General features: G+C 44.1%; 45 protein-coding genes (2 of these 45 only partly in view). 37 read left to right on the forward strand and 8 right to left on the reverse strand.

Annotation, left to right across the window (positions count from 1 at the left end):
* From ftsW to lpxC, 8 genes are all read left to right on the forward strand, one after another.
* Positions 1-365, forward strand: partial view of a putative lipid II flippase FtsW gene (gene ftsW, locus ACYTXU_RS02005; protein WP_462207965.1) — the 3' portion only. 862 nt of this gene lie to the left of the window's left edge; only the last 365 of its 1,227 coding nucleotides appear in the window; its start codon lies off the left edge, out of view; its stop codon occupies positions 363-365.
* A complete protein-coding gene (murG, locus tag ACYTXU_RS02010; protein ID WP_462207966.1) occupies positions 355-1,473 on the forward strand; it encodes an undecaprenyldiphospho-muramoylpentapeptide beta-N-acetylglucosaminyltransferase in 1,119 nt (372 codons plus the stop codon). Before ftsW ends, murG begins: the two co-directional genes overlap by 11 nt.
* Entirely contained in the window at positions 1,470-2,939 is a 1,470-nt protein-coding gene (gene murC / locus ACYTXU_RS02015; RefSeq protein ID WP_462207968.1) for a UDP-N-acetylmuramate--L-alanine ligase, read from the forward strand. Before murG ends, murC begins: the two co-directional genes overlap by 4 nt.
* Entirely contained in the window at positions 2,936-3,874 is a 939-nt protein-coding gene (locus ACYTXU_RS02020) for a D-alanine--D-alanine ligase (RefSeq protein WP_462207969.1), read from the forward strand. The genes murC and ACYTXU_RS02020 overlap by 4 nt, the downstream gene beginning before the upstream one ends.
* Positions 3,875-3,895: 21 nt before the next feature.
* Positions 3,896-4,684, forward strand: coding sequence for a cell division protein FtsQ/DivIB (locus ACYTXU_RS02025; RefSeq protein ID WP_462207971.1), 789 nt, complete (start codon positions 3,896-3,898; stop codon positions 4,682-4,684).
* A gap of 4 nt (positions 4,685-4,688) precedes the next feature.
* Entirely contained in the window at positions 4,689-5,915 is a 1,227-nt protein-coding gene (gene ftsA, locus ACYTXU_RS02030) for a cell division protein FtsA (protein ID WP_462207972.1), read from the forward strand.
* A 121-nt stretch (positions 5,916-6,036) separates the two neighbouring features.
* Positions 6,037-7,215, forward strand: coding sequence for a cell division protein FtsZ (gene ftsZ, locus ACYTXU_RS02035; protein ID WP_462207974.1), 1,179 nt, complete (start codon positions 6,037-6,039; stop codon positions 7,213-7,215).
* A 449-nt stretch (positions 7,216-7,664) separates the two neighbouring features.
* Positions 7,665-8,579, forward strand: coding sequence for a UDP-3-O-acyl-N-acetylglucosamine deacetylase (gene lpxC, locus ACYTXU_RS02040; protein ID WP_462207975.1), 915 nt, complete (start codon positions 7,665-7,667; stop codon positions 8,577-8,579).
* A 169-nt stretch (positions 8,580-8,748) separates the two neighbouring features.
* On the opposite strand, the gene ACYTXU_RS02045 is transcribed toward lpxC, so the two are convergent.
* The gene (locus tag ACYTXU_RS02045) at positions 8,749-9,060 is read right to left on the reverse strand and encodes a DciA family protein (RefSeq protein ID WP_462207976.1); all 312 of its coding nucleotides are present in this window, start codon (positions 9,058-9,060) and stop codon (positions 8,749-8,751) included.
* Between the two features lie 111 nt (positions 9,061-9,171).
* Here ACYTXU_RS02045 and ACYTXU_RS02050 point away from each other — a divergent pair, with 111 nt between their 5' ends.
* From ACYTXU_RS02050 to mutT, 3 genes are all read left to right on the forward strand, one after another.
* The gene (locus ACYTXU_RS02050) at positions 9,172-10,092 is read left to right on the forward strand and encodes a peptidoglycan DD-metalloendopeptidase family protein (RefSeq protein ID WP_462207977.1); all 921 of its coding nucleotides are present in this window, start codon (positions 9,172-9,174) and stop codon (positions 10,090-10,092) included.
* Positions 10,093-10,345: 253 nt separating this feature from the next.
* Positions 10,346-13,054, forward strand: coding sequence for a preprotein translocase subunit SecA (secA, locus tag ACYTXU_RS02055; protein WP_462207978.1), 2,709 nt, complete (start codon positions 10,346-10,348; stop codon positions 13,052-13,054).
* A gap of 24 nt (positions 13,055-13,078) precedes the next feature.
* Entirely contained in the window at positions 13,079-13,477 is a 399-nt protein-coding gene (gene mutT, locus ACYTXU_RS02060; protein ID WP_462207980.1) for an 8-oxo-dGTP diphosphatase MutT, read from the forward strand.
* Between the two features lie 17 nt (positions 13,478-13,494).
* Here the strand turns inward: mutT and yacG are convergent, their stop codons facing one another.
* Positions 13,495-13,692 carry a DNA gyrase inhibitor YacG gene (yacG, locus tag ACYTXU_RS02065; protein WP_462207981.1) on the reverse strand — a complete coding sequence of 66 codons (198 nt, stop codon included), beginning with the start codon at positions 13,690-13,692 and terminating at the stop codon, positions 13,495-13,497.
* A 225-nt stretch (positions 13,693-13,917) separates the two neighbouring features.
* Here yacG and ampD point away from each other — a divergent pair, with 225 nt between their 5' ends.
* The 14 genes from ampD to lpdA all read left to right on the forward strand — a co-directional run bounded on the left by ampD (position 13,918) and on the right by lpdA (position 31,515).
* Positions 13,918-14,463, forward strand: a complete 546-nt coding sequence (gene ampD, locus ACYTXU_RS02070; protein WP_462209342.1) for a 1,6-anhydro-N-acetylmuramyl-L-alanine amidase AmpD — start codon at positions 13,918-13,920, stop codon at positions 14,461-14,463.
* A gap of 101 nt (positions 14,464-14,564) precedes the next feature.
* Positions 14,565-15,434: a carboxylating nicotinate-nucleotide diphosphorylase gene (nadC, locus tag ACYTXU_RS02075; protein ID WP_462207982.1), complete on the forward strand. Its 870-nt coding sequence runs from the start codon at positions 14,565-14,567 to the stop codon at positions 15,432-15,434.
* A gap of 141 nt (positions 15,435-15,575) precedes the next feature.
* Positions 15,576-15,878, forward strand: a complete 303-nt coding sequence (locus ACYTXU_RS02080; protein ID WP_462207983.1) for a GIY-YIG nuclease family protein — start codon at positions 15,576-15,578, stop codon at positions 15,876-15,878.
* Between the two features lie 526 nt (positions 15,879-16,404).
* On the forward strand, positions 16,405-16,830 hold the full coding sequence (locus tag ACYTXU_RS02085; protein ID WP_462207984.1) for a pilin: 426 nt from the start codon (positions 16,405-16,407) through the stop codon (positions 16,828-16,830).
* Between the two features lie 61 nt (positions 16,831-16,891).
* A complete protein-coding gene (locus tag ACYTXU_RS02090) occupies positions 16,892-18,610 on the forward strand; it encodes a PglL family O-oligosaccharyltransferase (RefSeq protein WP_462207986.1) in 1,719 nt (572 codons plus the stop codon).
* Between the two features lie 87 nt (positions 18,611-18,697).
* Positions 18,698-20,410, forward strand: a complete 1,713-nt coding sequence (gene pilB / locus ACYTXU_RS02095) for a type IV-A pilus assembly ATPase PilB (RefSeq protein WP_462207988.1) — start codon at positions 18,698-18,700, stop codon at positions 20,408-20,410.
* Between the two features lie 122 nt (positions 20,411-20,532).
* Positions 20,533-21,777: a type II secretion system F family protein gene (locus ACYTXU_RS02100; RefSeq protein WP_462207990.1), complete on the forward strand. Its 1,245-nt coding sequence runs from the start codon at positions 20,533-20,535 to the stop codon at positions 21,775-21,777.
* Between the two features lie 42 nt (positions 21,778-21,819).
* Entirely contained in the window at positions 21,820-22,728 is a 909-nt protein-coding gene (locus tag ACYTXU_RS02105; RefSeq protein WP_462207991.1) for a prepilin peptidase, read from the forward strand.
* A 145-nt stretch (positions 22,729-22,873) separates the two neighbouring features.
* Positions 22,874-23,473 (forward strand): dephospho-CoA kinase, encoded by a 600-nt coding sequence (gene coaE / locus ACYTXU_RS02110; protein ID WP_462207992.1) that lies wholly within the window; start codon positions 22,874-22,876, stop codon positions 23,471-23,473.
* Positions 23,474-23,480: 7 nt separating this feature from the next.
* On the forward strand, positions 23,481-24,248 hold the full coding sequence (gene zapD / locus ACYTXU_RS02115) for a cell division protein ZapD (RefSeq protein ID WP_462207993.1): 768 nt from the start codon (positions 23,481-23,483) through the stop codon (positions 24,246-24,248).
* A gap of 157 nt (positions 24,249-24,405) precedes the next feature.
* Complete coding sequence (gene ampE, locus ACYTXU_RS02120; RefSeq protein WP_462207994.1) at positions 24,406-25,275, forward strand: regulatory signaling modulator protein AmpE; 870 nt, start codon at positions 24,406-24,408, stop codon at positions 25,273-25,275.
* 234 nt (positions 25,276-25,509) lie between these two features.
* A complete protein-coding gene (gene aceE / locus ACYTXU_RS02125; RefSeq protein ID WP_462207995.1) occupies positions 25,510-28,191 on the forward strand; it encodes a pyruvate dehydrogenase (acetyl-transferring), homodimeric type in 2,682 nt (893 codons plus the stop codon).
* Between the two features lie 15 nt (positions 28,192-28,206).
* Positions 28,207-29,946 (forward strand): dihydrolipoyllysine-residue acetyltransferase, encoded by a 1,740-nt coding sequence (gene aceF / locus ACYTXU_RS02130; protein ID WP_462207996.1) that lies wholly within the window; start codon positions 28,207-28,209, stop codon positions 29,944-29,946.
* Positions 29,947-30,096: 150 nt separating this feature from the next.
* On the forward strand, positions 30,097-31,515 hold the full coding sequence (lpdA, locus tag ACYTXU_RS02135) for a dihydrolipoyl dehydrogenase (protein WP_462207998.1): 1,419 nt from the start codon (positions 30,097-30,099) through the stop codon (positions 31,513-31,515).
* 592 nt (positions 31,516-32,107) lie between these two features.
* Here the strand turns inward: lpdA and ACYTXU_RS02140 are convergent.
* A complete protein-coding gene (locus ACYTXU_RS02140) occupies positions 32,108-33,049 on the reverse strand; it encodes a DMT family transporter (protein ID WP_462207999.1) in 942 nt (313 codons plus the stop codon).
* Positions 33,050-33,185: 136 nt separating this feature from the next.
* Here ACYTXU_RS02140 and ACYTXU_RS02145 point away from each other — a divergent pair, with 136 nt between their 5' ends.
* Positions 33,186-35,450 (forward strand): S9 family peptidase, encoded by a 2,265-nt coding sequence (locus tag ACYTXU_RS02145; RefSeq protein ID WP_462208000.1) that lies wholly within the window; start codon positions 33,186-33,188, stop codon positions 35,448-35,450.
* Between the two features lie 182 nt (positions 35,451-35,632).
* Positions 35,633-36,727, forward strand: coding sequence for a PQQ-dependent sugar dehydrogenase (locus ACYTXU_RS02150; RefSeq protein ID WP_462208002.1), 1,095 nt, complete (start codon positions 35,633-35,635; stop codon positions 36,725-36,727).
* Between the two features lie 416 nt (positions 36,728-37,143).
* Here ACYTXU_RS02150 and ACYTXU_RS02155 read toward each other — a convergent pair whose 3' ends face one another.
* From ACYTXU_RS02155 to ttcA, 3 genes are all read right to left on the reverse strand, one after another.
* Positions 37,144-39,237 carry a M13 family metallopeptidase gene (locus ACYTXU_RS02155; protein WP_462208004.1) on the reverse strand — a complete coding sequence of 698 codons (2,094 nt, stop codon included), beginning with the start codon at positions 39,235-39,237 and terminating at the stop codon, positions 37,144-37,146.
* A 239-nt stretch (positions 39,238-39,476) separates the two neighbouring features.
* Positions 39,477-39,938 (reverse strand): acyl-CoA thioesterase, encoded by a 462-nt coding sequence (locus ACYTXU_RS02160; protein ID WP_462208006.1) that lies wholly within the window; start codon positions 39,936-39,938, stop codon positions 39,477-39,479.
* Positions 39,938-40,861, reverse strand: coding sequence for a tRNA 2-thiocytidine(32) synthetase TtcA (gene ttcA / locus ACYTXU_RS02165; protein ID WP_462208007.1), 924 nt, complete (start codon positions 40,859-40,861; stop codon positions 39,938-39,940). The genes ACYTXU_RS02160 and ttcA overlap by 1 nt, the downstream gene beginning before the upstream one ends.
* Positions 40,862-41,053: 192 nt before the next feature.
* On the opposite strand from ttcA, the gene ACYTXU_RS02170 reads away from it, so the two are divergent.
* Positions 41,054-42,283: a nucleoside recognition domain-containing protein gene (locus ACYTXU_RS02170; RefSeq protein ID WP_462208008.1), complete on the forward strand. Its 1,230-nt coding sequence runs from the start codon at positions 41,054-41,056 to the stop codon at positions 42,281-42,283.
* Positions 42,284-42,738: 455 nt separating this feature from the next.
* On the opposite strand, the gene ACYTXU_RS02175 is transcribed toward ACYTXU_RS02170, so the two are convergent.
* Entirely contained in the window at positions 42,739-43,332 is a 594-nt protein-coding gene (locus ACYTXU_RS02175; RefSeq protein ID WP_462208009.1) for a class I SAM-dependent methyltransferase, read from the reverse strand.
* Positions 43,333-44,042: 710 nt separating this feature from the next.
* Between ACYTXU_RS02175 and rlmM the strand changes: the two genes are divergently transcribed.
* From rlmM to cysG, 6 genes are all read left to right on the forward strand, one after another.
* The gene (gene rlmM, locus ACYTXU_RS02180) at positions 44,043-45,119 is read left to right on the forward strand and encodes a 23S rRNA (cytidine(2498)-2'-O)-methyltransferase RlmM (RefSeq protein ID WP_462208011.1); all 1,077 of its coding nucleotides are present in this window, start codon (positions 44,043-44,045) and stop codon (positions 45,117-45,119) included.
* Positions 45,120-45,124: 5 nt separating this feature from the next.
* Positions 45,125-45,961 carry an NADPH-dependent 7-cyano-7-deazaguanine reductase QueF gene (gene queF, locus ACYTXU_RS02185; protein ID WP_462208012.1) on the forward strand — a complete coding sequence of 279 codons (837 nt, stop codon included), beginning with the start codon at positions 45,125-45,127 and terminating at the stop codon, positions 45,959-45,961.
* Between the two features lie 147 nt (positions 45,962-46,108).
* Positions 46,109-47,968 carry an assimilatory sulfite reductase (NADPH) flavoprotein subunit gene (locus tag ACYTXU_RS02190; RefSeq protein WP_462208014.1) on the forward strand — a complete coding sequence of 620 codons (1,860 nt, stop codon included), beginning with the start codon at positions 46,109-46,111 and terminating at the stop codon, positions 47,966-47,968.
* Complete coding sequence (gene cysI / locus ACYTXU_RS02195) at positions 47,968-49,698, forward strand: assimilatory sulfite reductase (NADPH) hemoprotein subunit (RefSeq protein ID WP_462208015.1); 1,731 nt, start codon at positions 47,968-47,970, stop codon at positions 49,696-49,698. The genes ACYTXU_RS02190 and cysI overlap by 1 nt, the downstream gene beginning before the upstream one ends.
* 29 nt (positions 49,699-49,727) lie before the next feature.
* Positions 49,728-50,441, forward strand: coding sequence for a phosphoadenylyl-sulfate reductase (locus tag ACYTXU_RS02200; protein WP_462208017.1), 714 nt, complete (start codon positions 49,728-49,730; stop codon positions 50,439-50,441).
* A gap of 365 nt (positions 50,442-50,806) precedes the next feature.
* On the forward strand, positions 50,807-52,261 hold the full coding sequence (gene cysG, locus ACYTXU_RS02205; protein WP_462208018.1) for a siroheme synthase CysG: 1,455 nt from the start codon (positions 50,807-50,809) through the stop codon (positions 52,259-52,261).
* 65 nt (positions 52,262-52,326) lie between these two features.
* On the opposite strand, the gene ACYTXU_RS02210 is transcribed toward cysG, so the two are convergent.
* On the reverse strand, positions 52,327-54,054 hold the full coding sequence (locus ACYTXU_RS02210; protein ID WP_462208020.1) for a peptide MFS transporter: 1,728 nt from the start codon (positions 54,052-54,054) through the stop codon (positions 52,327-52,329).
* A gap of 189 nt (positions 54,055-54,243) precedes the next feature.
* Here ACYTXU_RS02210 and ACYTXU_RS02215 point away from each other — a divergent pair, with 189 nt between their 5' ends.
* The 3 genes in view from ACYTXU_RS02215 to ACYTXU_RS02225 are tightly spaced (at most 35 nt apart) and all read left to right on the forward strand, a layout consistent with a single transcriptional unit that may run on beyond the window.
* Positions 54,244-54,870 (forward strand): alpha-ketoglutarate-dependent dioxygenase AlkB family protein, encoded by a 627-nt coding sequence (locus ACYTXU_RS02215; RefSeq protein ID WP_462208021.1) that lies wholly within the window; start codon positions 54,244-54,246, stop codon positions 54,868-54,870.
* 9 nt (positions 54,871-54,879) lie between these two features.
* On the forward strand, positions 54,880-55,875 hold the full coding sequence (locus tag ACYTXU_RS02220) for a YhdH/YhfP family quinone oxidoreductase (RefSeq protein ID WP_462208023.1): 996 nt from the start codon (positions 54,880-54,882) through the stop codon (positions 55,873-55,875).
* A 35-nt stretch (positions 55,876-55,910) separates the two neighbouring features.
* Positions 55,911-57,671, forward strand: partial view of a PD-(D/E)XK nuclease family protein gene (locus ACYTXU_RS02225; protein ID WP_462208024.1) — the 5' portion only. Its footprint extends 981 nt past the window's final position; the window shows 1,761 of its 2,742 coding nt (coding positions 1-1,761); its start codon is at positions 55,911-55,913; its stop codon lies beyond the right edge, outside the window.

The raw sequence follows: 57,671 nt of genomic DNA on the forward strand, positions 1-57,671 counted from the left end.
AAGAGTTTGGCTTTGCTGGTGTGCTGTTAGTCATAATCCTATTTGTCATTATCTTACTACGCAGTTTAAGCATTGGCCGTCGTGCGTTGAAAATGGAAAAGTATTTTGCAGCCTATCTGACCTATGGCTTCGGCTTCTGGTTGAGTTTGCAGGCACTTATCAATATTGGTGTTTCCAGCGGAAGCTTGCCAACAAAAGGATTGACGCTTCCATTTATTAGCTACGGCGGTAATTCACTCATCATAGCTTGTGTGGCTGTAGCCGTCATATTACGGGTCGATTTTGAAGTGCGACGTCGCGAGCACGAATATGCCAAAGTTAAACGCGCTTATCGCTCCGCTAAAGGAGGGCAGAATGAGGAGTAAACGTATTCTGTTGATGGCTGGTGGAACAGGAGGTCATATTTTTCCTGCGTTAGCGGTAGGTCAGGCATTGCATCGAGAGGGTTGGGAATTACATTGGCTCGGTTCCGAGGGGGGCATGGAGCAAGATTTGGTGACACAACATGGTATTTCAATGACCTTGTTGCCCGTCAAAGGCGTTCGTAATAAGGGAGTTTGGTCTCTGGTTAAGGCGCCATTTCAACTGGTGAAAAGTGTCTGGCTAGCTCGCAAAGCAATCAAGCAATTTAAACCTGATGTGGTTCTTGGTATGGGTGGTTTTGCCAGTGGTCCGGGTGGAATTGCGGCAAAATTATGCGGAGTACCATTAGTCATACATGAGCAAAATGCAATAGCAGGGATGACCAATACACAGCTAAGTCGCTTTAGTCGTTGGACTTTGCAGGCCTATCCGGGCGCCTTCCCAGAAAGCAGTAAGGTACATACGGTCGGTAATCCAGTAAGAGAAAATATTGGTAGTGATAAAGATCCGGCCACGCGCATTGAGTCTGATGATAAAAGTGTTCACATTTTAGTGGTTGGAGGAAGTCGTGGTGCGGCTGTGTTTAATGAAGAGTTACCCGAAACATTTAGCCTGGTGAATAGTGGTCTCAGCGTACATGTTAAGCATCAATGTGGAAAAGGACATCATGACTCTGTTCTAGAGCGTTATAAACAAAATACTAAACAGATATCAGTTGAAGTGAGTGAGTTCATTAACGATATGGCAGAGGCATATGAATGGGCTGATTTAGTAGTTTGCCGGGCAGGAGCCTTGACCGTTGCAGAGATTGCAATGGCCGGTTGCGTTGCAATTTTTGTCCCATATCCACATGCGGTTGATGACCATCAAACTTATAACGCAAGGTACCTGGCTGACCAGGGCGCGGCATTGATTATACAGCAGCATGATTTAAGTAAAAAAAGACTGGCACAGGAAATCACAGCGTTGGCTAATGACAAAGAACATTTGATTGAGATGGCACGAAAAGCAAAAGAATTGGCAAGACCTGAAGCAACGCAAGTCGTTGCAGAATATTGCAAGAAAGCTGCTGAAGAAAAAGCAGGCAACAAAGCGAGAGAACAAGTATGAGTAATGGCATCAACCCTAACAGTCCGTTAATACAACAAGTGCCAGAGATGCGTCGGATTCGTCGTGTCCATTTTATTGGTATTGGTGGTGCAGGGATGAGCGGAATTGCCGAAGTGTTGCTTAATCTTGGCTATGAAGTTTCAGGTTCGGATATGCGTGAGAGCAAAGTCACAGAGCGACTCAAAAGTTTAGGCGCCGAAGTATTTATTGGCCATCGCAGAGACAATATTAAGAACGTTAATGTGGTGGTGGCATCAACGGCGATTCCAAAAACAAATCCGGAGTTAGAAGCAGCTCGTGAGCATCGCGTGCCAGTAGTTCCACGTGCAGAGATGCTCGCTGAATTAATGAGATTCCGGCACGGAGTGGCTGTTGCAGGTACGCACGGCAAAACAACCACGACCAGTTTGATCGCCAGCATATTTGCCGAAGGGGGATTAGATCCTACGTTCGTGATTGGTGGTTTGTTAAATAGTGCTGGGAGTAATGCACGACTGGGTACCAGTCGCTTCTTTATTGCTGAAGCCGACGAAAGTGATGCTTCATTCCTGCACATTCAACCGATGGTAGCAGTGGTTACTAATATTGAAGCAGACCATATGGATACTTACGGTGGTGATTTTAAAAATTTAGAAAACAACTTTATCGATTTCTTGCACAACCTTCCTTTTTACGGGTTGGCGGTGATGTGTATCGATGATGAAACGGTACAAGAGATTATGCCGCGTGTGACACGACCAACAGTCACTTATGGCTTCAGTGAAAATGCGGACGTACGCGCTATTGATTTCACACAGTCAGGCACAAAAAGTCATTTCAAAGTTATGCGTCGTGATCATGAAGGCGAGTTAGAAATCACTTTGAATTTACCAGGCCGACATAATGTACAAAATGCTCTGGCTGCGATTGCTGTTGCGACTGAAGATGGTGTATCAGATGCAGCTATTCAAAAAGCATTGGCGGAATTTGGCGGTATCGGCCGTCGCTTCCAGATGTATGGCGACTTTAAAGTGGATGGTAAAACGATCACGCTTATGGATGATTATGGTCATCATCCAAGTGAAGTGATGGCCACCATTGAAGCAATGCGTCGTAGCTGGCCTGATCGTCGCTTAGTGATGGTTTATCAACCGCACCGCTATAGCAGAACACGTGATCTGTACGAAGACTTCAGTAAAGTTTTATCAGAGGTGGATGCGCTCTTGTTGCTTGAAGTTTACTCAGCAGGGGAAGAACCTATTCCAGGTGCCGATAGCCGCTCATTATGTCGCAGCATTCGTCAGCGTGGAAAAATTGAACCGATTCATGTGGAAAAAATAGCACAACTCCCAGAGTTGTTAAGCAACATTTTGCAGGATGGTGATGTGGTGGTGACACAAGGAGCCGGTAACGTTGGTTCTCTGGCGCCGGCATGGGTTGCAGTCAACATGGACTTATCTAAGTTGAGCGTGGAGGCCGAGTCATGAGTATCGATAAATTCGGCAAAGCTGCAGTCCTTTATGGCGGGCATTCTGCAGAAAAGGAAATTTCATTACGAAGTGGTCAGGCGGTGCATGACGCTCTGACCAAAGTGGGAATTGATGCAGTTCTAATCGACCCAGCAGCTGATGGTCTGGCAGCAATTCAAGGGAGTAAGTGTGACCGGGCCTGGAATGCATTACACGGACGTGGTGGAGAGGATGGTGTGATTCAGGCGCATCTGCAGTTGTTGGAAATTCCTTACACTGGAAGTGGTGTGATGGCTTCTGCGATTGCGATGGATAAATTACGAACCAAGTTAATTTGGCAAGCTATGGGTTATCCCGTAGCGAAACATCGCATGCTCAATACCGGTAGTTTGAGTGTAGAACAGGCGAAAACAGTTCTCGAAGATATGAATGGGTGCGTAATGGTTAAGCCTATTCGTGAAGGTTCCAGTGTGGGCATGGCCAAGGCGGATAATGCGAAAGCATTAGTAGAGGCTGTAGAGAATGCTAAGCAATATGATCGCGAAGTGATGTTGGAACAGTGGATTGATGGGGATGAATACACCGTTAGTATTTTAAACGGTAAAGCATTGCCGAGTATTCGTGTCAAAACGCCGAATACTTTTTACGACTTTCAAGCGAAGTATCAGAGTAAAAGTACTGAGTATATATGTCCAAGTGGTTTAAACGATGAAGATGAAGCGGAACTTGCGGAGTTATCACAGGCAGCGTTTTATGCGCTAGGTTGCGAAGGCTGGGGACGTGTTGATCTAATGCGTGAACGAAGCACAGGTAACTGGTTGCTATTGGAAGTAAATACGGTGCCGGGAATGACCGAAACATCATTAGTACCGAAAGCGGCAAAGCAGGCTGGAATGAGCTTCGAAGAGTTAGTAGTTGCGGTACTTGAAACCAGTTTTGTTGAACGAAAGTAGTGACCCAAGGAATTATTTGAAATGGCAAAGATGGCGACACGTGAAGAACGCAAACAAGCTAACAGTTTTAAAGGCTGGTTGAAGCCTTTGAAATGGGTGCTTGCGATTGCTTCTGCCAGTGCTGCTGTGATTGCTTTTGTGTTCGCAGCGATATGGGTATTCAGCATCAATACCGATAACGTTTTTCCAATCAATCGTGTGGAAGTATTTAAACAACAATATACCTCTGCAGATGAGGTGAAAATCGCCATTAAATCGATTGATGATCGAGGGTTTTTCACTATGAACATGGAAGTAGCGGAAGAGAAGTTTGTATCCCTGCCATGGGTCAAAGCAGTGCAGTTACGCAAAGTGTGGCCAGATACATTACAAGTCACGGTGGAAGAATATGAGCCGTTAGCCTACTGGGGAATGAATGGCGTCGTTTCAACTGAGGGAAAAGTATTCTATCCCGAACAGTTACCTGAAATGAGCTGGGTGAAACTACAGGGTCCCGATGAAATGGCTAAGGATTTAACAGTTTTGTTGCAAAGTTATCAAGAACAGTTGATGAAGAAATCATTATTTATTGAGGCGATGCAATTAAGTGAGAGAGGAGCCATTAGCTTGACGCTAAGTGATGGCTTAAGAGTTCAATTAGGTAAGGTGCATGTGGAAGAAAGAATTGAGCGCCTTTTGAATCACATAGATGTGTTGAAAACTCATAAGTCAGATCCATTGGCTTATGTTGATTTGAGATATCAAAACGGTTTTGCAGCTAAATGGGTTAGCAATACAACGCCGCTAGAAAACGGTGGGGGCAACAGGTAAAGCTATGTCGAAATCATCAGAGAAGAGATTAATTGTTGGATTGGATATTGGTACGTCGAAAGTCGTGGCCATTGTCGGAGAAGTGGGAGCGGATAATATCGTCGATATTATCGGTATTGGTTCGCATCCTTCGCGAGGCATGAAAAAGGGTGTGGTAGTCAATATTGAGTCTACCGTGGCGTCAATTCAGCGAGCAATTGAGGAAGCGGAGTTGATGGCGGGTTGTCAGATCCACTCGGTCTATACCGGTATCGCTGGAAGTCATATTAAAAGCTTAAATTCACATGGCATTGTTGCGATTAAGGATCATGAGGTCACACAAAGTGATGTAGATCGTGTGATTGATGCGGCTAAAGCGGTGGCGATTCCGGCTGATCAGAAAATTCTGCATGTGCTACCGCAAGAGTTTGTAATTGATAACCAGGAAGGCATTCGTGAGCCAGTGGGTATGTCTGGTGTTCGCCTCGAAGCGAAAGTACATATGGTAACGGGTGCTGTCAGTGCCGCGCAAAATATTACCAAGTGCGTCGCACGTTGCGGACTTGAGCCTGAAGACGTGATTCTTGAGCAATTGGCATCAAGTTATGCCGTGCTGACAGAAGATGAGAGAGAGCTTGGCATTTGCTTGATTGATATCGGTGGTGGCACAACCGATATTGCCATTTTCACCGGTGGTGCTATTCGTCATACCGCTGTAATACCTATTGCTGGCGATCAGGTGACCAATGATATCGCCGTGGCGTTACGCACACCGACTCAGTTTGCTGAAGAAATCAAAATTAAATATGCCTGCGCTTTGCGTCAGCTGACAAATTTGGACGAAACAATCGAAGTACCCAGTGTCGGTGATAGACAACCGCGCCGCTTGTCTCGTCAAATTTTGGCTGATGTAGTTGAGCCGCGCTATAGCGAATTGTTTGAACTGGTGCAGGCAGAAATTCGACGCAGTGGTTTTGAGAATTTAATTGCTGCCGGCATTGTCATTACCGGTGGTGGTTCAAAGATGGAAGGTTTGATGGAACTTGCTGAAGAAGTGTTCCATATGCCAGTTCGTCAAGGTATGCCACAGCACATCAAAGGTTTGGTGGATGTGGTGCGAAATCCAATTTATGCAACAGGTGTAGGTTTATTGATCTATGGAAAACAGGATCAAGGTCATCATCGTGAAAGAGATGTAACCGGTTTTTCAGGTCTATTTGACCGTATGAAAAAGTGGTTTAGTGGTTTTTGATAAAGCGAGGATCGCTTTGTTAAAAAAGTGGAAGTAACTATTGTATACGGCAAATTATTTGTTTTCATAGCAAGTTATTTGTTAAAGCAATTTTTTAAAGTAAATCGAAGGGGAAATTATCATGGCTAACATGTTTGAATTAGTAGATAGCTGTCAAAACAGCGCGATCATTAAGGTGATCGGTGTAGGTGGTGGCGGTGGCAACGCCGTCGAACATATGGTGAAAGCCAATATTGATGGTGTTGAGTTCATCTGTGCGAATACGGATGCTCAGGCGTTGGAATCTTCAACTGCTAAAACCACTATCCAGATTGGTCAGAACATTACGCGCGGTCTTGGCGCAGGCGCAAACCCAGATGTTGGACGTCAGGCAGCTCATGAAGATCGCGAGCGCATCATGGAAGTTCTGCAAGGATCTGACATGGTGTTCATCACTGCCGGCATGGGTGGTGGCACAGGTACGGGCGCAGCACCAGTGATTGCTGAGATAGCAAAAGAGATGGGTATCTTAACTGTTGCCGTTGTGACCAAACCGTTTAAATTTGAGCGTAAAAAACGCATGGCGCTTGCTGAAAAGGGCATTGATGAACTACGCGCCTCAGTTGATTCATTAATTATCATTCCAAATGATAAATTGGTGGCTCAATTTGCTGGTCTTCGTTTAACAGAAGCCTTTGCATCAGCTAACTCTGTTCTGCATGGTGCAGTACAAGGTATTGCTGAGCTGATTACCTGCCCTGGCTTAATCAACGTTGATTTTGCTGACGTACGCACTGTCATGGCTGAGCAAGGACAGGCAATGATGGGAACCGGTATTGCTGCCGGTGAAGGTCGTGCACAAATTGCTGCTGATATGGCAGTTGCCAGTCCATTGCTTGAAGATGTGGATCTATCTGGCGCTCGAGGTATCTTGGTTAACATTACAGCGAATGAAGATTTCACAATCGACGAGTTCTCTGAAGTGTGTGAAGTCATTGAAGATATTGCTCATGAAGATGCGACTGTGGTTGTGGGTACCGCCATTGATGCCTCAATGGGTGATGAAATCAGAGTAACTGTTGTGGCAACAGGTTTAGGCCAGGAAGCTAATATGCGTTTGGTTAGTGACAGCCGAAGTAACCAGAAAGATGTACGTAAAGCCAATGGTGACCTGGATTACGGACAGCTGGATTTGCCACCATCAATCCGTAAACAAGCGGGTACCAACTCGGTGCCAGAGCAAAGTTCAAAAATGGCGGTAGGCAGTGATGTGGATAACTTCCTGGATATTCCAGCTTTCCTGAGAAAGCAGGCGGACTAATCAGCCGTTAAATCGAGCTACTGATTTTATCGTCTTGCGATAATATCGGTGACAAGGTGAAACTTATTGAGAAAGTTGCTTTCATACTATGAACAGTACGAAGAGGCACTCCCTTCGAGCGTCTTCGTACTGCTCTGCTTATATTTGCTTAGCTGACGGGTGATATAAATACTTTTCAAGCCGCTATATTGCCTTCTCAATTATTTAACGATGAGTCATCAGGCTAATCAGGGAAGTTAGCCACGGCACAAAGTGTGAGCTAGCGCATAGTTTTAGAATCTTTGTATCTGTTTGTAGCAAATAAAATCAAAGGTTAAACAAATATTTCAAACAACTGTCTAAAAAACGGTCAAAAATTGTTCAAAGAACTGACATATTGTGATAATATGCGCTAGAATTTGAGAAAATTACACCTAAAGTCTTGATTTTCAAGGTGTTGGAGAAAATGAATGATAAGACAACGTACGTTGAAGACAACCATTCGCGCTACTGGCGTAGGTTTACACACAGGAGAAAAAGTGTATCTAACCCTACGACCAGCACCAGTGGATACAGGGATTGTGTTCCGTCGCGTTGATCTGGACCCAGCTGTTGAGATTGAAGCTAAACCAGAAAATGTAGGTGATACAACGTTATCAACCTGCTTAGTAAAAGATGATGTTCGTATTTCTACGGTTGAACATTTGCTATCAGCTATGGCTGGTTTAGGCCTTGATAATGCCTATATTGATGTTTCGGCTCCAGAAGTTCCTATTATGGACGGTAGTGCCAGTCCATTCGTATTCTTGTTGCAGTCTGCCGGTATCACCGAGCAGAATGCGCCGAAGAAGTTCATCAAAATTAAAAAGCGTGTTGAAGTTGAAGATGAAGGCAAAACAGCTGTATTTGAACCATTTGATGGTTTTAAAGTAGCCTTTACTATCGATTTTGACCATCCAGTATTCAAGAAAAGTCGTCAAACTGCTGTGATCGATTTCTCTAGCACTTCGTTTGTGAAAGAAGTCAGCCGTGCTCGTACTTTTGGTTTTATGAAAGATATAGAGTATTTGCGTGCCCACAACTTAGCGTTAGGTGGTAGTCAGGATAACGCAATCGTGATGGATGATTTCCGTGTGCTGAACGAAGACGGCCTTCGCTATGATGATGAATTTGTAAAACATAAAATATTAGACGCTATTGGTGATTTATTCCTTTTAGGGCACAGTTTAATCGGCGCTTTCTCAGGTTATAAATCAGGTCATGCGTTAAATAATCAATTGATTCGTACCTTAATGGCGGATGAAACAGCGTGGGAGTTAGCCACTTATGAAGATGCTAATGCTGCCCCAATTTCCTATATCATGAATCCAGCGTTATCGCTTTAACGCTGGTTTTTATCGCTTAGGTTAAAATTAAGGATTGAATTAAGAATAGATTTTATAGTATTTTTATCCGGTTTTTCAGACAAGAAAGTCACATACACATAAACGCCAGGATTAAAGCTGGCGTTTAGTGGTTTTGGAAGACTGATAAAAAGTAGGGTTTTTTAAGCGTTTATTTGCTTGGTGCAATTTTAATTTGAATGTTTGCAAGCCCTAAAAAACCAGCTTTCCTGAGTTGCGCAAGTAACTCAGAAGATTGATAGCGAAGGCGAGTTGCCCATACAGGGCTATCGGCAGTAATAACCAGACTGGTTTTATTGTATTCGGAGACGCTACAATGTTTTTGTAGGTCTTTCGGTAAATGCTGATGGATGCTATCAGTAATGGACTTCAAGGAGTTTGCTTTATCTAGCAAACTTTTTAACTCGCTTTCGGGTGAGTTAAGCACATCAGCCACGGATTTGGCTCGGAAAGGACGCTTCATAAGCTCAATATTTCTGGGCTAAATTTAGAGTTAGCATTTATTGTATGCTGACGGGGTAAGATTGTCATCTTGCAAGGTTGCTTGTGATGACGCTAACGAATGTGGGTGATTATGCGTATAACCATAATTAAGAGTGATCAAAAAGGGATTAAGGCTTTGGAATTTGGACGTTCTAAACTGGTGGTATTTAGTTTTCTTGGTGCTATGGCGTTAACCGCGGTAGTAGCCTTAACACATTTCACTACTCGTTGGTCATTGCAACAGGATTTAGTCAGTGAGGCCGCTATTAAAAAGTGGCAACAAGAATTAATCACTCAAAAAGAGCAGCTTGAACAAGCCAAGCGTACTTCAGAAAGCCAGATTCAAGCTTTATCTACACGTTTAGCAACGATGCAGGCTTATTTACTGCGCCTTGATGCAGCCGGAGCGCGATTAGTGGCTTCAGCAGGTATACAGGATGAATTTGGCTTTGGCGAAGACCCTGCAATCGGTGGTCCAAGTGAAGATGTTTCTGCAACCACCTCCAGTTATAACGATGTAGTCGTATTCCTCGATCAACTTGAAAGTAATATTAATGCTAAAGAGCAGGAACTATCCGCACTGGAATCATTAATACTGGATAAAGAAATTAGCGTTGAACAACAAATATCTGGCCGACCTATTACCTCTGGTTGGCTATCTTCTCCGTATGGCTACCGTGCCGATCCTTTCTCTGGTAAACGTGCCTGGCATTCAGGGATTGATTTCTCATCTCTGGAAGGCTCTGATGTGATTGTCACTGCAGCCGGTGTTGTGACTACCGTCGATCGCAAACCTGGCTATGGTGTTTTCGTTGAAGTGAGCCATGGTGGCGGTTACACCACACGTTATGGCCACAATAAGGCTGTGACCGTAAAGAAGGGTGATATTGTTAAGAAAGGACAGGTTATCGCAAAAGTCGGTAGTACCGGGCGCTCAACGGGGCCACATGTCCATTACGAAATCACTAAGAATGGTAAAAAGCTCAATCCATATAAATACCTGAAGCATTAAATGATAAAAGCCCCATAAATTGGGGCTTTTACTTATATGGTAGTTAAATTCTGATACCAACATTGAAATGCCAGTCGTATGCCCCCATAAGTTGAAAATACTGCTCGAAAAGCCCGCTCAGACGTTTACAGCGACCAGAATATGGGTACAATCGAGTGCTTCTAAGATTAATTATCTGCTATGGCCACGCTTCTAAGGGGTGATATATCCCGCGATCCATAGTTAATACAACATAGACACAAGAAAGAATAATATGAGTTTCTTAAACAAAATTTTCGGAAGTCGTAACGAGCGAACGCTTAAAAAACTACGTAAGACAGTCGATTTGATTAATCAGTTAGAGCCTGAAATGGAGGCTCTTACAGATGAACAGCTGAAAGCAAAAACGACTGAGTATAAAGAGCGTATAGAGAAAGGTGAAACCCTGGATCAAATACTTCCGGAAGCCTTTGCAACGGTGCGTGAGGCAAGTAAACGAGCTTTGGGTTTACGCCACTTTGATGTGCAATTAATTGGTGGCATGGTATTACACAACGGCAGAGTTGCTGAAATGCGTACTGGTGAAGGTAAGACGTTGGTTGCGACCTTGCCAGTATACCTTAATGCATTGTCTGGCAAAGGTGTTCATGTTATTACCGTCAATGATTACCTTGCAGAGCGTGATGCAGACTGGATGAAGCCGGTTTACAATTTCCTGGGCATGGAAGTAGGTGTCATTTTATCTGGACAGTCACACGAAGAAAAACAAAAAGCCTATGGGGCAGATATCACTTACGGAACTAATAATGAATATGGTTTCGATTATTTACGCGATAACATGGCTTTCCAGAAAGAGCACCGTGTGCAGCGTGATTTGAATTTTGCAGTTATCGATGAGGTCGATTCGATCCTGATTGATGAAGCGCGGACGCCACTGATTATTTCCGGTCCAACCGATGACAGCTCAGAAATGTACCGTGCTATTGATAAGTTAATCCCGAAACTTCAGTTACAGGATCACGAGTCAAAAGAAGACGAAGAAGATACGGGCGATTACACAGTCGATGAAAAATCGAAACAGGCCCATTTAACTGAGAAAGGCCAGGAGTATATTGAAGAGTTACTTCGTCAAAACAACCTGCTGCCTCATGAGCAAAGCCTCTATAGCCCCTCAAGTATTGCACTCCTGCACCATGTTAACGCCGCATTAAGAGCACATAAGTTGTTTAAAAGAGATGTGGATTATGTGGTTAAAGATGACCAGGTGGTTATTGTTGACGAGCATACTGGGCGAACTATGCCGGGTCGCCGTTGGTCAGATGGTTTGCACCAGGCGATTGAAGCCAAAGAAGGTGTTCAGATTCAAAATGAAAACCAGACCTTAGCGTCTATCACTTTCCAGAATTACTTCCGTTTGTATAACAAGCTGTCCGGTATGACTGGTACTGCGGATACTGAAGCAACAGAGTTACACATGATTTATGGGTTGGATGTAGTTGTGATTCCTACCAACAAACCCATGCTGCGTGATGATAGAGGTGATTTGATTTTCCTGACTAAGCAGGAAAAATACGATGCGATCATTGAAGAGATAAAAGAGCTGCAAGCTAAAGGTCAACCGGTGTTAGTCGGTACAGTTTCAATTGAGTCTTCTGAGCTGATTTCTAAAGAGCTTAAGAATGCCAAGATTAAGCATCAGGTTCTTAACGCTAAGTTCCACGCTAAAGAAGCAGATATTATTGCTCAGGCAGGCCGCCCTGGTGCGGTAACTATTGCTACCAACATGGCTGGTCGTGGTACTGATATTGTTTTGGGTGGTAATTTGCAGGCTGATATTGATGCATTGGGCGAAAACCCGACCGCAGAACAAATTGCCAAAGCAAAAGAAGAGTGGGATAAGCGTCATCAGGCCGTTATTGATGCAGGTGGTTTAGCGATTATTGGTACTGAGCGTCATGAGTCTCGTCGTATTGATAACCAGCTGCGTGGTCGTTCCGGTCGTCAGGGCGATCCGGGCATGAGCCGCTTCTACTTATCATTAGAAGATGATTTGATGCGAATTTTCGCTTCTGAGCGTTTAGGAATGATGATGCAGCGTCTTGGTTGGGATGAGGGCGAAGCGTTAGAACATAAAATGGTTTCGCGTGCGATTGAGAATGCCCAGCGTAAAGTGGAACAGCGTAACTTTGATATTCGTAAGAACTTACTTGAATACGATGATGTGGCCAATGATCAGCGCCGTGTCATTTACGAGCAGCGTAACGAATTGATGGACGTGGATGATATCTCCGACACTATCGAAGATTTGCGTGAGGATGTGGTTTATAGCATTACCAGTGAATATATCCCGCCGCAGTCGATCGAAGAAATGTGGGATGTCAAAGGCCTTGAGCAACGTTTAGAGCAGGACTTTGCAATTGAGTTACCACTTCAGCAGTGGTTGGATGAAGATGACAAGCTTGCCGAAGATGGTTTGCGCCAGCGAATTCTTGAAGAAGTTATCAAAGCTTACCAGGAAAAAGAAGCGTTACTGCCTGATCCAAAAATGATGCGTCAGCTTGAAAAACAAGTCATGTTGCAAGAGCTGGATCGTCATTGGAAAGAACATTTGGCTAACATGGATCATTTGCGTCAAGGAATTTGGATGCGCAGTCATGCCCAGAAAAATCCAAAGCAGGAATATAAGCGTGAAGCTTTTGATCTGTTTTCAGGAATGCTGGATAACCTCAAGGAAGATGTTGTCACTTTATTAGCTAAAGTTCGTTTCCAAATGCCAGAAGAAGTGGAAGCTATGAAGCGCAAGGAAGTGAATCAAGCTGGTATGACAGCTAAGCATGATTCAGCTTCTGCATTACCGCAGAGCGAAACTGCGCGCCAGGCAGATACCTTTGTCCGTGAGCAACCCAAAGTTGGCCGTAACGAACCATGTCCGTGTGGTTCAGGTAAAAAGTTCAAGCACTGTCACGGCAAGGTTGAAGTTTAAACCTGAATTGTTTCATTAACTGTTATGCATAGTATGATTCGGGTCGCGGTTGCTGTCATTCAGCGTCGCGACCGAGTTTTAATTGCCAAACGTCCGCAACATTTGCACAAAGGTGGTTACTGGGAATTTCCGGGCGGCAAGCAGGAACAAGGTGAAGCTATTGAGCAAGCCCTGATTCGTGAGTGTTTTGAAGAGCTGGCGATCATCCCTTCAGTTTTTTCCCCCCTGATTCAGATAGAACATCACTACACTGAAAAATCAGTTCTTTTGGATGTTTGGAAAGTGACTGATTATTTGGGAGTACCTCAGGGCGTTGAAGGGCAGCCATTATTTTGGTGCCCGATTCAGGATTTAGACGGTTATCAGTTTCCGGAAGCTAACTTAGCCATTATTTCAGCCATACAATCTGAAGCGATCAAGTAGAAAGGGTTGGCTCGGAATTAATCTTTGTCACGACTGAGTTGGTCTACGGTTTCAGGATCCAAAGGTTTACCGGCAATACGGTGTCCCTCGCTAGCCCACTCACCCAAATCAATCAGCTTACAACGTTGGCTACAGAAGGGTTTAAACGAATTATCATCTTTCCAGGCCACAGCCTTTTTGCAGGTTGGACACTTTACAATTAATGCTTTACTCATAACACTCATACATATTCAATAGCGTAAATTGGCGTTATTATAACGGAAAAGATGCTTATTTGTCGTATAGGCGGGAATATTACCCGGTCTGTAGCGGCGAGTTGCGATGGCTCGATCTAAAGAACATCATTAGGCAAAACAAACATAAGGACAAGTCATGACTTGTCCTTATAAAAGGCAATCAAATCTACAAACAAAGAGAATGCTGTGCCACAACCTTTTTACATTAACCTTGCCACAGGCCTGATCCATCCAGCCCGCTCTGTGCCGACTGAGCATTATGATGAACGGGAAAGTCCCCGTGACATCAGCTTGTTGGTCATCCATAACATCAGCCTGCCTCCCAAGCAGTTTGGTGGCCCCTATATTGATCAGCTTTTCACCGGCACATTAAATCCCAATGAGCATCCCTATTTTGAAGACATTGCTACTCTGCGTGTATCCAGTCATTTATTAATACGCCGTAACGGTGAGCTAGTTCAATATGTACCTTTTAACAAGCGCGCGTGGCATGCTGGGGTTTCAAGTTTTGAAGGTCGGGAAAAGTGCAATGACTATTCGATTGGCATTGAATTGGAAGGTGCCGATGATATTCCATACGAGAACATTCAGTATCAGGTCTTAGCCAAAATTACCATGGTTATTCTAAAGGCTTATCCCCAGATTACCCCTGAGCGTATTACTGGTCATTCCGATATAGCACCAGGCCGAAAAACAGACCCAGGACCAGCTTTCGACTGGGATTACTTCAAGAAATTGCTTGAAGGCTGATAATAAGTAAAAAGACTTTGAGTCCTTGCCCGCAAGCTTTAAAATACTCAACCAAACTAGGTCTATTAAATACCGCTGTAAAGACCAGCACAGGATTCACTATGATCGACACGCCATATCAGGAACAACTACAAGCAGAAATTCCCCACCAGGTAAGTCTTGCATTACAAGAAGATTTAGGGGGCATTGATGGGAAGGATGTGACTGCGGAACTCATCAGCGGAGATAAAGTCGCAACAGGCAAACTGATGACTCGTGAAGATGCGGTGATTTGTGGCATTGACTGGTTTAATGCAGTATTTCATAAGCTTGACCCGACTATTGAGATTAAGTGGTTTTGTCAGGATGGTGATAAGGTCCGTGCTAAAGATAAGTTATGCGAGCTTCGTGGTAATGCAAGAAAGATCCTGACCGGCGAACGTACTGCTATGAACTTTCTTCAAACATTGTCAGGGACAGCAACGACTACGGCACGTTACACCGCAGAGCTGAAAGGTACCTCATGTAAGCTGCTCGATACTCGAAAAACCATCCCCATGTTACGTCTTGCACAAAAATACGCCGTTTACTGTGGTGGTGGACATAATCATCGAATTGGCTTATTTGATGCCTTCCTGATTAAAGAAAATCATATTATTTCAGCGGGCTCTATTGAGAATGCGGTGAGGAATGCACGTAGACTTGATCCTAACATTATGGTCGAAGTGGAAGTTGAAACCTTTGCACAGCTTGATCAGGCTCTTGATGCGGGCGCTGATGTTATCATGCTGGATAATTTTTCCATTGATGATATGCGGACAGGCGTCGCCATCAACCAAGTTCACTCTCATACTGCTCGGATAGAAGCTTCCGGCAATGTCAGTATCGAAACCTTACGTGATATAGCCGATACTGGGGTTGATTTTATTTCGGTAGGGGCACTCACCAAACATATTCAAGCGATTGATCTTTCATTAAGGTTGGAGTTATAACTCACGGTTATTACAGCTCTTTTTCCTAATATGGTAGGCTTGCTGCTGTTTCTGTCATTATAAATAAAAAACAGCTCCGTTGGGTCTGCCCCTTTGGGTACATCACCAGCCTACCAAACCGCCATATAGCAAAAAAAGAGTATGAAAAAAGTCTACGTCTACATACTGACTAATCCAAGGAAAACTGTCTTTTACACAGGAATAACCAGTAACTTAGGTAAACAGGTTTTTGAGCATAAAAACCAAATCGCAGAAGGTTTCACCAGACGCTATAACTGCAATGATCTAGTCTACTACGAAATAGCGGAAACACTGGAAACGGCACAAAGGCGCGAGAAAGAAATAAGGTCCGGGTGTAGATTAACAAAAGAGGGGTTAATTGAGCGTTTTAACCCAGAATGGAAAGATCTTTCCGGCGAGCTGCTGGCGATTAAAAAGCGTTAGTAGTCGTAGATAGGATAGCCCCATATAGTGTCATCGGGTAAAATCAGAGAAAAAACGTGCAAGGTGAACTGTGTTTGTCGAGAACTGTAAGCCCTGATTTGGCTTTATTTTTTTTTTTTTTGTCGTAAGCACTGAATCCGAGGGTAAACCTTGGTCTTTTCAACTTACTAAGGACATTTTTACTTACAATCGCTTCTACAAATCGTTACAAAACTGACAAAAAATGTCACTTTTTCCTTCGTGTGGTCAAAAAAACAGCAGTTTGTACGCTTTTTGAAAAGCAAATTCGCATATAACTGTGACGTAAGTCATTGTTTTTGCTCAGTGTCAGGATATTTAACTATAAGCTGTTGCTATTGCTTACCTGCAAAGGATATATTTGATGACAGATTTGTTCACACAGGGAAGCGCTAGTTACATATCGTAATGGCCCGTGTAGTTTTGATCAGATTATACGGAATTCTCTGTGAACAGATTTAACTTTAAACAATTTGCAAATTCTTTATAAAGAATAGGAGAGAGTCTTATGCAAACTAAAAAGCAAGCGGGTTTCACCCTTATCGAATTAATGATCGTTGTAGCGATTGTAGGTATCTTGGCAGCAGTAGCAATTCCTGCATATCAGGATTACATCAAGCGTTCTAAAGTGTCTGAGCTATTAGGAGCATTAGCTGCCTGTAAAACCTCAGTTGCGGAAACTTTTGCCTCTAACGGTAATGTCATGGCCTCAATCGACACAGCTGCTTCTGGTTGTAATACCACTGCAACACAATACATGTCGACACTAGCAGTAACCAGTGGAGCGATTTCAGTAACCGCAACTAATATTGGTACCGGTGTTGACAATGGTACTCTAACCCTAACTCCAAACGTAACTGGTGATATTATTGATCGCTGGGATTGTTCAGCAAATAGTATCGGTAATCAGTACCTACCATCAAGCTGTCGTTAATAGTTAGTAGTATAAAAAAGCGAGCTTTTGCTCGCTTTTTTTCTGTGTATATCATTTAGAAATGATTAATAAAGCAACTTTACTGCTCACTGCAATAACGATTATCTTTTGTATTTATCCTTGGCAGGAGCTAGCTACAGCTGGTGGTTTGGGCTTTATCCGAAATAATGTCGGCTGGTTGATCTTTATTGCGCTGATCCTTTTTTTCAGCTGGCCCGTCTTGGGTCGGAAGCGCTATTCTCTACCTCAGTTCTGGTTGGTTGGGTTAGTTGGTTGCTTTATTGCATGTATTCCGTTTGCTTTTAATACCTTTCAATTTGTTCCAAATAGTTTGTGGTTACCTTTGGGTTTGCTAATATCCTGGGTGTTTCTTTTAACTCTTCTAAATAGTCCTTCATTCCTAAAAGACAAGAATGTTTTGTTACTTCTTATCATCATTATTGGCTCACTCCAAGTTTTGACTGCCCTTTGGCAATTGTTCCATAGCTACATGATGGAAGCTACAGGCGATATAATTGAGCATCAGTTACCCGAGGTTAAAGGAACCTTTAATCAACGAAATTTATATGCCAGCTTTATTGCTACTGGATTGATTTGTGCTCTTTATATTTTTCCTATTAAGAAAGCATTAGTGATAGATAATAAGCTAGTAGATCCAGTAAAACAGAATAGCTTTTTATTATGTTTTGTTCTTGCTGCGAGCTTTACCTTGTTCCTGACAGACTCTAGAGTAGGGATTTATTCTTTTATAGCGGGTCTTACTTTACTCTTTGTCTCGTACCGTAGTTTGTGGAAAGAAAAGCTAGTAAAGCCGACGGCGTTAATTATTATTGGGGTGATTTTGTCGCAAATAGTAATTAACGTTATTTATGACAATAAAACCAAAGACTTCTCAGAAACAGGTAATAGAGAGCTGATTTATTTCACCAGCTTGGAAGCAATTAAGGGCAAACCTGTTTTGGGACATGGGCTGGGCAGCTTTGAAAAAGTGTATTTAGAAAAGTTAGGTGAGCTAATATCCAAAGAGAAGATTAGGCGCGAAGAAGTTGAAGGACGACAGCAAAACATTACTCATCCGCATAATGAGCTCCTTTATTGGGGCGTCCAAGGCGGGCTTGTTTCTATATTGGGATTACTACTTACTGTTTTGAGTGTCTTAAGTCTTTTCAGGCATAATAATTTAACAAAATCATTAGCTTATATTGCATTATTGCTCCCCATTAGTTTGCATCTAATGGTGGAGTTGCCCTTTTATATTTCGACACTCCACTTAATGGTTTATGTGCTTTTAGTGGCATATGTTATTGCTTCACTCGGAGGTAGCAAAAGCCATCATTTCAGCATTAAACACGTAGTCATCCCTAAAGTCGTAAGTGGTTTGCTCGCTTGTGCATTGATGGCTGCTCTGTTGGTCAATAGCTATTCGCTGTCTAAGGCGGTTAAGTTTGAAAAAGCTTTGAACCCAGACTTGAGAGACTTAGATAAGGTTATACTGACTTTAGGTTGGGAGGATACTTATCAGTCACTTAAATTACGCCATGAAGCCAATAGGGCCGTAAGGCTGGGTATGCTTGAGCCTTTAATTGAATACTTACAATGGCTAGAGCAACAAATCGAAATAAGCCCGAGGCTAAATTATTACTTTAATCTTTATGCAGTCAATCGCTATCTTGGGAACAGTGTCAAAGCACAGTTTTATTATAATGAAATTAAAAGACTGTTTGTTGGGGTTCGGGAAGCAGAAAATTGGTTAGAAATGCATAAAAATACTAAAGACTGAGATCTTCAAATCAAGTGTCAATGATTGACATTTTGCGCTTTTTATTCAAGGATATAGACTCGTCTTTTAAACTTTATACTGAATATCATGACTTTAGCGGATACGGGGCTTTCTGGATTAGCGCATTTATTGGTGGCTGAAGGACTTTTGACAAAAGAGAAGGTTCAGCAGGCCGTTAAAAATGCCAAGGAAGAAAAGGTTGGACTGATAGACTGGTTGGTTTCTGCTGGTTGGCTGGAAGGTAAGCAGGCAGCTAAAGCTCAAGCTCTCAATTTTGGTTATCCTTATTTTGATCTTTCCAGTATAGCATTCGAAAATATTCCCAAAGACGTTATAGACCTAAAGTTGATGCAGGCGCACAGAGCAGTTCCGCTCTATAAAAGGGGCTCCCGTCTATTTGTCGCAGTATCCGATGCGACTAATCTGAAAAGTTTAGAAGAAATTCGTTTCCAGACGGGTTGTTCCGTTGAGGCCGTGCTGGTTGAGCCCAATAAGCTGGAATCGGTAGTCGGTAAGCTGATTGAAGAAAAAGAAAATGAGTCACTGTCTGATTTTGACGACTCTGATCTGGATAATATTGATTTAGATGCAGTGGATCCTGAAGCCGAGCAGGAAATGGATGATAAAGCTGCCGGTGAAGATGCGCCAGTAGTTAAGTTCGTAAAACAGATGCTTATTTCAGCGATTCGTAAAGGTGCTTCGGACTTACACTTTGAGCCCTACGAAAAGAAATATCGTGTTCGTTTCCGGATTGACGGGATTTTGCATGAAATTGCCTCGCCGCCGATCCAACTTGCCAGCCGTATTTCAGCTCGATTAAAAGTTCTTTCGGGTCTCGATATTTCCGAACGTCGTGTTCCTCAGGATGGTCGTGTAAAGCTTAAAATTTCAAAAACAAAAGCGATTGATTTTCGTGTTAATACGCTACCTACTTTGTTCGGTGAAAAAATTGTAATGCGTATTCTTGATCCTGCTCAGGCAATGTTAGGTATTGACGCACTAGGATTTGATCCCAAGCAGAAAAAAGATTTTATGGGTGCTATTGAGAAGCCACAGGGAATGGTGTTGGTAACTGGCCCTACCGGCTCTGGTAAAACAGTTACTCTCTATACAGGTGTGAATATCCTTAACGATGAATATAAGAATATTTCTACTGCAGAAGACCCTGTGGAGATTAATTTACATGGTGTAAATCAGGTCAACGTTAATGTTAAAGCTGGCTTGACCTTTGCCTCAGCGCTCAGAGCATTCTTGCGTCAGGATCCGGACATCGTGCTGGTCGGTGAGATTCGAGACCTTGAAACCGCTGAAATAGCGATTAAAGCTGCGCAGACGGGTCACTTGGTACTATCGACTCTGCACACCAACTCTGCTCCTGAAACCTTGACTCGCTTGGTCAATATGGGGGTTGCTCCATTTAATATTGCAACAACCGTCAATCTGGTTGTGGCGCAGCGTCTGACTAGACGCCTGTGTGAGCATTGTAAAAAAGCGTCTGATTTACCTAAGGAAGCACTGATTGAAGAGGGTTTTGGCGAAGAAGAGCTGAACGAACTCACAATTTATGAGCCGGTAGGTTGCGATAAATGCACAATGGGCTATAAAGGTCGTGTGGGTTTGTTCCAGGTGATGCCAGTTTCTGAAGAAAGTGGACGCATTATTATGGAAGGCGGTAATGCGATTAATATTGCTGACCAGGCAAAAAAAGAGGGGATTCCTGATTTACGCAGGGCGGGCCTAAATAAGGTGAAAGCTGGACTGACCAGTTTGGCGGAAGTTAACCGCGTAACTCAGGAATAGGCCATGAGCCGGAATATAAGTTAAAGCAAGCTCAAGACTTGGTTTAGTATTAATGGGGTGGAGTATTCTTAATTTCATTTTGAATACTTTAGCCATATTAGAACATTAGAAAGGTAATCAAAATGGCAACAGCAGTTAAACGGAAAACAGCTAAATCAAAGAAGACTAAGTTGAAAAACTTCCAGTGGGTTGGAGTCAATAAGCAGGGCAACAAAATCAAAGGGAAAATGCCTGCTGAAAATGCTGATGCTGTAAAGCAGCAACTCGTAAAACAAGGGATCAAGCCAAAAACAGTTAATGCTGAATTATTTTCTTTTGGCGCTAGTAAAAAGCCAATTAAGCCGATTGATATTGCGGTCTTCTTGCGACAGTTAGCGATTATGATGAAGGCTGGTGTGCCACTGGTACAGTCATTCGATATCATCGGTAAAGGCCACGAAAACCCCAGTGTTCAAGACTTAGTTATGGACATTAAAAACGATGTTGAGTCAGGTAATCCTTTTGCAGATTCCTTACGTCATCACCCAAAGTACTTTGATGATTTAGTCTGTGATTTGATTCATGCTGGTGAGCAATCAGGTACTTTAGAGCAAATGCTGGATAGAATCGCCACCTACAAAGAGAAAACAGAAGCGTTAAAATCCAAAATTAAATCAGCCATGATGTATCCGGCAGCGGTAATTACGGTATCTATCGCCGTTACTGCAGTTCTGTTGATTTACGTTGTACCGATGTTTAAGGATTTATTTTCAGGCGCTGGAGCTGACTTGCCTGCTCTAACGGGCATGGTTGTTTCCATGTCTGAAAATATGCAGGCTAATTGGTATTTATATTTCATCGGACTGGTGTTAATTGTGGTCGGCTACGTTCAACTTAACAATAGGTCGGAGAAGTTTAGGGATTCAAAGGACGCATTGTTACTCAAGCTCCCTATTTTTGGGCCATTAATTCAAAAAGCCGCTGTTGCCCGTTATGCCCGTACTCTAGCGACTACATTTGCTGCGGGTGTTCCTTTAGTTGACGCTTTGGATTCTGCTGCTGGTGCATCGGGTAACTCTGTATACCGCAAAGCCATCATGAAAATTAAAGAAGATGTTACTACAGGCTTACAAATAAACTTGGCGATGATATCGACTGGGGTTTTCCCAAACATGGTTAATCAGATGGTAGCAATTGGTGAAGAGTCTGGTGCTGTTGATACCATGTTGGCGAAGGTGGCTGACATCTATGAGCAGGAAGTTGACGATGCGGTGGACGGTCTTAGTTCCCTGATTGAGCCATTCGTTATTGTATTTATTGGTGGTGTTGTAGGAACCATTATCGTTGCCATGTACTTGCCAATCTTCAAGTTGGGCGATGCATTCTAACGACGAGTTTATATACATCACATAATCTAAAAGACGAATAATATGATTGAGATACTTTCGACAAACCTGCCCTTGTTGGCAGGTTTGATTTTTATACTGGGGTTATTAACGGGCAGTTTTCTGAATGTGGTTATCCACCGTTTGCCTTTAATTTTGAATCGTGAATGGCGTGCTACTGCGACTGAAATCTTAACCGAAGCCAATTGTACCGTTTCTTGCCCTAAAGATGGGCTTCCGGAAAAATATAACCTGATGACTCCTGCTTCGGCTTGTCCCAAGTGTCATCATAAGATTACCGCTCTGGAAAATATTCCGGTTATCAGCTGGTTGGTTTTGCGAGGTAAATGTTCAAACTGCAAGGCTAAAATCAGTGGTCGTTATCCTTTTGTCGAGTTGTTGACCGCTGCGACTTTCATGATGTGTGCCATTGCTTTTGGTTGGTCCTGGTCACTGGCATTTGCCTTGATCTTCACTTGTTTTCTGATTGCCGGTAGCTTCATTGATTATGATCATAAGATTCTGCCGGACCAATTAACGTTACCTCTGATCTGGATTGGCTTAGCGGCTGCATTGTGGCTGGCACCGGAGCTTGCACAACCAAGCTTTGCTAAAGATCTACCATCGGCTGTTATCGGTGCTTTAGCGGGCTACTTGTCACTGTGGTCGATTTATTGGCTATTTAAGCTACTAACCGGCAAAGAAGGCATGGGGCATGGTGATTTCAAACTGCTTGCCGCGTTAGGAGCTTTCCTTGGATGGCAGATGCTACCTTTGGTGATACTGTTATCGACGGTCACTGGGGCGGTTTTAGGTATTGTGGCGATGGTAGTCAGTAAGAAAGGACGAGACTATAAAATTCCGTTTGGTCCTTTCTTGGCGATAGCTGGCTGGATAGCTTTAATTTGGGGCGAGGCTATTACCAATACTTATATTCAGATGCTACAGCCTTGATTAAAGTTTAAGTAATGTTGTAGGGGCGAGCTGCGCTCGCCCGATAAACTGTCTTATGGTGGCTATTCGAACTTGGGATAGAATGATAAAGGGCGACCGCAGGTCGCCCCTACAGTAGGGGTTGCTTCAACCACAAATATAAACCATGACCTATAAAGTTGCATTAACAGGCGGTATCGCAAGCGGTAAAACTGCTGTCAGTGATATGTTTGCTGAGCTTGGAGTGACGGTCATTGATGCAGATGTTATTGCGCGTGAGGTGGTCGCCAAAGGCTCAAAAGCTTTGCAGGTTATTACTGAGCATTTTGGCAAAGAGGTTTTAACCGAAACCGGTGAGCTTGACCGTCAAAAGCTCCGCAGCAAAGTATTTTCCGATGACCAGCAAAGGCTGTGGCTTAACAATCTACTTCACCCGCTGATTCGGGAGGAAATGAAGCAACGACAAGAGCTGGCGCAATCAGCCTATTCGATAAGTGTTATTCCTTTACTGTATGAAAGCGGTCAATATCGAAACTATGATCGTGTCTTAACCGTGGATTGCCCTGCTGAGATACAGCTTAAGCGTTTGATGGAGCGGGATCAATCAACCCTTAATCAGGCGCAAGCTATTCTAGACAAGCAGGCGACACGAGAACAACGACTGTCGATTGCTGACGATGTTATTGTGAATAACTCAGATTTGCATTCCCTCAAACAAAGCGTTATAAAGCTTGATAACCAATACAGGCAATTAGCAAGGAATTAGGCAATTGATGCCCGAAGCTGCCAGTTATATCTTGTATGAGCATCCGCTCAATGAGCAGATACGCACTTATCTGCGCTTGGAAAACTTATTTAACATTCAGCAAGATCTCCAGTCCATTGATTCTGTAGCTTCTCATATTGCGGCGCTGCATAACTTGTGGGAGATTTTGGACTGTCTTGATCGAGGTGATCTTAAGGCTGAGCTTCTTAAAGAGCTGGAGCAACAGAAGAACCATTTCAAGCAGCTAGAAGCCAGTCCCTATATAGATGACGTTAAACTCAAGCGTTTTTTAGAACAACTGCAACAGCTTTATCTATGGGTAGCTAATTATCAGGGGAAGTTCGGTGCAACCTTACGCCAAGATCGTTTTATCGATTTAATAAAGCATCGGATCCGAATTCCAGGAGCTTCCTGTAGTTTCGACTTACCCGAGTTACACCAGTTTTTGCAACAGCCAGTTAATTTTCGACAACAAAAGTTTGCGGAGTGGTTTGAGCATTTTGATGGGCTGAATAAGTGTCTTAGGGTACTGTTGCGGTTGTATCGTGAAAACGGTCAGTTTGTCGATGCAGAAACCAAGAATGGTGCTTATCAGCATAATTTTGATAAGCGAGAGAACCCCCATCTGATACGTGTCAAAATGCCCATTGCCACCAGTGTCTATCCTGAAATCAGCGGCTCAAAATATTGTTTTACGATTCGTTTTATACAGCCGGGAGAGCAGGAGCAGAAGGTGTTGTCAGACGACACTAAATTCCAGGTGGCGATTTGTTGATATTTTTCGGTAGGGCTTCTCTTGGGGTATCCAATCTACAAGATGAATCGGGTGACCGCAGGTCTCCCCTACAGCGATGCTCTGTATTTAATTAAAAGGCGCATTCTATTTTTTCATTTGGTACTATAAACCTGAACGGATTTAATAAGGTTTCAACATGGCTCTTTTAACACTCATTATCGCATTACTGTTCGAGCGTTATTTCCATACAGGAAATAGCGAGGAGCGTCAGAAATATAGCAACGCTAACTGGTTTGTTTCGTATCAAAAACGATTGGGCCAATCATTCGGCGGCCAGTCCTGGTTCAAAGGGTGGTTAGCGGAAGCCGTCTTAATTCTTGTTCCTGTCATCTTGATTTTCTTATTATTCCAAGCCTTTGATAATGGATTTTTTTCTTCATTAATTATGCTAGCCCTGGCGGTTGTTATCCTGGTTCATTGTCTAGGGCCTGAATCTCCAAGAAAGTCGCTTCGTACCTATTTTTCGGATATTGCTAACGATGATGAGCAGGGTGCTTATGAGCATGCTGTGACGTTTACAGGCAAAGAAGCCGATGATTGGGCTCAGACTCAGCGTATGGTCAGTGAGGCCATCTTTACTGAAACTCAGCGCCGCTATGCTGCTGTGGTCATCTGGTTTGTGCTGTTAGGGCCAGCGGGTGCATTGCTCTACCGTCTTCTGGACTGGTATTTGGCCAATAATCCAGAAGGTAGCTTGTCTGCACCTCTAAAGTCGATAATGGACTGGGTTGCAGGTCGTATTTCAGTATTAGCCTATTTGCTTGCAGGTGATATGGCATCAGGTGTCTCCAAGATTAAAAGGAAGTTCTTCAACTTGAATATTGATGGTATGGAGTTGATTGAAGAGGCGGGCGTAGCGGCGATAGGGCCGGTACTTGATTGCGAAACTGAGCAAAAACAAAAGGTTGCAGAGAATCTTTGTGCGTTAAAGCTAACCGAAAGAACCGGCGTTATTCTATTTGCTTTCGTAGCGGTTATGTCATTATTGGGCTGGACTTGGGTTTAGATAATTAACAGTTGTTAATTATTGGCTCTGGTTTGACCTAGCTCATATATCAGGCAAAAAGCACTGCCGAAAGTATCTTTTTTTCTTCGTTTTGTCTATGATGTGAACTTTACGAATTTTAGTTAAGTTGCTTAACAGCTGTTAATCATTTGTCGGGCAACTCTCTTGTAAAGACCATCGGTACTGACATTAGTATTGAATAAGCAGCACCGAGGCCAAATGAAAGGCAAGAATATGACAGAAGAGCAAAAAAATGATGCGTCGATAGAAGACGTTGATCCGATTGAAACGCAGGAGTGGATCGATGCACTTGACGCGGTGATGGCTGAAGAGGGTGTTGATCGCGCTCACTACCTGCTTGAAAAATTAGTTGCTAAGGCGCGTCGCGCCGGCGCTAATTTGCCATTTGATTTAACCACAGCGTATCTAAATACAATTCCCCCTTCTCAAGAAGCACACATGCCTGGGGATCAGGAAATGGAGCGCCGTTTGCGAGCTATTATCCGATGGAATGCGATCGCCATTGTGTTACAGGCTTCTAAAAAGGACTTGGATTTAGGTGGTCACTTATCCAGCTTTGCTTCTAGCGCGACCTTATATGATGTGGGCTTTAACCACTTCTTTCATGCCGCAAATGATGAGCACGGCGGTGATTTGATTTATTACCAAGGCCATTGCTCTCCGGGTATTTATGCGCGGGCGTTCTTAGAGGGACGATTAAGCAAAGACCAATTGGCCAATTTCCGTCAGGAAGTTGATGGCGAGGGCCTATCTTCTTATCCGCACCCTTGGCTAATGCCTGAATTTTGGCAGTTCCCGACCGTTTCTATGGGCTTGGGTCCAATTCAGGCTATCTATCAGGCGCGTTTCTTAAAATATCTTGAAGATCGCGGCTTGGCTAAAACCAAAGGTCGTAAGGTATGGGCGTTCCTGGGTGACGGTGAAATGGATGAGCCTGAATCAATGGGGGCAATTAGCCTGGCTGGTCGTGAAAAACTGGACAACCTGATCTTCGTGGTTAACTGTAATCTACAACGCCTTGATGGCCCAGTACGTGGTAATGGCAAAATTATTCAAGAGCTGGAAGGTGAATTCCGTGGTGCAGGTTGGAGCGTGCTCAAAGTAATCTGGGGCCGTTATTGGGATCCATTGATTGCTCGCGATACTGAAGGTCGTTTGTTGAAAGTAATGAACGAAACCGTGGATGGCGAATATCAAAATTGCAAAGCCAAAGGTGGTGCTTATACGCGTGAAAAATTCTTTGGCAAAGATCCTAAGTTATTGGAGATGGTTGCCAATATGTCTGACGAGGACATTTGGCGCTTGAACCGTGGTGGCCATGATCCACATAAAGTGTACGCGGCCTACCATCGAGCGGTGAATACCGAGGGTCAGCCGACTGTGATTCTAGCTAAAACCGTTAAAGGTTATGGCATGGGTTCATCGGGCGAAGGTAAAAATATTTCGCACCAGGTTAAGAAGATGAATCTTGAAGCGCTGAAACATTTCCGTGATCGCTTCAATGTGCCGATTCCTGATGATGAGTTGGAAGAGGTTCCTTTCTATCATCCGGGTGGTGATAGTCCTGAAATTAAATATTTACACGAGCGTCGTTCGAAATTAGGTGGTTACCTGCCTGCACGACGCCCGCATTCTGATTCTTTGGATATTCCACCGCTGTCAGATTTTGAACCATTGCTTAAGGCTACCGGTGACCGTGAGATTTCGACTACCATGGCATTTGTGCGTGCCTTAAATATCTTATTGAAAAATAAGTCTTTAAAAGACCGTGTGGTGCCGATTATTCCAGACGAAGCTCGTACTTTCGGCATGGAAGGTTTATTCCGTCAAATTGGTATTTATTCATCATCAGGCCAGCTTTATGAGCCGGTCGATTCTGACCAAATTATGTATTATCGCGAAGATAAGAAAGGTCAGATTTTAGAAGAAGGCATTAACGAAGCTGGTGCTATGTCATCATGGATGGCGGCTGCGACCAGTTATTCGAGTAATAACCTGCCGATGATTCCTTTCTATGTCTATTACTCAATGTTTGGTTTTCAGCGCATTGGCGATTTGGCCTGGGCAGCGGGTGATATGCAGGCGCGAGGCTTCCTGATTGGTGCTACCTCAGGTCGCACAACTTTGAATGGCGAAGGCCTGCAGCATCAGGATGGTCACAGTCATATGATTTCGGCGACCATTCCAAACTGTATCAGCTATGACCCGACTTACGCACATGAAGTTGCAGTGATTATTCGCGAAGGTATGCGTCGCATGTATCGCGAACAGGAAAATGTGTTCTATTACATTACGACACTCAACGAAAACTATCCGCACCCAGAAATGCCTGAAGGTTCAGAAGAGGGCATTATCAAAGGGATGTACCTGTTGCATGAAAACAAATCTCGCAAGAAAGCACCACGAGTTCAATTGATGGGCTCAGGTTCTATTTTGCGCGAAGTTGAATATGCAGCAGAGCTGTTGGAAAAAGATTTTGGTGTTTTGTCAGATGTCTGGTCAGTAACTAGCTTTACCGAATTGCGTCGTGAAGGTATGGCTGTTGAGCGTGAAAATATGTTGAATCCAACCAAGAAGCCTAAGCAGTCCTATATTGAGCAATGTTTGGCTAAGCAGAAAGGACCAGTCGTTGCATCGACTGATCACATGAAATCTTATGCTGATCAGATTCGAAACTTCGTACCGCAGAAATTTACGGTGTTAGGTACGGACGGTTTTGGTCGCTCTGATAGCAGAGAGAACTTGCGTCGCTTCTTTGAGGTGGACCGTTATTATATTGTATTAGCAGCACTTAAAACTTTGGCGGATCAAGGTGACATTGATGTTAAAGAAGTCACCAAGGCTATCAAGCGCTACAACATTGATACTGATAAAGCCGATCCGGCAACCCTATAAACTGGAGGACACATCGTGGCAGATATTACACAAGTAAAAGTCCCCGATATTGGTGATGCCAGTGGGGTTGATGTTATTGAAGTATTGGTCAAGGTCGGTGATACCATCGAGCTTGAAGATGGTTTGATTGTTCTTGAAACCGATAAAGCAACTATGGAAGTGCCTTCCAGTCATGCTGGTGTGGTCAAATCCATCGAAGTTAAAGTTGGAGATAAGGTTTCCGAAGGCGATGTCATTTTGTCTATAGAGGCGTCTGAAAGTGGTTCTGGTGACGACTCGAGCGAGACTAGTTCTAAAGAGAGTAATTCAAAAGACAGTCAGTCAGAAGCAAGCAAAGATGATGCTGACGAAGAATCTAAAGATGGCTCAAAACAGCAGGCTACTGAACAGGAGACTTCTCCACAGGAGGCGGAAGAGGACGATTCCTCGGATGATGAAGAGCAAGCAGGCGAAGAAAAAGAAGAACCTTTAATCGTTCCAGACATTGGTGATGCCAGTGATGTGGATGTGATTGAGGTCAGTGTTCAGGCCGGCGACAGCATCGAAAAAGATGATAGTTTGATTGTGCTGGAAACAGAGAAAGCGACCATGGAAGTGCCGTCACCTTCGGCGGGCACTATTGTTTCCATGAGCGTTAAAGCCGGTGACAAGGTCAGTCAGGGCGATAAGATTGGTGTCATCAAGACTGTCTCCAGTAAGCCATCTAAAGAGGAAAAAGATGAGCAGAAAGCCGATTCAAAGTCGGACGCTAAGTCATCTCAAGATGCGCCGAAGCAGACAGCTAAAAGCTCGGATAGTCCAAAGCCAGCTCCTGTTTCCGACTATCCGGTACAGTCGCCGCAAGAAGGTAAGTTAGTACATGCTAGCCCGGCAGTGCGTCGTTTGGCACGTGAGTTTGGTGTTGACCTGAGCAAAGTGAAAGGCACTGGCCCTAAATCACGGGTTGTGAAAGAGGATGTGCAGTCTTTTATTAAGTTTGAATTATCGCGTCCAAAAGCGACGGCCAGCTCGGGAGCTGTGGGTACTCCAGATCTTCCTGAAATCGACTTCTCAAAGTATGGTGAGGTGGAGCAAAAACCACTCAGCCGTATCCAGAAAATCAGTAGTGTGAACCTGCATCGTAACTGGACCATGATTCCACATGTGACCCAGCACGAAGATGCCGATATTACTGAGCTGGATGCTTTCCGTAAGAGTATGAAAGAGGAAGCTGCCAAAGATGGTGTTCGTCTGACTCCGCTGGCCTTTATTATGAAAGCGCTGGTTGCCAGTTTGAAAGCCTTCCCGAGCTTTAATGCATCACTGGCCAATGACGGCGAAAATCTGATATTGAAGAAGTACTACAATATTGGTGTGGCAGTAGATACACCGGATGGCCTGGTGGTTCCTGTGATTCGTGATGTGGACAAAAAGTCAGTCTATGAACTGGCCAATGAGCTGGGTGAAATGTCTGAAAAAGCCCGTAACAAGAAACTGGGCGCCGCAGATATGCAGGGTGGTTGTTTTACCATTTCCTCATTAGGTGGCATCGGTGGTACATCCTTTACCCCCATTGTGAACTGGCCAGATGTAGCCATATTGGGCTTGTCTCGTAATCAAATGAAACCTGTCTGGAATGGCAAAGAGTTTGAGCCTCGCATGATGTTGCCAATGTCGCTGTCCTATGATCATCGTGTGATTGATGGTGCTGTGGCGGCGCGCTTTATTGTACATCTGTCGAAGATGTTGGCTGATATTAGACGAGTGATATTGTAATAGCCTGAAAACCGCTAATTGATTGATGATTTTTCGGTCAGTTCAGGTAAAATACGCCACTCTTTTGGAGTGGCCATAAATTTTAAGCAACTAACTTTTAGTAATTTAGCGAGCTGTTAGCTCCGAATTCAGATACAAAAAGAGGATCCTATGAGTAATTTACACGCTCAAGTCGTTGTTTTAGGTAGTGGCCCAGGCGGCTACAACGCTGCTTTCCGTGCCGCAGATTTAGGCATGGACGTTATTTTGATTGAAAAATATTCTGTGTTGGGCGGTGTTTGCTTAAACGTAGGTTGTATTCCTTCTAAAGCATTACTTCATACCGCAAAAGTTATCGATGAAGCCGAAGAAGTGTCGGCTCATGGTGTTAACTTTGGCAAGCCTAAGTTTGATATCGATAAAATTCGCGAATATAAAGATGGCGTAGTGAAGCAATTGACTGGCGGTCTTGCGGGTATGGCCAAAGGTCGTAAAGTTAAAGTCGTCGAAGGTTACGGCAAATTTACGGGCGCTAACGAAATTGAAGTTGATAATGATGGCAAAAAGCAAAAAGTGACTTTCGACAATGCCATTATTGCTGCTGGCTCGCGCGTTGTACAACTGCCTTTCTTACCAGAAGATGACCGTATCGTAGACTCTACCGGTGCACTGGAACTTCGCCAGGTACCAAAACATATGTTGGTGATTGGTGGCGGCATTATCGGTTTGGAAATGGCGACTGTCTATCGCGCACTGGGTGCGAAAATCACTGTAGTGGAAATGGCTGACCAGCTAGTTCCAGCAGCTGACAAAGACGTCGTTAAAGTCTTGGAAAAATACGTTTCTAGCAAATATGAAAATATCATGCTTGAAACCAGTGTGACTAAAGTTGAAGCAAAAAAAGATGGCTTATATGTCACCTTTGAAGGTAAAAATGCTCCAGAAAAACCACAAAAATTCGACATGATTTTATCAGCAGTTGGTCGTCGTCCAAACGGTGACTTAATCGATGCAGATAAAGCCGGTGTTAAAGTCACAGACCGTGGCTTCATCGAAGTGGATAAGCAGATGCGCACCAATGTGCCACACATCTATGCAATTGGTGATATCGTTGGTCAACCAATGCTGGCTCACAAAGCCTCCGCAGAATCACACGTTGTGGCAGAAGTGATTGCAGGCAAGAAGCATTACTTCGACCCACTAACTATTCCATCAGTAGCTTACACCGATCCTGAATTAGCATGGGTAGGTCTAACTGAAAAAGAAGCCAAAGAACAAGGCATCGACTATGGCGTGGGTAAATTCCCATGGGCAGCATCAGGTCGTGCCATTGGCGTAAACCGCAAAGAAGGCTTCACCAAATTATTATTCGACAAGAAAAACAACCGTGTCATCGGTGGTGCCATTGTCGGTGTTAATGCTGGTGAGCTTATTGCAGAAGTTGGCTTGGCTATCGAAATGGGTTGTGATGCAGAAGATATCGGTTTAACGATTCATGCGCACCCAACACTTTCTGAGTCAGTGAGCTTTGCGGCTGAGGTTTATGAGGGTGTTTGTACTGATTTGCCTGCGCAGCGTAAGAAAAAATAAGAAAGCATCTTTTTTGCCCTGAGCTTTGTCAGCAGGGCGAGCGCAACTCGCCCCTACAAAGGTTTATGCCACGCTCAGAACAACAAATTCAGCTTTCTTAGAGTGATTTAAAAAGCTTCCTTCGGGAAGCTTTTTTATGTCAGGCTGAATGATGCTTCCTTGCTCTAAGCAAAAAATCCTAATTTATTAGACATTAAAGGCTTCCGTAAGAAGGTCTTTTGAGCGCTAGCCATCACTACATTGATTAGAGATGTTTATGTAGGGGCGACCTGCGGTCGCCCTAATCAGCGTTTCTGGTGGCAAGATGGCGGCATAACCTTCTAGTATGGTTAAAAAGTCACTGGATCCCGCGGTAAGCGACCGAAGGGAGTGCCCGCGGTACCGCGGAATGACAGGATGAAGCTTTGACTGTGCCATATTACCCTTTGGGAAGTTTTTTGGCTAAGGCCGAGCGGAACTTGCCTTATAGTAATCTGATGCGGTCGCCCGTTTCAGGAGCTCGGGCGGGCACATTGGCCCGCAACTACAGGCAGTGATGGTAAGTAGGGACAAGTCATGACTTGTCCGTACGAAAGAATGTGATATGTACGGGCTACTCTGCTATCGGTGCCACAACTTTTCTGCCGGATAAGGCGGTAATCATTGAGCCGATGACGACTAATAATGCACCGGCTATGCTGAACAGGTTGATGGGTTCGGACAATAGCGTATCTGGATAGAAGTATTCGAGCACTTTCATGCTGGCGATGGTAACCAGTGGTGTAATTGCTAGAATGGCGCTAACACGAGAGGCTTCCCAGTGAGCCAGTGCTTCGGCGAAAGCGCCATAGGCAATTAAAGTATTCAAACAGCAGAAAATTAATAACCACCAGCCCGCAGTATCAAGTTCCAGCGCCTGTCCGGGAGATGACCAGGGGCTCAATAAAGGAACGCAGGCCAGATAAATCATGAACATGACCTGGTCGGAACGGTAATTGTTTAATAGCTGTTTTTGCGCCAGGGCGTAGGCGGCCCAAACAATAGCCGCTAAAAACATCCAGCCTAGACCAATTGCATAATCCCCAGTAATTTGTTCGAAAATCTCTTCAAAACGAAGATTAAAAAACAAAATTAATCCAATGACAAAACAGGCAAAGCCAAACCATTGTTGCCTGTTAAATGATTCTTTAAAAATCAGCAATCCGCCTAATAACATGAACATGGGCGCGGTTTGAATCATGACTTGAGCACTGCTCGGAGTAATCAGGTTGACCCCAAATAGATAGAACACATAGTTCAGGCATAAGCCAATAACGGATATCACCATTAACCACAAAATATTGCCTTTGAGCAATTTGATATTAGGTGATTTTCGCTTATAAATCAGAAAGATAAATAAAATGGCGGCAGCGCTGAAAAAGCGATACCAGGTCACGGTGACCGCATCCATCTGGTCGAGTAAAGTTTTTAATGCGATAGGCAACAGACCCCAGAGCAGGGCAGTAGTTAAGGATAATAATAAGCCAAGTTGCCAACGACCGGATACTGTATGCATGGTGGACTCAAACTATGCGACAAAGTTCGGATTATGCAGCAAACCTTAGTCATTGACTAGCATAGCGGAGCTATATTTGTAGAGATTGATCATTGGCCTTTGAGTAACTATGATGCGGGTTCGTAAAAAATTAGTGATGGCTATGAAAACTAAATATTTAATACCTCTATTTCCAGTGATTTCATTGATGGCAGGAACCTTTCTCACTATGCAAACAGCGCAAGCAAGCAGCAAAAATTTAGAATTAACCGTTGAGCGGATTTATGCAGATCCCTCTCTGGATGGCCCTGAAGTCCGTACCGTTAAATTGTCTCCAGACGGTAAGCGAGTGACGTTTCTTAAGGGTAAAGCTGAGGAGCAGGAACGTTTAGACTTGTGGGAATACAATCTTGCTGATGGCGAGTCTCGGCTGTTGGTTGACTCTAATGACCTGAGTCCTGGCGAAGAACAGCTCTCTGATGAAGAGAAAGCCCGCCGTGAGCGCATGCGTTTATTCGCAAAGGGGATCATAGATTATTACTGGGGCGATGATAGCCAGACATTATTGTTTCCTTTGGCGGGTGATATTTTTGTTTACGACTTAAGCAAAGCCCCCAAAGAGGCCACCAAACAGCTTACTGATACGGAAGCGTACGAAACCGATATCAAGATGTCTCCAGACGGTAGATTTGTCTCCTTTATCCGTGATCAGGATATTTTTAAAGTTGAAATAGCTACTGGCGAGGAAACACAGTTAACCTTTGATGGCGAAGGCACTATCAAAAACGGTATGGCTGAATTTGTGGCGCAGGAAGAAATGGGGCGCTTGACGGGCTACTGGTGGTCGCCAGACAGTAAAAAAATCGCTTACCTGCAGGTTGATGAATCACCGGTTAATATCGAGAAGCGTTATGAAATTAATGCCGAAGATTTTACCGTGTTTGAACAGCGCTATCCAAGTACCGGTACCGAGAATGTTCTGATTAAACTTGCTGTGCTTGATCTGGAAACCGATAAAACTCAATGGATTGATACTGGCAAAGAAACCGATATCTATATTCCTCGAGTCAAATGGCTAACAGATTCCTCTAAAGTTTCTTATCAATGGCAGACTCGTGATCAACAAACTCTGGAATTACGTTTTGCCGATATTGAAACAGGCAAATCGCAGACTGTTTTGACTGAAACTTCTGACACCTGGATTAATCTAACAAAAGATTTAAGGTTCCTGAAAGAACAGCAGGCTTTTGTTTGGACTTCAGAGCGAAGTGGCTTCCGTCATTTATACCTGTATGACTTGAAGGGCAACTTGCTTCGTCAGTTAACGGGTGGGGATTGGGTTATCGACAAAGTCTATGGTGTCGATGAAGAGGCAGGGGTTGTTTACTTTGATGCCAATAAAGAAAGTCCTTTGCAGCAAGATCTCTATTCAGTGTCTTTGACTGAAACGAGTGAACCCAAAAAGATTACTGAAAAAGATGGCGTGCACGAAGTCAGTTTTGCCAAAAACATGCAAATTTTTGTTGATTACTTCTCTTCAGTATCGCAACCGCAACAGGTTAGTTTGCGCAATGCTGACGGCAGCCTAATTACTTGGCTTGAAGAAAATAAGCTGGATAAAAATCATCCTTACTATCACTACTATCAAAAAGCCTCGAAGCCTGAGTTTGGCACTATTAAAGCTGAAGATGGGCAGGAGATGCATTACCGAATCTATAAGCCGGTACCTTTTGACAGCTCTAAAAAATACCCGGTGATTGTCGATGTTTATGGCGGCCCTCATGCACAACGAGTTCGTAATCAATGGGGTGCGCGTAATACCTATTGGCATCACTTGATGGCGAGTAAGGGCTATATCATTTTCTCACTCGATAACCGTGGCTCCTGGAACCGTGGTAAGAAGTTTGAAGATCCGATTTATAAAGAACTGGGCGATGTAGAAGTGAAGGATCAGGTCGCGGGCGTCGAATTTCTGAAAAGCCTGCCTTATGTAGATGAGGATAAAATTGGTATGTTTGGTTGGAGCTATGGCGGCTATATGACCATCATGAGCATGTTCAAGCAACCTGATATTTTCAAGGTGGGTGTGTCAGTGGCGCCAGTTACTGACTGGTATTTGTATGATACTCATTATACCGAGCGTTATTTAGGTCACCCTGATTCCAATAAAGAAGGTTATGAAGCCAGTAATGTTTTCCCTTATCTAGAAGGTTTAAATGGCGATCTGATGATTATTCATGGCATGGCGGACGATAATGTGTTGTTTACCAACAGCACTAAATTATTTAAAGCCTTGCAGGATGCAAACAAGCCTTTTGACATGATGAACTACCCGGGTAGTAAGCACTCAATCTGGGGACAAAAAGTACGTACCCATGTGTTTAATACCATTAGTAATTACTTTGATGAGAACTTGAAGTAATTAACCTATTTGAAAAGTGTACAGGATGGGTTAGGCCGCGGCCGTAACCCATCAATAGTTTAATCATTAAACGATGGGTTACGTATAAATGCTAACCCATCCTATATCTTGTCCTCCCATCCCTTGCGAAACCTATTCAAGAAGTATTAGTCTGTAATAACCTTAATCAATAGGAAATCAACATGACCAGGTTCATTCCCATTCTAACGAGTATTGTATTGCTGTCATTGTCAGCCTGGAGTACACAGGCTGCGGAAGTTCCAGAAGGATTCAAAATCGAACTATTTGCCGATAATGTGGATGGTGCGCGCCAGATGGCTCTGTCTGATAGTGGCATTGTTTACGCTGGCTCACGTAAGCCCGGCAAAGTCCATGCCATGGTCGATAAGGACAATGACTTCAAAGTTGATGAAGTGGTCTTAATTGCCGATGGTTTGTATCTGCCCAGTGGGGTCGCCTACAAAGATGGTGACTTGTATGTGGCGGAAGTGGATAAGATTTTACGCTTTAAAGATATCGACAAAACCTATGACAAAAAGCCCGAGCCTGAAGTGGTTTTCGATAAGTTACCAAGTGAAAGTCATCATGGTTGGAAATATATAAAATTTGGGCCGGATGGGCATCTATATATTCCGATTGGCGTGCCGTGCAATATCTGTAATGAAGAAGATGAACGCTTTGGTACCATTGGTCGTTTAAATATCGAAACTAAAGAGTTTGAGCTGACTGCAACCGGTGTCCGCAACAGTGTTGGTTTCGATTGGCACCCTGAAACCAAAGAACTGTGGTTTACGGATAATGGTCGTGACTGGATGGGCGATGATTTACCCCCTTGTGAGCTCAATATTGTGACTGAGAAAGGTCAGTTCTTTGGATTCCCTTACGTGCATGGTAACGATGTTATGGATCCTGAATATGGTGATGGATTAGATGACCGCCAATATCAAAAGCCAGCATGGGAGTACCAGGCACATGTCGCGCCACTGGGAATGATGTTCTACACCGGAGATATGTTTCCCGAAGAATACAAAAATACGCCACTGGTGACGCTGCACGGTTCCTGGAATCGCAGTACGAAAGTGGGTTACAAAGTCGTGCATATGCCACTCGATGGTAATCAGGTTTTATCCGAAGATGATTTTGTGACCGGTTGGCTTGAAGGTGATGAAGTATTGGGCCGTCCTAATGACATCATTATGCTGCCTGACGGTTCGATCCTGGTTTCTGATGATGGTTTTAGCAAGGTTTATCGAGTGTCGTATCAGGAAGGGGAGTAATTATTTTAATGTTTTTGTGGCGTGAGGTTTTGTTTCAATTGTCAATATGCATGGGTGGCGAGTTTTCGCTCCTCAGCGAGTACCTTTTCTTTGCTTGTCCAAAGAAAAGGTACCAAAAGAAACGACACCCCGATATTGAGGTCACGCTTTGCCTGACTATCTTCGTCACTCCCAAAATACTTAACGCACCAGAATTTACATCACATCCTTGTGCTGAAAATTCTTATCAAAATCATCCACGATTTTAATTGCTATATTTTGTACGTTTCTCAGCTCAATATAAGGGGGTATTGGTGCTAACCATTAGGTATAGCTCTAATAATAAAATGTGCAAAGCAAGATTAGTGAATAAGAACAAAAAAAGCCGACTATAAAGTCGGCTTTTTGGTTTTCGGCAAAAGAAATGATAAATATAATTACCAAATTTTCACGCGTTCTTCTGGCTCTAAATACATATCATCACCAGGTTTAACGTCGAATGCCTCGTGAAATTCAGGCATGTTCATAACGGTACCGTTAGCACGGAATTCACTAGGTGAATGTGGGTCGGTATCGATACGCTTGCGAAGTTCTTCGTCACGGTATTTACGACGCCATACTTGTGCCCAACCGTAGAATACACGTTGGTCGCCTGTCATGCCGTCAATGACTGGAGCTGGTTTACCGTCTTTAGAAAGCTGATACGCTTTATATGCGATAGTAAGACCACCCAAGTCACCGATGTTTTCACCTTGAGTGAATTCACCGTTAACATGTACTCCGTCAAGTACTGTGAAGTCATTGTATTGAGCAACCAGTTTGTCAGTACGCTTGGTGAATTCAGCCAGGTCTTCTTCAGTCCACCAGTTACGAAGTTTACCGTCACCATCGTATTGTGAACCTGAGTCATCAAAACCGTGACCCATTTCATGACCAATTACCGCACCAATACCACCGTAGTTCACTGCATCATCTGCTTCCAGATTGAAGAATGGAGGTTGTAGGATTGCTGCCGGGAATACGATTTCGTTCATGACAGGGTTGTAATAAGCGTTAACGGTTTGTGGGGTCATGAACCATTCTGTGCGATCGATTGGTTGGCCCAGTTTTTCACGGTTACGTTTAACTTCAACCATAGTGGCACGCTTCATATTACCAAATAAATCATCCGCTTTAATTTCAAGTTTGGAGTAATCTTTCCACTTGTCTGGGTAACCTACTTTAGGCGTGAATTTTGCCAATTTGTCTAACGCTTGTTTCTTGGTGTCTTCACCCATCCAGTCTAGCTCTTTAATACCTTGAGCGTAGGCTGTGCGTAGATTTTCAACCAACTCTTTCATGCGTTGTTTTGCTTCTGGCTTGAAGTGTTTTTCAACATAGATTTTACCAACCACTTCGCCTAGTGTTCCGTTAATCACGTTTACACCGCGTTTCCAACGTGGTTCTTGTTCTTCAACACCGCTTAATACGCCTTGGAAGAAACGGAAGTTCTCTTCTGCTAGAGCTTTATTCAAGAATGACGCTGAGTCACTGATCAGGTGCCATTGATAATAGGTTTTCCAATCATCAATAGAAATCTCTTTAAGCATATCGTTTACCGCTGCAAAATAGTCAGGCTGACCAACGATAACGTTATCAATGCCTTCCAACATAGCGGTTTTGCTCCAACGATCCCAGTCAAGATTTGGGATGGTGTTTTGCAACTCTTCGAAGCTCATTTTATTGTAACGAGCCACTGGGTTACGAAGTTTTTCTTTTGGCCAATGTTTTTCAGCAATTTGCATTTCAATGGCCATCACTGCTTTGGCTTTTTCTTCGCCACTTTCTACGCCAGCAAGTTCAAACATTTTGGCTACATGCTCAACATATTTCTGGCGGATTTCTTCGCTCTTTTCGTCCTCTTTAAGATAGAAGTCACGGCTAGGTAAACCTAAACCGTTTTGGCTCATTTGCGTGATATAAGTATCTGGTTGACGAGCATCAATATAGACATAAGTGCTGAACGGTGCTTCGCTAACCATTTGTGCGTAGGCGATGTATTCAGACAGATCGGAAAGGTCTTTAATGGCTGCAATTTTGTCAAGCTCAGGCTGAAGCGGTTTTGTTCCGAGTTCTTCTAGCAACTCTTCATCCATATAACTTTGGTATAAGTCACCGACTTTCTGTGCATCAGAACCTTTCTCAGCTTTGCTGTTGGCCGCTTCTTCAATGATTGCTTGAACATCTTCACGAGCCTGTTCTGCCAGCATAGTGAATGCGCCGTAATTTGATTTGTCAGCAGGGATTTCAAATTCTTTCAACCATTTGCCGTTCACGTGAAGGAATAAATCATCTTGTGGGCGAACTGAATGATCAAAGTGTTGTTTATCGATACCAGATACTAGCTCTTGTTCGGCTTGAGTAGTGGTCGTTGAGGTTTGCTCGGTAACCTCCTGTTTAGCTGCTTCTTGGTTTGCTTTTTGTTCTTCCGTGCCGGAATTACAGGCCGCTAACACAGCTAAACAAACGGAGCTAATGAGTAGTTTTTTCATTGGGACACCTTTGTTTAAGACTAAATAGTGTAAGACTGATAATAATCTGTTATTGAGCGCTAAGGGCGCTATTTAAAAATTTCCGCTCAACATACTACCCAGATCAGCAGATAAAGAAAAGTTTTAGCAGGGGGTAAAAGTAACAGAGTGTGACAAAGAGAGGGTAAGTCGGGGTTTCGGTCATTAAGAAGGCGGACATATAGGTCCGCCCCTGCTGCATTGTGATTACAGGACTAGTCTTAGCTTGCTGACTTAAGTTCCGGCTGCAATTTCAAGATCTCGTCTAAAACGCAGTCTTTGAGGGCAACTTTCTGGTTAGTGCTGTAATCAATCATCACAATCCGGCTTTTGCCGAGTGTGGTGACTGTTTGCTGTTGTTCGCTAAATGCTTGATATTCCATGATAAAACCGAACTCTTCCAGCTCACTGATGCGAGTACCAGTGATTAAAGTATCCGGATAAACCACCGGACGGCGGTAGCGAGTGTAGATATCCGCCAGAATAGGGCCAACGGTGTTGTTGGTAATTTTGGCTTCCTGGCCTAAAGCTTCCAGGTATGCGATACGGGCACTCTCAAAGTAGCGTATATAGCTAACATTGTTAACGTGCTGGAAGGCATCCATTTCACCCCATGCCACTGTAATGGGTAATATCACGGGGAATTGTTGTTTAAATTCAGTTAACGCTTGTGTATCAGACATTAGCCTACCTTAATTATGTTAATGCTTTGGTTGTCATCGTCGTCATCACGCTCAATATCAGGAGTCTGAATATCGGGCGCATCGAATAAGGTATCTTGCTCCGTTGATTCCTGGCTTAGGCTCACAAAGTCAAACAGGTTGGTATCGGTTAAATGAGATGGTGCCACATTGCTGATCGACTTGAAAATAGTTTCAATGCGACCAGGGTATTTGCGATCCCAGTCCTGTAGCATCATCTTAATATTTTTGCGTTGCAAATTTTCCTGCGAGCCGCACAGATTGCACGGAATGATGGGGAATGCTTTGAGCTTGGCAAACTGGGCAATATCTTTTTCTTTGCAGTAAGCAAGTGGACGGATCACGATATGCTTGCCGTTATCGCTTTTCAGTTTTGGCGGCATGGATTTCATCTTGCCACCGAAGAACATGTTCAGGAATAAGGTTTCAATGATGTCATCGCGGTGATGGCCCAGGGCTATTTTGGTGATGCCATTTTGCTCTGCCCAGCTATAAATAATGCCTCGACGCAGGCGCGAACATAAACTACAGGTGGTTTTACCTTCAGGGATTATGCTCTTAACCACGCTGTAGGTGTCTTCTTCTATGATTTCATAAGGCACACCAACTGACTTGAGGTAGTTGGGTAAAACTTCCTCAGGAAAGCCCGGTTGTTTCTGGTCAAGGTTTACCGCAATCAACTCAAAATTCACAGGTGCACTTTTTTGTAAGCCCATCAAAATGTCGAGCAAAGTATAGGAATCTTTGCCGCCAGACAGGCAGACCATGATCTTGTCGCCTTCTTCAATCATGTTGAAGTCGGCAATTGCTTCGCCGACATTTCGGCGCAAGCGCTTTTGCAGTTTGTTAAAGCGGGTCTTGGCTTGTTTGGCCAGCTGGTCTTTATTGAGTGTGTCTGTGCTCATCTTGAAAACCGAATTAATAGGGCTGCTCGCTTGGGTTTCTTTTAGCCAGAAATTGTCCGAAACAGTCTGAACTAACCTGAAACAGTCCAGCGAATAAAAGGCGTTCATTATACACTTTAATCGTCAATTTTGTGTATTATCAGTGGCAAGATAGCGGCAACAGACCTATAGCCGCCATAATAAGGAGACGGTGTGTTAAACATTCTTTGGCTATTCTTTTTTGTAGTTGCTTTTGTGTTAGCGCTTTTTCAATGGTTGGTGCAAGGCAATGCGGAGGCTTTTCCAGAGTTGGTACAGTCGATTTTTGAAATGGCAAAGCTCAGCGTCACTATCGCAATTGGCCTGATTGGCATACTGGCGTTTTGGCTGGGGCTGTTAAAAATCGCTGAGAGGAGTGGGCTGGTCAACTTGTTGTCTAAGGCATTGGCACCATTATTTCGCAAGTTGATGCCTGAGGTGCCATCTGGACACCCAGCTTTAGGCAGTGTCAGCATGAATATGGCCGCTAACATGTTGGGACTGGACAATGCAGCAACACCGATGGGCATTCGCGCTATGGAGCAACTACAGGAGATTAATCCACGCAAAGAAGAAGCCAGTAATGCACAGATTCTGTTTCTAGTACTAAACACTTCAGCAGTCACTGTTATTCCTATCACCATTTTGCTCTATCGCGCGCAGATGGGCGCTGCTGATCCTGCCGCAGTGTTCCTACCGTTACTATTAGCAACCTGTGCATCCACTTTCTTTGGCTTGTTGGCAGTGTCCATTGTGCAAAAAATCGATATTTTCAACCGCGTCATTGCTGCTTATTTCTTGGTGTTTGCTGGGCTGATTGGTGCCCTGGTATGGAGTCTGATCAGCTTACCCGCGGACGAGATGGCTGAGATGAGTTCAGCGTTGGGAAACTTCTTGCTGATGGCTGCCATCGTGACGATTCTGTTGTACGGCTGGCACAAGAAGATTGCTGTCTATGAGGACTTCGTTGAAGGTGCTAAGGAAGGCTTTAAGGTCGCTGTTACCATCATTCCATACCTAGTTGCTATGTTAACCGCTATCGGTGCGCTACGAGCGTCTGGAGCACTGGATGCTTTTGCTGATGGTCTTGGCTGGCTGTTCGGTAGTTTAGGACTGGATACTCGCTTTGTGGAGGCATTGCCAACCGCTTTGATGAAACCATTCAGTGGTAGCGGCGCGCGAGCCATGATGTTAGAAACCATGCAAAGTCAGGGGGTCGATTCATTGGTGGGTTATATGGTGGCGACCATTCAGGGTAGCACCGAAACCACCTTCTATGTTTTGACGGTTTATTTTGGTGCAGTTGGAATCAAACGCATCAGGCACGCTCTGGCTTGTGGTCTGATAGCCGATCTTGCGGGTATCGTCGCCGCTATTTTGTTGACCTATTGGTTCTTCGTATAAGAGTCTTTAGGGTTAGGCTTTAAGTGGTTACTAACTGCCGAAAATTTATACAACTCCGACTAATTATCTTGAATATTTTTCAGAATATTTAGCTAAAAAACTCCCTAAAATGTGACAGTCCTGCCATGAGAAATCCACAAGCTGGGCTAAAGCTAGATTTGACAAGGGTTTGCGCCTGTATAGAAAGTATTCAGAGTGGAAATAGCCTATTGCAAACATGTTAAGTGGTTGATATATAAGGAAAAACACCTCTGCTGGTTAAAAAGTGTACAATCTGTTTGGGTGTCCAGTGTTTTCGGGCTTAGGCAAAGTTTCCTGCAACTTTTCCCCAAAGTTATCCACAGAAATTGTGAAAAAATGTTTACAGAATTTTGACGCTGACATGACAATGTGACACTTCATTTATCTCAAAGCACCACATCTCATATAAACAGGGGATTGTAGACTGTTTATTGCTATTCTTTGGTGCCACTGGCAACCGTATAGGCGGGACCTTGCTTGTGTTTTTTGTAGTTGCCGAAGATTTCCTTAAAAGCCTTTTTCATGAACTCTCGTAACCCAGTAATGGTTACCACATAGAAAGTGCCACCAGGTTCGAGGCGATCCCAGGCGTCTTGCAGGAATATGTAGAGCAGTTCATTACCAACCTTGGCCGGGATATTGGAGCAAATAACATTGAAGTGTTTCTCAGTCACATCGCTAAAACCATTACTCAGACGAGCGGTTGCATTGACCACTCCGTTTAACTCACAGTTCTTATTGGCGTAATCCACTGCCACAAAATCTTTATCCACCATCAATGTCTTACCTTGCGGAGCTTGTTTGGCCATCGCGATACCCAAAGCGCCATAACCACAGCCCAGATCAAGACAGTTATCAGTTGGTTCAATATCCATGTACTTCAGCAACATGATAGTACCGTCATCAATATTGCGTGGCGAAAACAAGCCCCAGGTCGTTTTAAACTGCAATGGGAAGCCACACAAAGACTCTTCGAATTGAAGGTCTTTTTTCAGTCCAGGAATATCAGATTTAGTGTAATGAGCCATGATGTCGATTGTAATGGTTTAAGTTGGCGCGATTTTATCACTATGTAGTAAGAATCCCTAATGGTTGACAGGCGGCTAAGAATATTCGGTAACTAGGTGAAGATAATTTGCTCTTATTTAACTAAGGGCATTTCTTAAGGAGAACTCAAGGCTTCAACATATTAGTAAGCATTTTTCAGGCTTGCAAAATGCCCCTTTTGATTGAGCTGAGTAGTAGCCAAGACATAGCAATTCAAATCTGTGACTGAAAGGAATCCCTTTAGGGAGATGATTTGAATAGTAAAATTCGGGCCAGGGATGGAACGTATTTTACGGTGCGTTAAGTGGCTTGGCGGAAACGAAGGCAGTTGAGCGAAGCGAAACCTCAATCACGGGGTGGTCTTCTTTTATGAAGTACATCCTGTACTTCACCCTTCGGGCTAGCTTCGCTATTCAAAATCGTTCCTGACGATTTTGTGGTTACTTATTACAAGACAAATTTGTCCGGAACAAATTTGAACAGCGGAGTGAAACGACGCTGGCTTCAGCGGAATACAGGGATGTATTCCGTAAAAGTAACTCGCCGAGGGGCGAAAAGATACTAAGAATATGGCTAGGATTGTATGAAGCCCCTACCACACCTACCAAATAGATATCCTGAAGATGTATTTAGTAGCTATATCGCTGTGATAGAATGCACCGCATATTTTCGTCTTAAATAGTTAGGTTGCATGAATCAAACGCCTTTTGTCTTTTTCTGTCGTCCGGGTTTTGAGTCGGACTGTGCCGCTGAGGTGCAGTCTTTTGCTAATGCCTGTGATTTGGCGGGCTATGCCAATACCACGCCTAATTCTGGCTATGTTCGTTTTTTCCTGTTTGATGAGGCGAGTGAGCAGGCGTTTTTTGAAGAGTTGGATATCCATGAGTTGATCTTTGTGCGTCAATGGTTCTGGGCCAAAGCGGAGTTGATGGATCTGCCGGTTGAGGATCGGATTACGCCAATTCTGGAAGTCTGTAGCCAGATAGCTATGGCGAAAAGGGTATTAGTTGAGCACTTAGATAGCGATGAAGGTCGTGAGCTTTCTAAGTTTTGTAAAAAGTTTTCTACTCCGGTAACGATTGCACTCGAGAAGCAAGGATTGATCCATGACGAAAGCGAGTTTCAGTTACATCTGCTGTTTTTGGCAACCGATCATTGCCTGATAGGCTTTTCTCCGGTTGGGCGTGCCTCTGAGCTGAAAGGCGGTATTTTGCGTCTTAAGTTACCGAAAGATGCGCCCAGTCGTTCGACATTGAAGCTGGAAGAAGCGATCCAAACGCTCATGTCCGGCAAGCAGCAAAAAGCAGTTCTGCGTTTAGGCAATACAGCCGTAGACCTGGGCGCAGCTCCCGGTGGTTGGACTTATCAGCTGGTGCAGCATGGCTTGCAGGTCACGGCGATTGATAATGGCAACATGGATAAAAAGTTAATGCAGACTGAGCATGTCATTCACCTTAAAGAGAATGCTCTGGCCTGGATGTCGGAAAAACCGGTGAAGATTCTGGTCTGCGATATGGTGGAAAAGCCTTCGCTGGTCGCTCGATTAATGGCTAAGTGGTTGGTAGCGGGCAAAACCGAACATGCTATCTTTAACTTAAAACTGCCGATGAAAAAACGCTTTCAGGAAGTGAATGAGTGCATTGGCCTGATTTGCGACGATCTGGAAGAAGCGGATATCGATTATTTCTGGCAGGCTAAGCATTTATATCATGACCGCGAAGAGATCACGGTTTATTTCCGACGTAAGATTAAAAACCAGCCGCAGTAAACAGTATGCAGAATCAAGACACACCAAATCAGATCCCACTAGGCAAGCAGGTTGAGTATCCGTCACAGTATCAGCCAGAGCTGCTGTTTCCAGTTGCGCGCCAGCTGAAACGTGATGAGATCGATATTCAGGGGCAGTTACCTTTTCACGGCACTGATATCTGGAACGCTTATGAATTGTCATGGCTCAATGCCAAAGGTAAACCACAAGTTGCCATCGCGGTATTTGAGTTTGATTGCACCAGTACCAATATCATCGAGTCGAAATCTTTCAAGCTCTATCTCAACTCATTAAACCAAAGCCGGTTTGCTGACTGGCAAGCAGTTGAAAACGTATTAACCGATGGTTTATCCAAAGCTGCAGAGACCAGTGTTTCGGTAAAGCTGTTTACAGTTGAGGCATACAATCAGAGCGTGCCAGTTAAAGAGTGGCAGGGTGTTTTGCTGGATGAGCTGGATATTGAAATTGATAGCTACCAGTATCAGCCTGAGTTATTGGCACTTGAATCTAACGAAGTGGTTACTGAATCTTTATACAGCCATTTATTGAAAAGCAACTGCCTTATCACCTTGCAGCCAGACTGGGCCAGTATCTTAATTGACTATAAAGGCCCGAAAATTGATCAAGAATCGCTGCTCAAGTATTTAATTTCCTTCCGCAACCATAACGAATTTCATGAGCAGTGTGTGGAGCGTGTCTTCACCGATATCATGAGCCACTGCAAACCTTTGGAATTGACCGTATACGCGCGATATACTCGCCGTGGTGGCTTGGATATCAATCCATGGCGTTCTAACGTCAGCGGTAAGATCTGCCACAATCAGCGCCACTCTCGTCAGTAGAGAGGCGTCAATAGAGAGGCGTCAATAAAATGACGCCAGTATGGGCCTGATATAACTTTAGGTCATACGGTTATGGTCGTTAATTCGTAGAGGATAGACGTCTATACGTCAATAATGTGTCTCCCAGTGACCCATTGATGTATCGACGTGACCGTAAAAGAACACCAGTTAAGCAGCTTCAGAGGAAAACCTCTTAATGAGGAGTTGCTTCATCAAATCCGCAATTTAAGTACCCAGGAGATCAGTTGGCTGAGCGGCTACTGTGCCGGGCTGCTTGAGTATCAGTCTGACAATATTACTGCTCCCGTGGTGGCCAATCTTCCTGTTGCAGATCCTGTTTCAGGGCCTGATGCAAAATCAGGTTCAGTGTCAGCGCAACCCGTTCTGGTGCTCTATGCTTCGCAGACCGGTAATGCACAATCTGTTGCTGAACAGCTTGTTGAGCAATTGCACTCAAGGTCTGTTGCCGCTGAAATTAAGTCGACATTGGAAATCGCTGCGAAAGAACTTGCGGACTATTCAGCAATATTGCTGGTTGCTTCGACGCATGGTGAGGGTGAGCCGCCTGATGATGCCATTGATTTGTATGAGGCGTTAACCAGCAAGAAACTATTGTCGAAAGGCTCATTGTTACAGGATGCCAGCTTCGCTGTGCTTGGTCTCGGCGATTCAAGCTATGAGTTTTTCTGCCAGACCGCCAAAGATTTTGCTGAGAGTTTTACGAAGCTGGGCGCGCAGGAGTTAATCGAAGCCGTCTTCTGTGATGTAGATTACCAAGAACCAGCAGCAGAGTGGATTGGGCAGGTCGCCACTGCAGTAACAGCGTTAATTGCGCAGCCTTCTACAGACCTGAGTTCATCAAACAGCCCTATAGCAGGCGTTAATGCTCAGTTAAGACAAAACCTGTACAGCAAGGATAATCCCTTCCATGCACCCATTGCCACCATTCAGAAAATTACCGGTAGAAGTTCACCCAAAGAAACCTATCATCTTGAAATCGACATAGAAGATTCAGGCATAAGCTACCAACCCGGTGATGCTTTAGGAATTGTTGCCCATAACCGGGAGTCGTTAGTGGATGACATTATTTCTCTGTTAGCTCTTGATGGAGAAGTAGCTGTTAACTATCAAAGTCAGACATTAACTCTAAAGAAATATTTAACAGAATATGCCGAGCTGACTCTGGTTAGCAAAACAACCATTAAAGCTTTGTTAGAATTGGAAGCCAACGATGAGTTACAGACAGTTTATGACAGTGACTACAGTGAGTTTATAGCCAACCATCAGTTCATTGACCTGTTGCACATTGCACAACCAGCCATCACGGCGCAACAGTTGGTTGGTAGTCTAAAACCGATAAAACCACGTCTGTATTCAATTGCGTCGAGTCAGCAAGAATTCGAAGATGAAGTGCATCTGACTTTAAATCATGTCTCAGTTAATAACACTTTTGGTCAACGCTATGGACTGGCCAGTCATCATTTAACGCAAACCTTAAGCGAGGGTGAGACGATCAGTATCTTTGTTGAACATAATCCAAAGTTCAAATTACCGGCTGCCGATGCACCGATCATTATGGTTGGGCCGGGTACTGGCGTTGCACCTTTTCGGGCATTTCTACAAGAACGGGCGGCTAATAAAGCAAGCGGAAAAAACTGGCTGATATTTGGCAATCCTCACTTCGACACTGATTTTTTGTATCAGGTTGAAATACAAAAATATGTCAGTTCTGGTTTATTAAACAAACTGGACCTGGCTTTTTCTCGTGACAATGAGCAAAAGGTCTATGTGCAACATAAGTTGCTGGAGAATGCCGCCGAAGTATGGCAATGGCTAGAGCAGGGCGCCTATTTTTATGTGTGTGGCGATATGCACAAAATGGCAAAAGATGTTGAGCAAGCTTTGTTGACCATTATTCAAGAGCAGGGTCAACGTGACGAAGAAGCAGCCAAACAGTATTTGAAAGCGCTAAAAGTTAATCAAAGATACCAGCGGGATGTGTACTAATGAGTAAAGTAAAGCCAACCATTTATGACCCCAAAAAGCATACTGCTGTTGAAGGCATAAAAGTAAACAGCAATTATTTGCGCGGCACTTTGCTGCAAAGTTTGCGGAGTGAGATCACCGGTGCAATTGCTGATGACGATCAGATGATCATCAAGTTCCACGGATCCTATCAACAGGATGATCGAGATTTGCGTGCAGAGCGACGCAAGCAAAAATTGGAGCCGCTGTATTCATTTATGATTCGCGCACGGTTACCCGGTGGAGTTGCATCGGCTGCGCAATACAAGGTGCTGGCCAAAGTCGCTCAAGACTATGGACATAGTAGTTTGCGGTTAACTACGCGACAAACCTATCAATGGCATGGCGTTGTTAAGCGTGATCTCAAGAAAACAATTGCAGGGATCAATAAAGCCCTGGTGGACTCAATTGCAGCCTGTGGCGATGTTAATCGTAATGTAATGGCTAATCCTTTATTTGAGCAATCTAAACTTCATACAGAAGTTTATGCATGGTCAAAAAAAATCAGCGAACATTTACTACCCAATACCAATGCTTATCATGAAATATGGTTAGATGGTGAAAAAGTTGACAGCACCGAAGAGCCAATTTATGGCAAAACCTATTTGCCGCGTAAATTTAAAATCGCCATTGCGGTACCGCCTAATAACGATGTGGATATTTATGCAAACGACATTGGTTTAATTGCCATACCAGATGGTGAAAAATTAAAGGGCTTTAATATTCTAGTCGGCGGTGGCATGGGCAGTAGTCATAATGATCCGGAAACCTATCCACGGGTTGCCAGCGTCATTGGTTTTTGTAAGCCCGAAGAAGCACTAAAGGTGGTTGAGTCGATATTGAAAGTGCAACGTGATTACGGCAATCGTGAAGTGAGGAAGTTGGCCCGTTTGAAGTACACCGTTGATGGTTTGACGGTTGAAGGTTTTAAAGAGGTTTTAGCCGATTATCTTGGGTGGTCGTTAGCTCCGGCACAGTCTTTCAGCTTTGAGCATAATGGTGATCGCTATGGTTGGATAAAATCCGATGATGGAAAGTGGCATCTAACCCTCTATATTCACAGCGGCAGAATTAAGGATACTGAACAGTCTCAAGTGTTTACCGGACTGCTTAAAGTTGCTGATCTTCTTGTTGGAGAAAGCGATGGAGGTCAAAATGGAGAGTTCCGCTGTTCTCCTAATCAAAACCTGATTATCAGTAATGTCAGTGAAGACAATAAAGCTGCAATAGAGAAAATTTTAAAGCAGCACAACATCAGTATAGGGCAAACAGAAACGCCTACCCGGTTAAACAGTTTAGCTTGTGTAGCATTTCCTACCTGTGCATTGGCAATGGCTGAAGCAGAACGTTATTTGCCCACGCTGCTGGATAAGATTGAAGAACAGCTTGAGCGACATGGTATTGCTGATGTGCCGATTAATATCCGTATGACTGGTTGCCCCAATGGTTGTGCGCGACCTTATCTTGGAGAAATTGGTTTCGTCGGTAAAGCACCGGGTAAGTACAACCTGTATCTGGGCGCCAGCCACACCGGCGACAGAGTAAATAAACTGTACCGTGAAAATATTAATGAGGCCGAGATCCTGAAAGAACTTGAGTCACTATTTGCCAGCTTTGCCGAACTACGTAAATTAACAGAGTCGTTCGGCGATTTTGTGATTCGCCAAGGGTACGTCTCGGCGGTACACAATGGTCGTGATTTCCATGCTTAGTCAGAAAGCGGACAGAGGTTGGCATTGATATGGGCTTAGCAAGTACAGACTGGTTAGAGCAGGTTAATCGTCGATTAGAAACCTCTAGTGCCGTTGAGCGGATTGGGTTTATGCTGGAACAGGTGCCAGGTAATGCCGCATTGGCCTCAAGTTTTGGTGCTCAGTCCGCGGTTAGCCTGCACATGGTCACGCAAGTTGTACCTGATATTCCGGTAATCCTGATTGATACCGGTTATTTATTCTCGGAAACCTATCAGTTCATTGATGAGCTGCAGTCGAAGTTGAATCTCAATTTAAAGGTGTATCGTAGTGAGCTGAGTCCTGCCTGGCAGGAGGCGCGCTACGGTCAGCAGTGGCAACAGGGTAAATCCGGCATTGAGGCTTATAATCTTCGCAACAAAGTCGAGCCGATGGATAGAGCCTTCAATGAGTTAAGGACCGATATCTGGTTTTCAGGTTTGCGTCGTCAGCAGGCAAAAAGTCGTGAGCAACTTCCCGTAGTGCAAGGATTTAAAGGACGCTTAAAAGTTCATCCAATCATTGATTGGAGCAATAAAACCATTCATGAGTATCTGAAAAAACACAAGCTTCCTTATCATCCATTATGGCATAAGGGTTACGTCTCGATTGGCGATACTCATAGCACACGCCCACTCAGTGGTGATATGACTGAAGAAGAAACACGTTTTGGTGGAGTGGTGCGCGAGTGTGGTTTGCACGTTGATACTCTTTCAGGTTTATAAAGCTTGGTACCGAGTACACCTTAATCTTCTGGAAGGGACGAGCTGGTTGATGCACGGTGCTGGTTACATGTTGTTTAAAGTCACTGGATCCCGTGGTTAAACCACGGGATGACAAGATACGAATGATTCGTAGGCTGGTGATGTACCCCTAGGGCAGGATCAACATAGTGAATCCCAGCAAACTGTTCTCCACGAGAAGGGCATTTTAACATTGGAGCAAAGCAAAGTTGCGCAAGAGATCATTCAACCCCTTGATTAGACGTTATATTCTATTTAGGTATATACGCCTGCCTAAAGATTATTTTTGCTTAGCACACGAGGATGATTAGATATAGCCATCTAAACGGTTAATCAAGTGTCATCTTATGGAATACTTTCCTATTACAGTGCGTCTCCAGGATCAGCAGTGCATCATTGTTGGTGGTGGTGAGATTGCTCATCGCAAGCTAAAAAGCCTGCTCAAGGCCAAAGCAAGGGTCAGCTTAATTGCCTTGGATTTTTCACCGGATGTTACGGCTTTGGCAGAACAGTATCAGTTGCCTCTTTATCAGCAGGCATTTAATGAAAAACTCAGTGAACAACTGCTAGATGAAGCCTACTTAGTGATTGCCGCAACCGACAACCGTGAGCTTAATCAGCAGGTCAGTGTCGCCGCACGACAACGCAGAGTCTGGGTTAATGTGGTGGATGATTTGGATTTGAGCACTTTTATCATGCCTGCCATTATTGACCGCTCCCCCTTGTTGGTTGCCATATCGACGGGTGGCGTCTCGCCGGTGCTCGCGCGCAAAATCCGTGAAAAGATAGAGTGGTTGTTGCCGACAAATTTAGGTCAACTGCTGAGTAAACTAAAAGCCTATCGGCCGCGGATAAAAAAAAAGTTCCAGGATCTAAAAAGTAAGCGTGATTTTTCGGAATGGTATATCGAACAGGCTATAGCGGATCCTACTGTTATCGAGAATGGCTTTGATGCAAACCTCGAAACCTATCAGTCAATAAATTCAGGTAACAAGAAGGGTAAAGTGTATCTGGTGGGAGCGGGTCCCGGTGATGCTGAATTGTTAACGGTCAAGGCACTTAAGGTGTTACAGACAGCTGATGTTGTGCTGCACGATGCCTTGGTTTCGGAACAGATTCTGGAGCAGGTGCGACGGGATGCTACTTTGGTCCATGTCGGCAAAAGAGCGCAAAATCACAGCGTAACTCAGGATGAAACCAATCGACTGCTGGTTGAGTATGCCAAGCAGGGGCTCTCGGTTGTCAGGCTTAAGGGCGGCGATCCCTTTATCTTTGGCCGTGGTGGTGAGGAACTGGAAGTATTAGTGAGTGCTGCCATTGATTACGAAGTCGTGCCGGGGATAACGGCTGCTTCAGGTTGCGCCAGCTATGCCGGAATTCCGCTGACTCACAGAGATTATGCGCAAACCGTCATGTTTATCACTGCTCATTGCGCCAACTCCATTGATAAACTCAATTGGCAGAGTTTGGCCAGAGAAAAACAGACTGTTGCTATCTATATGGGATTACTGCGCAATGAAACTCTGGTCAGCAATTTAATGGAACATGGCCGAGATGGGGCAACCCCCATTGCTATTATTGAGAACGGTACTTTACCTGAGCAAAGAGTGGTGCGAGGTACTTTGCAACAACTGCCGGGTCTTGTTGAGCAATATCAGATCGTTTCGCCAGCACTTATTGTGATCGGAGAAGTCACTGTATTAGCGGACAGGTTAGGTTGGTATCAACATAGCACTCTGCTCGGTGCCCAGGTTAAACTTAGCCAGAATGATGAAGACTTAGTGTTACGAAAAGTCAGTTGAAACGAAATCTATAGGCATAAAAAACCCGACGTTTGAGTCGGGTTTTTTGTGGTTGGCGAGACTGATTAGTCGGCACCAGCCATTAGCTTTTTGATCAGTGGTGATATCAGTAGCATGAATACTGCGATAAGCATAGCAACATAACCTACATTGGAGTAGACCTCAATGTAAGTCGCTTTTGCTGCTGATACGTCAGTCAATTGACCACCGATAGTTTCAGCACCTGTAGTGCGTGCAATGATACCAGCCAAGTAATTTGAAAGGCCGCTATACAGGAACCAGGCTCCCATACTCATACCAACTGCTTGCACTGGTGCGAGCTTCGTCACCGCAGATAAACCCACTGGCGAAACCATTAATTCACCCATGGTGTGGATGAAGTAGATAAGGAAGATAAAGATGACCGCAGTCATGCCTGCGCTTCCTGTAGCTTTCATACCCAGTACTAGTACCAAATAACCTGCACCTGCCAAGAAAACACCCATGGCAAATTTAACAGGTGTCGATGGATTCATTTTCTTTCTCGCAAGCCAAATCCAAAGCCATGCCAGAAGTGGTGCAAAGGTGAAAATAAAGAATGCATTTAGCGCCTGGAACACCGGTGCTGGAACTGACCAGCCTAATAGTTCACGATCAACTAAGCGGTCGGTGAAAAGATTTAACGATGAGCCAGCTTGCTCGAACAATGCCCAGAACGGAATCTGTGCCAAGATGAAGTAGATGGCCGCAAACATACGTTTCTGCTCATCACCACTAAGTTTAATCAAGGCATATGCAATCAGGTAGACAAACATTAACAAGCCGATTGGGCCCAGGATGCCACCCATGATGTCAGGGTTCATAACAAAGAACATCGATAAGGCAATGATGCCTACACCTATCAAGTAACACATCCACTCGAAATTAATAAATGCGAAAGCTTTTTCTTTTAGCTTGGCAGGGTTTGGTGGATCAGCTTTGCCTTGTAGCCAGTCTTGCTTCCAAAGGAAAGTTACTAACCCTAGTAGCATACCAATGCCTGCAAGACCAAAACCGTATGCCCAACCATAGACGATACCTATAATACCGCAGGTAATTGAAGACAAAAATGAACCTAGGTTAATACCCATATAGAACAGCGTGAAGCCTGAATCACGGCGGGTATCACCGAAACCATATAAAGAACCAACAATGGTTGAGATGTTGGCTTTGAGGAAGCCCACACCAGCAATAATTAACGCTAGCGATAAGTAGAGAATGTTCAGATATAAAGGCTGATGAACAATTCGTGTTTCATAATCGCTACCGCTGATATTTGCCGGTAAACCAACTGCTTCAGGATTCTCAATGGTAAAGGAGCGGTTTTCGCCATAGGTGATTGGTGAGCGACCACTTTCACTTACAATGATAGGCGTTGCGTCTCCACCTCTGCCATCTAAGGTTAATTGATACTCGGCATTATTGTAGGTCATGATTTCTTTGGAACCACTGCCTTCAAATGCCATACCGGTATGGCCAAGCACAAGTAAAATAGCACCAAAGGTTACTGCTTTTCTTGCCCCTAAATATTTATCTGCCAGTGAGCCACCAATGATGGTCATGACGTAAACTAGCGCAGTATAGGCACCATAGAGAACAGAAGATCGTTCATCTGAAAATAAGAAGTGCTGCGTTAAGTAAATGATAAGAAGGGCGCGCATGCCATAATAAGAAAAGCGCTCCCACATTTCTGTAAAGAAGAGCACTACTAAACCACGAGGATGACCTAATATGGTTTTTTCGCTTTCTGGTATTGGGTTTGTTTCGGCCGTCATTGTCGGCGGACTCCTATAAAAAATGGATTTGAACTTAATGTTGTCGAAATTTATAGTTTTATATGTTCTTCGCTGGTATCAGCGATAAAACGATCACGTTAGTTTAGCTAGGAGTCACCTGAAAGCAAGGGGAAATGGCCTTTTTAGCTTAAATTTGATTAAAAATTATACAGTTGGTGGGTGATATAGATGCAACAATCCAGTTTGTTCTTTGGCCAGTCTTTAGAAAATATTCATCTTGAAGATGCTGAATTGGAACTTTTTCCTCAGTTCCTGACCTCAGAGCAGGCACATGACCTGTTGCAGCAATTGCACAAAACCGTTGCCTGGCAAACGGAAACCATTCGAATTGCGGGCGTTGAGCGGTTAGTGCCAAGATTGACCGCCTGGTACGGTGATAAAGGGGCCAGCTATAGCTATTCTGGGGTAGTGCATCATCCTGTTCAATGGAGCCAAAGGTTACTGGCATTAAAAAAACAAATAGAAGTTGCCTGTCATACTCAATTTAACAGCGCCTTGTTTAACCTCTATCGTGATGGAAAAGACAGTGTCGCCTGGCACAGTGATGACGAGCCGGAGCTGGGAGCGCGCCCAATTATTGCGTCGCTGAGTTTAGGGGCGCCCAGGAGCTTTCAGCTCAAGCATAAAAAACACAAACATTTACGTCACAAACTGACGTTAACTTCTGGTAGTCTATTGGTCATGCGTGGAGATACTCAGCAGTGTTGGCTGCATCAGGTGCCGAAAGAGCCTGCCATTACTGAACCACGAATTAATATCACTTTTCGGAACATTATTACCAATCATAATCAATAAGGAGTCACTGTGTCATTTCTTGCCTGTCGCGTCTTTGAGAATGAAGGAAAAGAATCCAAGGTTAATCACCAACTGGTTCAGATGGAAACCGATGAGCTAACTGATGGTGATGTGCTGATCCGGGTCGATTATTCCAGCATCAATTACAAAGATGCCCTGGCGGCATCAGGCCGTGGCAAAATTATGAAGCAGTTTCCGCTTAATGCAGGTATTGATTTGGCCGGTGTGATTGTCGAGTCGGATAATGACGCCTATCAGGCGGGAGATAAAGTACTGGTCAATGGTTGCGGTATTGGCGAGCAGTTTGATGGCGGTCTGGCGCAATATGCACGAGTGAAATCTGAGTGGGTTATTAAAATTCCCGAAAGTTATGATGCGCGACAGGCGATGATCATTGGAACCGCAGGCTTTACCGCTGCATTGGCCATTTATCGAATGCAGGTCAATGATCAGCATCCAGATATGGGGCCTATCGTAGTGACGGGTGCCAGTGGTGGTGTCGGCAGTATCGCGGTTAACTTGCTGAGCAAATTAGGCTATGAAGTGATTGCGCTGACCAGCCGAAAAAGCATGCATGACTATCTATATGAATTGGGCGCACAGAAAGTAGTCAGCGAAGATGAGCTTGGCATGAGCGATAAACCATTGGGCAAAGCCTTGTTCGGTGGTGCTATCGACAACATTGGTGGCAAAACCTTAAGCAAAATCATCGCACACACTCAGTTATGGGGGAATGTGGGGTCAATCGGTTTGGCACAAAGTCCTGATTTGGAAGCAAAAGTGTTCCCCTTTATTTTGCGCGGGGTGAGTTTGCTCGGCATCAGTTCTACCAATTGTCCGATGCCGTTGCGCATTAAAATCTGGCATCAATTTGGTAAAGAATTACCATTGCCGGACTTTGAAAAAATTGTCAGCAAAGAAATCGCGCTGGAAGATGTCTCTCCATATTTTGATGAGCTGATCGATAAAAAACATCATGGTCGACTTATCGTAAACTGCCAATAATTAATCGAAACTCATTCATAAGAAAAAACAATATTATGCAAACAGGATATCGCTTCGAAGCAATTGATCCGGAACACAGCATTGTCATTACGGCAAGTCAGCGTTTGGCGCGCCATTTGCGCGAAGAATATAACCGTTGGCAGGCTGCTCAGGGAAACACGGTATGGCCAACTTTGCAGGTTATGCCCTGGGGAGCATTTACTGCGACCTTGTGGGAGCTGGTGAGAGAGAAGGTCAAAGGAGCTTCTTCCGAAAAGCTGCCACATTTGTTATCCGATCAGCAAAGTCAGTTCATCTGGCAGGACATTATTGAGCGATCCGAGTGGAATGACTTTCTATTAAACATTAATGCTACCAGCAGTAAAGCCTGGCAGGCCTGGCAGCAATATCAACAATGGCAACTGGATATCACACAAAGTTTAGCCTGGGATAAAGACACTCAGGCATTTAAAGATTGGGCGAATGAGTTTGCGCAACGACTTGAAGAAAATCATTGGATAGACAGCGCATCAAGTATTAATCTTCTTTTAGAGTTGATGTCACAACATCAGCTGCCCGTTGCCGACAATATCTTCACTGCAGGTTTTGAACAGATTACCCCGCAGCAACAGAAAGTGTTTGAGCGACTCAGCCAATCTTCTAAGCTTGAAGTTTTAATCTCGTCTAATCAGGCTGCGACGCCACAGGTTCTTAGTTTTAATTCTACCCGTGAAGAATTTAAGGCTGCTATTCATCAGGCAAAAGACTCTGTAATCGAGGCGCTAAAAAGCAATCCGGACAAAACCTTTCGTTGCGCCATAGCTGTCCCAGAACTTGAAAAGCATAAGGCACTGATTGAACGATTGTTGTGGCAGGAATTAACTCCGAGCTTGAGTCCAGAGCAGCCGCCAGTTGTGGGCATCTATGATATTTCTCTGGGTGAGTCACTCAATAAGCAGCCGTTAGTGGTTACTGCCTTGAACCTGTTAAAGTTTCTCAATGGCAGTATTGAAACTCAAGTATTGCAACAGCTATTATTAAGCCCTTATTTGGGTAAGCACAAGACTGCCGATACTGACCATGTTCAACTGATCAGTGACAGAGCCAGGCTCGAGAAGTTTTTACGTAAAAGCCATAAGCAGCGCTTCGCGATCAGCGAGCTTGGTGACCTGGCTCAACAGGCCAAGATCTCAGGCTCGTCCTTTGCTGGCTTAATTGAAAGTTTGCAGTCTGCTCAACAGTTAGTTAAATCCAAACTGACCTTGGCGGATTGGGTAAAGCGACTGACTTCAATTTTGGATACTGCTGAGTGGCCGGGGATGCGCACCCTTCAAAGTCGCGAGTATCAAGTGCAACAAACGTTATATGATTGCTTCAATCAGCTGCGACAATTTCAGGTGTTCTATCCAGACGCTATCAGTTTCTCCAGCTTGTTAGAACTTCTGTCACAATTGATTGCTGAGAAGCAATTCCATCAGGAGTTGCCGAAAGCCCCCATTCAAATTATGGGGCTGCTGGAGACTTTAGGCCTGGAATTTGATCAGCTGTGGCTAACGGGTGCAACTTATCAGGTGTTGCCTGACCAACCCAATCCTAATCCGTTCATTGATAAACAAACGCTCAAACAGCATCAGATGCCGGGAAGTTCTGCGCAGCGCGAATATGAGTATGCTCAGCAGCTATTCAAAAGCCTGTTGGCAAGCAGCCAGAACGTCACCATGTCATACCCCCGTTTCGACGGTAGCAGTGAGTTACTGCCCAGTCCTTTTATAACCGATTTCCCGCAGCAGACCATTGAGGCGAATGCCAGTTTGGCA

This window comes from Kangiella sp. M94 (assembly GCF_054926195.1).

Excerpts from the sequence above, each read along its gene's own strand:
- murG (WP_462207966.1), top strand. The coding sequence starts at position 355 with ATGAGGAGTAAACGTATTCTGTTGATGGCTGGTGGAACAGGAGGTCAT.
- murC (WP_462207968.1), top strand. The coding sequence starts at position 1,470 with ATGAGTAATGGCATCAACCCTAACAGTCCGTTAATACAACAAGTGCCA.
- ACYTXU_RS02020 (WP_462207969.1), top strand. The coding sequence starts at position 2,936 with ATGAGTATCGATAAATTCGGCAAAGCTGCAGTCCTTTATGGCGGGCAT.
- ACYTXU_RS02025 (WP_462207971.1), top strand. The coding sequence starts at position 3,896 with ATGGCAAAGATGGCGACACGTGAAGAACGCAAACAAGCTAACAGTTTT.
- ftsA (WP_462207972.1), top strand. The coding sequence starts at position 4,689 with ATGTCGAAATCATCAGAGAAGAGATTAATTGTTGGATTGGATATTGGT.
- ftsZ (WP_462207974.1), top strand. The coding sequence starts at position 6,037 with ATGGCTAACATGTTTGAATTAGTAGATAGCTGTCAAAACAGCGCGATC.
- lpxC (WP_462207975.1), top strand. The coding sequence starts at position 7,665 with ATGATAAGACAACGTACGTTGAAGACAACCATTCGCGCTACTGGCGTA.
- ACYTXU_RS02045 (WP_462207976.1), bottom strand. The coding sequence starts at position 9,060 with ATGAAGCGTCCTTTCCGAGCCAAATCCGTGGCTGATGTGCTTAACTCA.
- ACYTXU_RS02050 (WP_462207977.1), top strand. The coding sequence starts at position 9,172 with ATGCGTATAACCATAATTAAGAGTGATCAAAAAGGGATTAAGGCTTTG.
- secA (WP_462207978.1), top strand. The coding sequence starts at position 10,346 with ATGAGTTTCTTAAACAAAATTTTCGGAAGTCGTAACGAGCGAACGCTT.
- mutT (WP_462207980.1), top strand. The coding sequence starts at position 13,079 with ATGCATAGTATGATTCGGGTCGCGGTTGCTGTCATTCAGCGTCGCGAC.
- yacG (WP_462207981.1), bottom strand. The coding sequence starts at position 13,692 with ATGAGTAAAGCATTAATTGTAAAGTGTCCAACCTGCAAAAAGGCTGTG.
- nadC (WP_462207982.1), top strand. The coding sequence starts at position 14,565 with ATGATCGACACGCCATATCAGGAACAACTACAAGCAGAAATTCCCCAC.
- ACYTXU_RS02080 (WP_462207983.1), top strand. The coding sequence starts at position 15,576 with ATGAAAAAAGTCTACGTCTACATACTGACTAATCCAAGGAAAACTGTC.
- ACYTXU_RS02085 (WP_462207984.1), top strand. The coding sequence starts at position 16,405 with ATGCAAACTAAAAAGCAAGCGGGTTTCACCCTTATCGAATTAATGATC.
- ACYTXU_RS02090 (WP_462207986.1), top strand. The coding sequence starts at position 16,892 with ATGATTAATAAAGCAACTTTACTGCTCACTGCAATAACGATTATCTTT.
- pilB (WP_462207988.1), top strand. The coding sequence starts at position 18,698 with ATGACTTTAGCGGATACGGGGCTTTCTGGATTAGCGCATTTATTGGTG.
- ACYTXU_RS02100 (WP_462207990.1), top strand. The coding sequence starts at position 20,533 with ATGGCAACAGCAGTTAAACGGAAAACAGCTAAATCAAAGAAGACTAAG.
- ACYTXU_RS02105 (WP_462207991.1), top strand. The coding sequence starts at position 21,820 with ATGATTGAGATACTTTCGACAAACCTGCCCTTGTTGGCAGGTTTGATT.
- coaE (WP_462207992.1), top strand. The coding sequence starts at position 22,874 with ATGACCTATAAAGTTGCATTAACAGGCGGTATCGCAAGCGGTAAAACT.
- zapD (WP_462207993.1), top strand. The coding sequence starts at position 23,481 with ATGCCCGAAGCTGCCAGTTATATCTTGTATGAGCATCCGCTCAATGAG.
- ampE (WP_462207994.1), top strand. The coding sequence starts at position 24,406 with ATGGCTCTTTTAACACTCATTATCGCATTACTGTTCGAGCGTTATTTC.
- aceE (WP_462207995.1), top strand. The coding sequence starts at position 25,510 with ATGACAGAAGAGCAAAAAAATGATGCGTCGATAGAAGACGTTGATCCG.
- lpdA (WP_462207998.1), top strand. The coding sequence starts at position 30,097 with ATGAGTAATTTACACGCTCAAGTCGTTGTTTTAGGTAGTGGCCCAGGC.
- ACYTXU_RS02140 (WP_462207999.1), bottom strand. The coding sequence starts at position 33,049 with ATGCATACAGTATCCGGTCGTTGGCAACTTGGCTTATTATTATCCTTA.
- ACYTXU_RS02145 (WP_462208000.1), top strand. The coding sequence starts at position 33,186 with ATGGCTATGAAAACTAAATATTTAATACCTCTATTTCCAGTGATTTCA.
- ACYTXU_RS02150 (WP_462208002.1), top strand. The coding sequence starts at position 35,633 with ATGACCAGGTTCATTCCCATTCTAACGAGTATTGTATTGCTGTCATTG.
- ACYTXU_RS02155 (WP_462208004.1), bottom strand. The coding sequence starts at position 39,237 with ATGAAAAAACTACTCATTAGCTCCGTTTGTTTAGCTGTGTTAGCGGCC.
- ACYTXU_RS02160 (WP_462208006.1), bottom strand. The coding sequence starts at position 39,938 with ATGTCTGATACACAAGCGTTAACTGAATTTAAACAACAATTCCCCGTG.
- ttcA (WP_462208007.1), bottom strand. The coding sequence starts at position 40,861 with ATGAGCACAGACACACTCAATAAAGACCAGCTGGCCAAACAAGCCAAG.
- ACYTXU_RS02175 (WP_462208009.1), bottom strand. The coding sequence starts at position 43,332 with ATGGCTCATTACACTAAATCTGATATTCCTGGACTGAAAAAAGACCTT.
- rlmM (WP_462208011.1), top strand. The coding sequence starts at position 44,043 with ATGAATCAAACGCCTTTTGTCTTTTTCTGTCGTCCGGGTTTTGAGTCG.
- queF (WP_462208012.1), top strand. The coding sequence starts at position 45,125 with ATGCAGAATCAAGACACACCAAATCAGATCCCACTAGGCAAGCAGGTT.
- cysI (WP_462208015.1), top strand. The coding sequence starts at position 47,968 with ATGAGTAAAGTAAAGCCAACCATTTATGACCCCAAAAAGCATACTGCT.
- ACYTXU_RS02200 (WP_462208017.1), top strand. The coding sequence starts at position 49,728 with ATGGGCTTAGCAAGTACAGACTGGTTAGAGCAGGTTAATCGTCGATTA.
- cysG (WP_462208018.1), top strand. The coding sequence starts at position 50,807 with ATGGAATACTTTCCTATTACAGTGCGTCTCCAGGATCAGCAGTGCATC.
- ACYTXU_RS02210 (WP_462208020.1), bottom strand. The coding sequence starts at position 54,054 with ATGACGGCCGAAACAAACCCAATACCAGAAAGCGAAAAAACCATATTA.
- ACYTXU_RS02215 (WP_462208021.1), top strand. The coding sequence starts at position 54,244 with ATGCAACAATCCAGTTTGTTCTTTGGCCAGTCTTTAGAAAATATTCAT.